The following is a 53,160-nucleotide window of genomic DNA, read 5'->3' on the forward strand; positions in this document are numbered from 1 at the left end:
ATGTCGCCGACCCCTTGTTCGAAGACCATCGCCGTGGCGCGCAAGCTGCGGGCGTGCCGTGGGGGGCGTATCATTATTATTATTTCTGCCGCCCAGCGCATGAACAGGCCCGATGGTTCATCAAGAACGTGCCAAAAGGGGCTGACCTGCCGCATGTGCTGGATATGGAGTGGACGCCGCATTCCAGAACCTGCAGGTTGCGCCCCGATGGTGCCACCGTCCGGGCCGAGGCTAAGCGGTTTCTAGATATCTTGGAACGTCACTATGGACGCCGTCCGATCGTCTATACAACGGTGGATTTTCATGGGGATACAGAAATAGGACGTCTGCGCGGGACCGAATTCTGGCTGCGATCCGTTGCCGGACACCCCCATCAGGTTTATCCGAGATCGTCCTGGCGGTTCTGGCAATATACCGGCACCGGGCTGGTGCCTGGCGTGCAGGGCAAGGTGGATATCAACACGTTCAACGGCCACCCCGAAAGCTGGGCGCGCTGGAAGGCGGGGGGCTAGTCCCGCTCCTTTCGGTAGATCTCCCACAGATCGGGTCGCCGTTCGCGGGTGATCTGTTCTGACATTTCGTGCCGCCAATCGGCAATGCGCCCGTGGTGGCCGGACATCAGAATGTCGGGGATCGGGCGGCCCTTCCATTCAGCGGGGCGCGTGTATTGCGGATGCTCCAGCAAACCAGACGAAAAGCTTTCTTCCTCGGCCGAGGCTTGATTGCCCAATACGCCGGGGATCAATCGCACCGTGGCGTCGATGAGTGCTTGCGCTGCGATCTCACCACCGGTCATAACGAAGTCGCCCAAGCTGACCTCTTGGACGCCATAATGTTCCAGCACCCGCTCATCGACGCCCTCGAAGCGACCACACAGCAGGGTCATGCCGTCGCAGCGCGCGAGGTTTTGCATCATACGTTGATCCATCCGGCGTCCACGCGGGCTGAGATAGATCAGCGGCCAATTGCCCTGAACACCCGCCATCGTGTGTTCGATCGCCTCTCCAAGAACGTCGGCACGCAGCACCATGCCTGCACCACCACCCGCAGGTGTGTCGTCGACGTTGCGATGTTTGCCGATGCCGAACGGGCGCAGATCAACGGTTTCCAGCTGCCACAAACCTTCCTGTAATGCCTTTCCGGTCAGGCTTTCGCCCAGCACCCCAGGAAAGGCTGAAGGAAACAGAGTGATGATCTTGGCCTTCCACACCCCATGCAGATCAGGCGTAGGAGTCAACAGCTCGCGCGGTTTCAGGGTTGGCCGGATCGCCTTGCGACCGTGGGATTTACTGGGTTTGTCTGTCATGTCGTGCCGGTCAGAGCGCCTTTTGCGCGTTCAATTATCGCCGTCTTTTGCGCAATCAAGGCGGCTTCGTCCAGACGCGAGCGATTCAAATCCAGCAATTCCGCCAGAACGTCCTCGGGTAGGCGATTGTTCACCCGGGAAGGCGGCACCAGACGTTTGGTCTTGTCGCGCGACAGGTTCAGAAATTCGGCGAACGGGGTGCCGGGACCAAAGCGTTGCAGTTGCAATTCCTCAAGCCAACCTGTCTTCACCGTGACTGAAGGCAGCCGTTCGCGGATTTGGTCTGCCGTGTCTTGCAAAGATGGCAGATGATCCATACTTGCCCGGAAGGCTTCGAAGTCATGGACCTGACGCATGCGTTCCAGATCATGCGCCCAGAGGCTGCGCAGCCAGCCGCCGCGCTGGCGCAAGGACAGGTAGATCGTGATTTCGACCTCTTGCTGGTCAAAGCGGTGCCGGACCGCGTCCACCAGACAAGCGGCAAGTTCCGGTGCGGCTGCATAGCCCTGTTCGATGTTGCGGCTAGGGCGTAATCCGGCAAAGTTTTCTTCGCTGACGATCAATCCGCGTCTGGTGCCGAAATCCAGTGTTTCGAGAAAGGCGCGCATCCGGGTTCCGAATTCGGACAACGTACCCACGGTGCCATATATGGAATGTGTGGTGGCCGCGCGGGATAGGCCCGAGTTTCGGGTGCGATAGGGCAAGATCAGCGAGAAATGCGGCCAGATCAATTCGCGGTTGTCATACAGGAAAGACTGGGCCGCGGTGGTGCCGGTTTTGTGCAGCCCTAGATGCAACAAAACCCTCCGCATCAGATCAGCCCTTCGGGCGGATCAGCGACAATGCGGCCCTTGTCCAGATCAACCGTCGGAACAGCCTCGCGCGTAAAAGGCAGCAAGACCGTAGATTTCAGACCCGGACCATGCAGTTCCAGCAAGTCGGCTGCGCCGTGGTTCTGCACCGATTTCACCCGGCCCAGCAGAGTGCCGCCTGTATCATAAACCTCAAGCCCGATCAGATCGGTATGATAAAATTCGTCGTCGGGCAACGAGGGTAGCTGATCGCGACGGGCATACAGACGCAGGCCATTGATCGCGTCCGCTTGTTCTTTGGTTTCAATCCCGCCCAATCGGGCGGCGAACCCGTTCTTGATGGGGCGGGTCAAAACCAAGGGGTAACGCTCGCCGCCGTTTTCGTCCGTCAGTGGGGAATAGGTCTCGATATCCTCGGGGACCGCGCAAAAGCTTTTCAGGCGCACTTCGCCGCGCACCCCGTACGAGCCCGCAATGCTGCCGACACAGATCAGATCACTCATTTGGCTTGTCCACCGTCACACATAATCCGTCCTGCCAATCGCCGCGTGCCTCACAGGCCTCGCGCTGGTTCGAGCGTTCAAAGAACACGCCCACAATAAATGCGATCATCAGCAGGATGGGAAGTCGAATAAGCCCGAACATTCTTAGCGCACCTCAATCGGCAGCGTGTCGTGGCGGCTTTCCCAGCCAACACGTTCCAATTCGGGGGTGTCGGAAAATTCTTCCGGCTGCCCGACGCAGAAATAGCCGATCAGGCGCCAGTCGTCCGGCACGTTCAAGTCACGGGCCAGCCGGTCAGGGTCCAGGATCGACACCCAACCCAGTCCGAGCCCTTCGGCCCGCAAGGCCAGCCAGAACAGGGTAACGGCGGACACAACAGAATAGCGCCGCATCTCGGGCATCGTTCCGGCACCCAGACCTTGCCCCTTATCGGTGGCATCATCGCAGAACACGGCCAATTGTACCGGGGCTTCTTGCATGCCGGACAGTTTCAACTGGCTGTAAAGTTGCGCTTTTTCGCCGGAGTAACCGTCCAACGCCTGCGCGTTGGCGGTTTGGAAATTTTCAAGCGCCGCGGCACGCGCGGCTTCGCTTTCGACGCGGATCACACGCCAGGGTTCGCTAAGCCCAACCGAAGGGGCCAAGCGAAACGCGTCGAGGCAGCGCGTCAGCACTGCCTCGTCTATCGCATCGGTGCGGAACCGGCGCACATCGCGCCGGAGCCGCATTAACAGATCGAACTGCGTGCGGAAATCGTCAGTGAAAGTCTGATCCTGCACGCGCTCGCCTGCTTATTCTTCTGCTGCTGCTTCTTCAGCCGGTGCAGCAGCTGCTTCGGCAGCTTCAGCAGCCTTTGCAGCTTTCTCTTCCGCGCGTTCCTGAGCTTTCTTGCCCGGGGTCCCCTTGTTGGGGTTGTTACGCTCGGCTTTGTCACGGGTGCCAGCGGCTTCCAGCATGCGCGCGATACGGTCGGTAGGCTGTGCGCCCTGATCCAGCCAGTACTGGATACGCTCCATGTTCATTTTCACGCGCTCTTCGCTGTCTTTCGGCAGCAGCGGGTTGTAGGTGCCCAGTTTCTCGATGAAACGACCGTCGCGAGGCATGCGGCTGTCAGCAGCCACGATGCGGTAGAAAGGACGTTTTTTCGAGCCGCCGCGGGCGAGACGAATTTTCATTGCCATGGTGGTATCTCCTTTGGATGGCGTTTACCGGGATCGTTTCCGGTTAATTCTGGTGTTTCTTGTGGTGTCGGATGACTTCCTGAATGATGAAATTCAGGAAAGCCTTGGCGAAGTCGGGGTCTAGATCGGCCTCTTTCGCCAGGTCTTCTAATCGTGCGATCTGCGCAGCCTCGCGCGAAGGATCGGACGGGGGAAGGTCGTGTGCGGCCTTGAGCTTGCCAACAGCCTGCGTGTGCTTGAACCGCTCGCCCAGCGTATAGACAAGGATCGCGTCCAGCCGGTCGATGCTTTCGCGATGCTCTTTCAACAGCGCGGCAGCCTGTGTCACGGGGTTGGTCATTGGCCGTTCCTCTTTGCGGGCAAAGCGATGTGGGTCATGCGTAGGCCTCCATGCCGCCATTCACCAGATCGGCGGGGGCAGGGTGGCGCCAGATTTCGGTCGCGCCGAATTTCGGGTGTTCGTAGTGATAGTCGAGCTTAGCGCCCAGCCGTTTGGCCACGGCCTTGCTGGCGTGGTTTTCCGGGTCGATCAGTGAAATCGCCGTGTCCCAGCCCAATATGTCATAGGCATGGGCGCGCGCGGCCAGAGCGGCCTCGGTCGCATAGCCCTTTCCGGTCGCATGATTCATCAGGGTCCAACCGACCTCGGGCTCGGGCCAACCTTCGGGGAACCAAAGGCCGATCCGCCCGACATAGTTGCCAGTGTCTTTTTCGTCGACGCTCCAATATCCATAACCACGCAGAGCCCAATGGCCAAAATGCATGGCAATGATCCGCCACACTTCATCCCGACGCAGAGGTCCGCCGACATACTTCGCAGCATCGCTGGCAAAGAATGCGGCGTCCGCGTCCAGATCAGTTTCAGATGGTGCGCGCAGGATCAGACGTTCGGTTTCCAGAGTCGGTATGGCCAGAGCAAGTTTCATGCCGGCACCTCGCCATAGCGCCAGACATGCTGGTCTGCATCAAATGCACGTTCGGCAACTGCGTCCCGCGAAGCACCCAAGCGCTGTGCCAACGCATTCGAACGGGCATTTGAAGCCGATACATAGCTTACGAATTGCCCAGATCCCAACAGGTCAAAACCGAAATCGCGAACAGCTGAGCACGCCTCGGTGGCGTAACCCTGCAGTCTGTGATCCGCGCGGAACAGGTAACCAAGCTCGGGCTCCTGATCGTCCCATTCGAGACCCAGAATGACAAAGCCAATGACCTGAGCATCCTCTTTCAGTGTGACGGTGAACAGACCATGTCCGTGCAACAGCCAGCCGGAGGTATAGTAGGAGAACTCGGTCCAGGCGTCCTGATTGGTGTCGCCAAAGCTCTCTTTACAGATCGACGTCCACACTGGCAGGTCGTCCAAAGTGGGTGCGCGCAGAACCAGCCGCCGGGTCTTAAGGACCGGCAGGGCCGCGCGATACTGCGCTGCTGCCATCGCCGCCTTGCCGGACGGGGGCTGGGTGCAGCGTGCTGGGGTCACTTTTTCTTTCCGAACCCGCTGAGACCCGGAGGCAGACCCATGCCGCCACCCATACCGGGCATGCCGGGCATTTTGCCGCCCATTGCCTTGGCCGCCTGTTCCAGCGCCTTGGGGTCCATGCCTGCGGCCATTTCTTCGGGCGACGGGCCACCTTTGCCGAACATGCCCTTCATCGCTTGTTTCAGCATCTTGCCTTTACCCATCTTGCCCATCTTTTTCATCATGTCCGACATCTGCCGGTGCATCTTGAGCAGTTTGTTGAGGTCGCTGACCTCCATACCGGAACCGGCTGCAATGCGTTTCTTGCGGCTGGCCTGCAGCAGTTGCGGGTTGGCACGTTCGCGCTTGGTCATCGACTGTATCAGGGCGATCTGCTGGCGCAGGATTTTGTCGTCCAGACCGGCCTGATCCATCTGCTTGGCCATCTTGTTCATGCCCGGCATCATGCCCATCATGCCCTGCATGCCACCCATCTGGATCATCTGCTCCAGCTGCATTTTCAGGTCGTTCATGTTGAACTGACCTTTGACCATGCGCTTCATCATGCGCTCGGTCTGTTCCATCTCCATCGTTTCCTGGGCCTTTTCGACCAGAGCAACGATGTCGCCCATGCCCAGAATACGACCAGCGATCCGGTCCGGCTCAAAGGTTTCGAGGGCGTCCATCTTCTCGCCCAGGCCGACAAAGCGGATCGGTTTGCCGGTGACCGCGCGCATCGACAGCGCCGCGCCGCCACGTCCGTCGCCGTCCATACGGGTCAGCACCACGCCCGAGATGCCGACCTTGGCGTCGAACTCTTCGGCCACCTCAACGGCGACCTGACCGGTCAGGCCGTCAACCACCAGCAGGGTTTCGCGTGGGTCAACCGCATTGCGCACCTGCTCGACCTCGTCCATCAGGACTTCGTCGATATGCAGACGGCCCGCGGTGTCGAGCATATAGACGTCATAGCCACCCAGCGTCGCCTGTTGCTTGGCGCGCTTGGCAATGTCGACCGGTTTTTGGCCAGGGACGATCGGCAGGGTATCGACGCCGACCTGTGTGCCCAGAACGGCCAGCTGATCCATCGCCGCCGGGCGATAGACGTCCAGCGAGGCCATAAGGACCTTCTTGCCCTCTTTCTCTTTCAGGCGTTTGGCGAGTTTACCGGTGGTGGTCGTCTTACCCGAACCCTGCAGACCGACCATTAGGATCGGGGCAGGCGGGTTGTCGATCTTCAGCGCACCGGGGTCTTCCTCGCCGCGCAGTACATCAACCAGCGCGTCATGCACGATCTTGACGACCTGCTGACCTGGGGTGATCGACTTGGTGACCGCCTGACCGGTGGCCTGGCTTTGAACCTTCTTGACGAATTCACGGGCAACCGGCAGCGAGACGTCAGCCTCAAGCAGCGCAACCCGAACCTCACGCAGGGCGGTCTTGACGTCTTCCTCGGACAGGGCGCCCTGCTTGGTCAGCCGGTCAAAGACGCCGGAAAGGCGTTCGGATAGATTTTCAAACATGCCTTCGGCCTCCTTAGCCGGTTATCTCGTGGCGCCTCTTAGATAAGAAACACCGGTTAAATGCACAATTGCCCCCTCCCACTGAATTAGACGTGGGGGTAATGCCAAATGACATTGCCCCCACGGGCGAAACTCGCTGGTGGGGGGCGATCCCTGAACGACTCAAGGGACCGGAAGATCAGATGCTTCCGGATGTTGGCGGCGATTTAGGCCGATTGGCTGACAGAGTCAACCTTGCGTGCCGGAAGCCATTCATTGACGGCATCCACCAGCCGATGCGCGCCGCGCCCACTGGAATAGGCCTCAACAATGGGGTGCCGACCCGCGCTCATGCCTTTGTCCAGTATGAGTACGGGGCGATACAGCGTAGATGAGCCCTTGTTGCTGCGCGAAATCGTTGTTTCAATCTCGGCATGGGACAGGTTCGACAGCATGTGTTCGACGGCATCATAGCCAAAAACCGAATGCCTGCGGATCACGATGCTGTCTTTGTCCCGGTCCAGAATGACCTGAACGCGCCGTACAAAAGCGCAGAAGGCCCCAAGTCCTAACCCTCCGCCGCCGAGGGCGAATATCAGGCCGAACAGGATGGCCTCGCCCCCCTCGGTCATCAAGAAGAGACCGAGGCCGACAAAGATTAGAATAAATAAGACAAGTGTGATGCCTATGAACCATGGGGTATCGGACAGGATCAGTTGGTTCGGTGTATTGCGCGTGACTTTCATGGCGGCACGCTAGCACTGTGTCGCGGGTCTGTCGTGTCTTGAATCTTGTTCCATGTTGCGCGAAGAGCGCGTTACATAGGAGGTTCCCATGGACGCATCATCTGCCTTTCAAGATACATTGCCGCTCAGCTCTGACGCGCTGCTGACGCAGTTGGGCGATTGGGGGCTGGCCTATCGGTTGCACAGCCATATCCCGCTGCGCACGGTCGAGGATGCGAAAGGGGTTGAGGATCAGTTTCTGGTGCCCGGAGAAAATACGCTGCGGCTCAAGAACCTGTACCTGCGTGACAAGAAAAAGCGGAACTATCTGGTGACGCTGGAACAGAGCCGCGAGATTGACCTTAAAGCCCTGGGTGCGGAGTTGGGTGTCGGGAATCTGTCCTTCGGTTCGGCGGATCGTCTGATGCAGAACCTCGGTATCCGGCCCGGAGCGGTCAGCCCACTGGCGATGATCAATGGGGTTCAGAACGAAGTGCGGTTCTTTATGGATAGCGCGGCGCAGAATTCAGACGTGATCAACATGCACCCGCTGGTGAACGACCGTACCATAGTAATGACGCGCGCCGATCTGATGGCGTTCTTTGACCGGATCGGCTGTGAAGTGACCTGGTTGCCCTGATCAACCCTCCAGCGCTTCTTTCAAAGCCGCCTCGACATGCGCTGCGGACGGGTTAATGAATAGGTGTCCGTCGGACTTGAAAACGGGATCGTCCAGATGATCAGGAAAGGCCAGGGGTAACTCGGTGCAGGCCAGGAGGACGGCGGTGCCGGGGGTGGCATGTTTGTTGCAAAAGGTCAGTAGTCGTGTGCGGGCCGTGTCCGACGCGCCGCCGTAGAATTCGCTGTCGATCATGGCCTGCATCTCGGCAATCTCGGGTTCCGGCAGGCGGTCGTTGGCCGTGATGCCCTCTTTGGCCAGCCGATCGGCATAGTCAGTCGCCTGCATGGTCACCGCCGTCCCCAGAACCAGAGCGCTTGATGCTCCGGCAGAGGCAGTGGCTTCGGCGGTTGCGTCAAAAATGCTCAGAATTGGCATCGCCACACCTTGCCGGATCGCGTGCAGCCTTGCGTGTGGCGTGTTCGAGGCGATGATGCCGAAATCGCAGCCTGCGCGTTCCAACGTCAAAAGGGCCTCGCGGAAGACGGCGTCGAATTCGGCCCAGCTGGCCTCATCCCCTGCCACACCGCGCAGGGCGCGGGTTTTGGCCTGTGTGACGGATTCAATGGTCATGGGCGGGATGGGTAGTGGCGAGCCGTGACCGAGGTCAGCAAAATACCGGCCCGCGCCCTGTGCAATCGCCCGGTAATAATCCACGGTCGAGGCCCAGCCCACTCCGCCCAGAATTCCGATCTTTTTCATAACTAACGCCCAGCCTGCCAATTCCCGTTCGGGAGGCAGACTGGACGTTTCGGCGTATAAAGACCAGAGGCGATCAGGCCGCCAGCTCAGTTACTGCCTTGTGGGCGTTGTTCAGCGTGGCCTCGGCGTCCAGCGCCATTTTGTCGGCGGCGACCACGTCGACATTGGTGATGCCAATAAAGCCCAGAACGTGACGCACATAGTTGGTAGCAAAATCGATCTCGGACCCAACGGCAGTGCCGCCCGAGGCGATGGCCAGAACCACGCGTTTGTCTGTCAGCAGTCCCACTGGGCCGTTCTCAGTATACGAGAATGTCAGGCCGACGCGGGCAACCAGATCAATCCAGGCTTTGAATGCGGCAGGTACCGAAAAGTTATAGATCGGTAAACCGATGACGATGGTGTCGGCCTGTTGCAGCTCGCCTACCAGTGAATCCGATAGCGCCAGATGTTCGCGCTGCGCGTCGTTGCGCTGATCGCCGGGGGTGAAGTTGGCGCTGATCCAGTCCTCGGTCAGCAGGGGCAGGGGGGAGGCCAGATCGCGGCGGATAATGCGTGCAGCACCCAGATGGTTGACGATACGGTTGGACAGATCGCGGGTAGCTGAACCTTCACGGCGGGCCGAGGCGTCGATATGCAGGATGGTCTTGGTCATTTCACTTGGTCCTTCTGATAGGATTTTCGTCTGCGGCCAATATGGATATTGCGAGAATGAACAAAACTCGGATATATCAACACTGACTGTTGGAATTTGCACATCTGAGGTAATGCCGTGGACAATTGGGACGAAGTAAGAACCGCTTATCAGGTTGCCCGTATGGGGACCGTCAGCGGCGCGGCCGAGGTTTTGGGCGTGCATCATGCCACCGTGATCCGCCATATCGACGCGATCGAGGCACGGCTGGGTGTCAAACTGTTCCAGCGTCATGCGCGTGGTTACACGCCGACCGAAGCCGGGGATGATCTGTTGCGTGTGGCACAAGCGACCGAGGATCAGTTCAACCAACTGGTCGGGCGAATGAAGGGGCGGGGGGACGATGTCTCGGGGGAGTTGGTTGTAACGTCTCTGTCCTCACTGGCGCCTTTGGTGGTTCCGGTACTTAGTGAATTCCAACGCCTGCACCCGGGCTTGATCGTGCGCTATCTGACTGGGGATCGCCTGTTTCGTCTGGAATATGGCGAAGCGCATGTGGCGATCCGGGCGGGTTCGGCCCCTGATCAACCGGACAATGTGGTGCAGCCGTTTATCGATCAGGAAGTCGGGCTTTATGCCAGTACAGCATATGTGGAGCGTCACGGTCAGCCCAAGAGTGTCGAGGACCTTAGAAACCATTTCTTCGTTGGTGCCGACGATGAAAACAGCCGCGCTCCGTTTTCGCGCTGGTTGCGCAAGACCGTACCGGCCGAAAACATCATATTTCGCTGTACCAATAATTTCTGCAACCGCGAGGCGGTTATGTCCGGGGCTGGGATCGGCTTCATGGCTCGTTGGGAGGCGGGCCGCGACCCCAGTCTGATCGAGGTCATAGAGCCGCTGCCCGAATGGTTCGGGAATCTGTGGCTTGTGACCCATGTGGACCTGCACCGCACCACCAAGGTTCAGAGTTTCCTGACCTATCTGAAAGAGCAATCCAAAGGTTGGTCGGCGTGAGCCCTCAGGCCCAGGGCCATCTGGCCATGCTGGTTTTTTCGGCTCTGGTGGCGGGCAGTTTTTCGCTGGGGTCACTGATCGCCAACCAGATCGCGCCCGAAGCGATCACGGCAGCTCGATTTCTGATCGCATCGGTTGTGATCGGCGTTGCGGCGCTTCTGACGACCGGCTTGTCCCGAAGCGCGGCGCAGGCACCCTGGCGTTATCTGGTCTTGGGCGGATTGTTCGCCAGCTATTTCGTGCTGATGTTCCATGGATTGAAGACCGCGCCCCCGGTCAGCGCAGCGGCAGTGTTCACGCTGACGCCGGTGATGTCAGCGGTTGCAGGGTGGGTGTTGCTGCGGCAGGTCACCACGCCAAGAATGGCTTTTGCCCTGTCAGTTGGCGCAGTGGGCGCGCTTTGGGTCATTTTCCGGGCCGACTGGCGGGCCTTTATGGCGTTCGAGATCGGTGGCGGTGAGATCATCTATTTCTGGGGCTGTTTGGCGCATGCGATCTACACGCCCATGGTGCGCAAGCTGAACCGAGGCGAGCCGGCGGTGGTGTTCACCTTTGGTACTCTGGTCGCGGGCTGCGTGTTGCTGACGTTGTATGGTTGGGCCGAGATCCGCGCGACCAACTGGGCCAACCTGCCGCTGATTGTTTGGGTCGGATTGCTCTATGTCTCGATCTTTGCCACAGCGGCCAGCTTTGTTCTGGTGCAATTCGCAACCCTGCGGCTGCCTTCGGCCAAAGTGATGGCTTACACCTATCTGACGCCCAGCTGGGTGATCCTGTGGGAGGTTGCATTGGGTCAGAAGCCCCCAGGCTTACTGGTGTTTGTGGGTGCAATTCTCACCGTCGTGGCGCTTGTACTCTTGTTAAAGGCCGAGGATCAGCCGCGCGCATCATCCAAGCCCGTGCCCGAATGACGCTTGTATTCCCGTCAGATTGTGCGAGCGTTGGTTGCCGGCAAAACAGGGGCAATAACCAATGAGACCAGCACTTTATCTGATCACGGTGGTGGGGCTGTCGGCCTGTACGCAAACGTCCTCGGGCAATGCGGTTTCAGAAACGGATTTGCAGGGCAGTTGTGAAGCGCTTGTTTCCGCCGAAACGGGGGTTGGCCCCAAGGACGTGAGCGCCATTTCCACCCGGTCCGAGCCGACAGGATCGGTGACGACCTTGTCGGTCGCTGGGGCGCAGGCACCATGGTTGTGCATGTCTGATCCGTTCGGTGTCATCACGGGTGTGCAATACAGCCAAGAAGGTTAGTGGCCGTCAGGGTTCAGACGCCCGTTGAGGCAGATCAATGTCGATACATGCGAATAACCTTATGCTTGGGACCAAGGAGGATTCGTCATGTATACTCACATTATGTTCCCGGTTGACTTGCATCTTCCCCCCGAGGTTCGCAAAGCCGCCGATGTCGCTGCTGAAATTGCCAAGTGGCAGGATGCGAAGATAACCGTAGTCAGTGTGACCGGAACTCAACCCGGTGACCCGGTTCAGACGGACGCAGCAGTCAACGAAGAATTGCAGGGTTTCGCCGATGAACTGGCCAAGAGCGGCGGGACAGAAGTCGCATACCGCAATATTCACTCGGTCGATGTTGCAGCTGAGGTTGACGGTGACCTTATGCGCGCCGCCGAGGAAATTGGTGCTGACCTGATTGTTGTGGGAACTCACGCCCCGCGGATCACGGACTATATCTTTTCAAGCCATGCAGGATACCTGGCCAATCACGCCAAGGTTTCGGTTTTCGTCGTGCGCTAAATCTAGGGATCGTCAGCCGCAGGCAGTTCAATTTCCAGAAACCGTTCGAACGCGTCCAGATTGACGGGCTCGAACTGTCCAAAGCCTTGCATCCAGACCGACGCCGTGCGCAAAGCGTCAGGTTCCAGCTTGCACCACTTTACCCGTCCGCGTTTTTCCTGGCTGATCAATCCAGCCTTGGTCAGGATCACCAGATGTTTCGAGATTGCGGCCAATGACATCTCGAACGGTTCTGCCACATCGGTCACGGCCATATCATCCTCAAGCAGCATCGCCAGAATGGCGCGGCGCGTGGGGTCGGCGAGAGCTGCGAATACGGTGTCGAGATCATTGGACATGCCTTCGCTCAACCACAGCCTTCGAGTTTGGTCAACCATTTGGTTGAATATGCGGATTCAGGGGTTTTGGTTGAAGTCGCTGCGCTTGCGCAGGTTTTCCCTTGGCTGAGGTTGGGTGAAAAACACTTAAAATCAATCATTTAAACTGCGTCAATTCGGTTGCTCAACGCCGTTGACTCTGTGCGCCTTGCCCCTTAGCACCCTACCCAAGACTGTGCGAGGGAAACGCCCGTGACCGATGATGACCAAAAGCAGCGTATGGCGCAGCTGGAGGCGAAGATCGAGGCGGCGAAAAAGGCGAAGCAGCCAAAGCCTCGTGCAGATGCTGACGTGTCCGGGGGCGAGCTTGCCTGGAGGATGGTCATCGAAATGGTATCCGGTCTGGGGATCGGATTTGGCATCGGATACGGGCTGGACAGCCTGCTCGGGACGATCCCGATCTTTCTGGTGCTGTTCACATTGCTGGGCCTTGTCGCCGGAGTGAAAGTAATGCTCCGCAGCGCCAAAGAGGTTCAAGAGAAACAAACGGCAGCGACGGCTGCCGAGAAGGACGAAAGGGACTGAACGTGGCGACTGAGACCACCGCAGCAGAAGGCAGCAGCCTGGTTTTCCACCCGATGGATCAGTTCATCGTCAAACCGCTTTTCGGTGACGGTGCAATTGCATGGTACACGCCCACCAACGTGACCCTGTGGATGTTCCTGGCGATTGCCGCGATCTTTGCTCTGCTGGTTCTCAGCACTTCGAAACGCGCGATTGTTCCGACCCGGATGCAGTCGGTGGCTGAACTGGCCTATGGTTTCATCTACAAGATGCTGGAAGACATCTGCGGCAAGGAAGGCGTTAAGTACTTCCCCTATGTCATGACCCTGTTCATGTTCATCGTCTGCGCAAACTTCCTGGGCATGATCCCGACGTCCTTTACTACCACATCGCATTTCGCCGTGACCATCCCGTTGGCACTGGCCGTGTTCCTGACCGTGACCGTTCTGGGTTTCGTCAAGAACGGTGCCGCGTTTCTGGGCCTGTTCTGGGTTTCCAGCGCACCGCTGGCCCTGCGTCCGGTTCTGGCGATCATCGAGCTGATTTCGTACTTCGTACGCCCTGTCAGCCACTCCATTCGTCTTGCCGGTAACGTCATGGCGGGCCACGCGGTTATCAAGGTGTTCGCAGGCTTTGCCGCGATCGCCGTGATCTCACCCGTGTCTGTTCTGGCGATCACCGCAATGTATGGCCTCGAGGTCCTTGTGTCCTTTATCCAGGCGTACGTATTCACCATTCTGACCTGTGTTTACCTGAAAGATGCGCTGCATCCTTCGCACTAAGGTCTGATACCCCAACATCGAAACTTCCAATTCGTAAGGAGATACATCATGGAAGGCGATCTCGCACACATCGGCGCAGGCCTGGCAGCAATCGGTTCCGGCGCAGCCGCAATCGGGGTGGGCAACGTTGCAGGCAACTTCCTGTCCGGCGCCCTGCGCAACCCTTCGGCGGCTGCTTCGCAGACCGCAACCCTGTTCATCGGTATCGCGTTCGCAGAAGCCCTGGGGATCTTCGCATTCCTGGTCTCGCTGCTGCTGATGTTCGCCGTATAATCTGCGGAACCTGATCCTTACGCGCAGGTGGGTCCAAGCCATAGCGGCCCACCTGTTGTAAAGACAACGTTCCGACGGAGGATATCATGGCGACTGAACCCCTTACAGAAGAGGTAGCTGGCTCGTGCGTCGACTCCTATGGCTCTGCCATCGGTATGCCGCAGCTCTGCTTCGATTGGTTCCCCAACCAGATTTTCTGGCTGGTCATTACGCTGGTCGTCATCTTTCTGGTCCTGTCCCGCGTGGCTTTGCCTCGCATCGCGGCAATCCTGGCTGAACGTCAGGGGACCATTACAAATGACCTGGCTGCGGCCGAAGATCTGAAGGCCAAGGCGGTCGAGGCCGAAGAGGCCTATAACAAGGCGCTGGCCGATGCCCGTGCCGAAGCGCAGCGTATCGCTGCCGAAGCACGCGCAGAAATCCAGTCTGGTCTGGATGACGCGATTGCCAAGGCGGACGCGGAAATCGCTGCAAAGGCGGCTGAATCGGAAAAGGCAATCGCCGAAATCCGTGCCGGTGCGCTGGAAAGCATTCAAGTGGTTGCCAAGGACACGGCGGCTGAACTGGTTACTGCACTGGGCGGTGAGGCGGATGCCAAAGCCATTGACGGTGCTGTTGACGCGCAGATGAAAGGATAAGCGACATGCGGAACACTCTTGCCCTTATCCTGACCTTTGGCGCTGCCAGCCCCGCGCTGGCCGCAAGCGGCCCGTTCTTCTCGCTTGGCAACACCGACTTTGTGGTCCTGTTGGGCTTTATTGTCTTCATCGCGGTCCTGTTCTATTTCAAGGTGCCGGGTATGATCGGTGGCGCGCTGGACAACCGCGCCGAGGGCATCAAGTCCGAGTTGGATGAAGCCCGTGCCCTACACGAAGAAGCCCGCACCCTGTTGGCCTCGTACGAGCGCAAGCAACGCGAAGTTCAAACGCAGGCAGACGCGATTGTGGCGGCTGCAAAAGACGACGCCGCGCTGGCGGCCGAACAGGCCAAGGCCGATCTGGAAAAGTCCATTGCGCGCCGTCTGGCCGCTGCACAGGATCAGATCGCATCGGCCGAGGCTTCGGCAGTTAAAGAGGTGCGTGATCAGGCGATTACTGTTGCTGTTTCGGCGGCAAATGCGGTTCTGGCCAAGCAGATGACGGCGACGCAGGCGAACAAGCTGATCGACGCTGCAATTGCCGATGTGGGCGAAAAGCTGCACTAAGATCTTCACATGATGAAATTGAAAAACCCGGCCTCAGAGCCGGGTTTTTTCTTTCTTACGATGCGAAGATCAAGCCGCTGAGCGTTGACTTGGCAGCCGGTTCAGAATGTCCGCATATTTGGCTGAGGCGACAAACAGTTCCGGTAGTTCGCTCAGTACAGCGTCGATGGGATCGTAAACCGCCGACGCTTGATCTAGAATCTCATCGGGTATGGATTTCTTTGCGCGTTCTATTCTTTCGGGCAGGGAAAAGTTCAACTCCAGAAAATCGGCAACTTCGCTCTGTCTGCGCCAGATGGCATCATAGTTCAGGCACAGGACAGGTACGTTTTCGATCGTGGCCCATTGCCTCATCTGCTCTGCTTGGTTGAGAACGTCATATTTGAATAGATCCTCAAAAGTTCCTTTGGCGTGAAGATGTGCGAAATGCTGACGGATCCAGTCGCGACCATAGCGACCAAGCACGGAATAGACCGAAAGCGCCGAGTCTTTTGTCGGGCCATGGCAGAACAAGACCTTGACGTTGTCACGACCTCTCAGCACGCCGGGAAAATCATGTGTTTTGACAAGGTTTCCCTGATGCAATTCGGCCTGTGCCAGCTCCATTTCAAAGGTCGCTTTGGGCTTGGGCCACACACGCCGCTGCTTTTGCGCCTTCCACAAAGCATCAAACATGAGCGTGCTACCGGATCGACCGTTGCTGGCAACGATCAAGCAGGGGTTCGTTTTTGGGCGTTGCCCGGGTTTGAAAAGGATCATGTCAGACACCAGGGTTTCAGCGACGGTTAAGGTTCGCGACTTGCCTGTTTAATTGGTTTAGCTGCAGGTCAATATCCAGCAGATAACCACCAGAAATTGCGTAATAAAATATGAACTTTTTGTGTTCGGATTTGAGCCGCGACAGTTGGACGGTGCACTGATACCTCGCGCGCCTCTTCAGGTTTGACCGGTCTCATGCTGCAGCCGTTGCTGTGCGATGGCTTCGTTTCGCAGGGCTTTCTGGTGATCTTCCATACAGCTCTGGACATAGTTCAGATGCTGCTGGACTGCATCGCGGGCTGCATCGGGGTCGCGTACCTGCAGGGCCGTGTTGATCGCGCGGTGCTGGTCCAGAATGGCACCACGCGTTGTGCGCTGCTGAAACATCATCTGACGATTGTAGAACACGCCCTGTTGCAGCAGGTCGTACATCGACCGCATCATATGCAGCATAACTACGTTGTGGCTGGCCTCGATGATGGCCATGTGGAATTGCGCATCCAATTGTGCCTCGTCCTGAGGGGCGTTGCGCGCATGCGCAGCCTGCATCTTGTCGAAAATCGCCTGAACCACTTTCAAATCGCTGTCTGATCCCAGCCGTGCGGCACGCTCGGCCGCCAACCCTTCTAGATCGCGGCGGAAAGACAGATAGTCGAACACCGCTTCTTCGTGGCTGCTGAACAGCCGAACCAGCGCCGGGGAGAAGGCAGAGCCCAGAACCTCGGCCACATAGATACCGGACCCGGCCTTGGCGGTCAGCAACCCCTGATCCTGCAATTCCGAGATCGCTTCGCGCAACGAGGGGCGCGATACGCCCAGCCGCTCTGCCAACTCGCGTTCCGCCGGAAGCCGCTCGCCTGGGCGCAGGATGCCACGCAGGATCAGCAATTCGATCTGTTTCACCACTGCGATGGACAGCTTTTCAGTCTGGACTTTTTGAAAGGGCATGTCGGCTTTTCCGAAATTGGTCAAATCATATGACCACGTAATATTGACCGGTTCAAGAACAGGTGAATGTTGGTTCGGAATATTAGGTCAGAATGATTGACATTAAATAAATCACGCTTAGTCTGCCCTGCGAGGTAGGGGAGGAGATCAATGTCGACCAAAGACCTGTTTGCCACGCGAACAAAGCGGATGAAAGCGTCCGAGATACGCGAATTGCTCAAGCTGTTGGACCAGCCGGGCATTATTTCCTTCGCGGGAGGAATTCCGGATCCGGCGTTGTTTCCGGCAGAGGGTTTTGCCGCTGCGTTCCAGAACGCACTGGGCACTGAACTAAAAGATCAGGCGCTGCAATATTCCGTCAGCGAGGGCTATGTCCCGCTGCGGGAATGGCTAGTCGATCACATGCGCCAGATCGGGATCGACTGCGGGCTTGATAACATCCTGATCACGTCGGGTTCGCAGCAGGCACTGGACTACTTGGGCAAGTTGTACCTGTCGCCGGGTGATACAGCACTGGTCGGATGGCCCACCTATCTGGGGGCACTGGCCGCGTTCAATGCCTATGAACCGCGCTTTGACCGGCTTGGCATCAACGGCAACCGCAGGGCGGCTGAATACGCTGCCGCAGCGGGTGAGGGGGCTGTTAAATTTGCGTATCTGTCGCCTGACTTTGCCAACCCGACCGGAGAAACTGTAGACCTGCGCGGCCGCGAAACCCTGCTCGATCTGGCGGACGAATTGAACTGCGCTGTGATCGAAGACGGCGCCTATCAGGCCCTGCGCTATGATGGGGAAGCAATTCCGCCAGTTCTGGCGTTGGAATTGGCGCGCAAAGGGTCGATCGAAAACTGCAGGACGATTTATTGTGGCAGCTTCTCGAAAACCCTGTCTCCGGGCCTTCGGGTGGGATGGGTCGTGGCGGCTAAGCCTGTAATTTCGCAGCTGGTGTTGATGAAACAGGCAGCTGACTTGCATTCCGCGACGATCAACCAAATGGCTATCAACGAAGTGGCGCGTGCCTGCTTTGATACGCACATCCCCATGTTGCGCCGCGTTTACGGCGCACGACGCGATGCGATGCTCAGCGCATTGCGCGAACATATGCCCGGTGGGGTGGACTGGACCAAGCCCGAGGGCGGCATGTTCATTTGGGTGACCTTGCCCAAGGGCCTCAGCGGGGCTGACCTGCTGGCCAAGGCGCTTGAGACGGTGAAGGTGGCTTTTGTTCCCGGCCAGGCGTTCTTTCCGGACGAATCCGGGGCCAATACTATCCGTCTGAGCTTTTCGAATTCGGATGAGGCAACAATCCGCGAGGGTATCCGCCGGTTGGGCGACGTCCTGCGAACCTAAATGCAGGAAAGGTTCTGTTAACCATATTGCGGCAATGCTGGCGGTATGATCCGGTATCTGTTCCTCCTATCGGTGCTGGCCGCCTGTTCGGTCGGCACCCCTTATTTCCGGGATATCCCTGCAACCCGCATCGCCGTGAACGGCAGTGTCTTTGACGTACGCGTGCGCGGGGATCTGGCCGAGGCCGTGCGGATCAACACCCAATACGCCCCGCGTCTGGGGCCGATCAAAGATCGGGCGGGGCTGGCCATGGCGCAGGTTTCGGGCTGTCCAATCCTGGATGTACTGGGCGACGCCGCGGTGACCGTTGGTGTGCTGGGCTGTGACCACGAGGCGGGGGAACGTCTGTTGCTGACCGCCATCTCGACACCGAATTACGAATGCGTCGATTATGGTGTTTATGAGGATATCGGGAAGGAGTACGGCTTTCAGGTGTTCGAGTGTACGCCGTACTGAGATACGCGTATTCCTGCGCATTTCGGCAAGATATTGTGGATAAGTCGGGGTGATATCCCATATCCTGCGCAACTTCGTTGACTCAGCCCCCATCCGTTGCGCAGACTTCCTTCACATAGGAATCACAGGACTCATTGCCTTTGCGCTTTAGCAAACTCAAACTTACCGGCTTCAAAAGCTTTGTTGATCCGACCGATCTGATCATTGCGGATGGGTTGACCGGTGTGGTGGGCCCGAATGGCTGTGGCAAGTCCAACCTTCTGGAAGCTCTGCGTTGGGTGATGGGGGAAAACCGCCCCAAATCCATGCGTGGCGGCGCGATGGAGGATGTGATTTTTGCAGGCGCCGCGACGCGCCCAGCCCGTAACTTTGCCGAAGTTGTCCTGACCATGGACAACTCGGAACGGCTGGCACCGTCAGGGTTCAACGACGCGGATCAGCTTGAAATCGTGCGTCGCATCACCCGCGACGTAGGCAGCGCCTATAAGACCAATGGTAAGGACGTGCGGGCGAGAGATGTTCAGATGCTGTTCGCCGATGCTTCGACAGGTGCGCATTCACCTGCGCTTGTTGGGCAGAACCGCATTGCCGAACTTATCAACGCCAAACCCCGCGCCCGCCGCCGCATTCTGGAAGAGGCCGCAGGTATCTCGGGTCTTTATCAACGTCGGCACGAAGCCGAATTGAAGTTGAAGGGCACTGAATCCAATCTGACCCGCGTCGACGATGTGCTTGAACAACTGGGCGGTCAGCTTGCGCAACTGGCGCGCCAGGCCCGTCAGGCCGCGCGCTATCGCGAGATTGGCGAGCAACTGCGCCAGGCCGAAGGCATGTTGCTCTATCGTCGCTGGAAAGAGGCAGACATGGCCCGCCAGCAGGCCGAAGAAAAGCTGCGCGAACGGATCACCGAGGCGTCGCGGGCCGAGGCCGAAGCCCGCGCGGCCGCCACCAAACGTGCCGAAATCGAAGAGACCCTGCCACCTCTGCGCGAAGAAGAAGCCATCGCCGCCGCCGTCCTGCAACGCCAGCAGGTACAACGTGATGCCCTGTCGGATCAGGAATCTCGCGCCCGCCAGACCATTGAGACGCTGACCAACCGTATTCAGCAATTGGGCAACGATATAGAACGCGAAACCGGCCTGAATCGCGATGCCGGCCAGATGATCGAACGTCTGGAATGGGAAGCGCGCGAATTGGCCAAGGCCGCCGAAGGGCACGAGGATAAGGTGGCCGAGGCTGCCGAAATCGCGCGTGAGGCGGCGTCAGTGTTGCAGGACCGCGAAGATCATCTGTCGCAGGAAACCGAGGATATGGCGCGCTTGGTCGCCCGCCACCAATCGGCGCAGCGTCTGGTTGAAGACAGCCGCAAGACGTTGACTCGATCCGAGGCCGAAGAGGAAAAGGCCCGCAGCGCCGTGGATGAGGCGCGCGAAGCTTTGACCAACGCAAGCGACGCTTTTGAGACTGCGCAAGAGGGCGAGGAAGAAGCCCGCGAGGCGGCTGAGGCCGCCGAGGAAGCGCTGGCCGCAGCGGATGAGCTGCGCAATGATACGCAAGCGCGTGAGGCTGAGGCCCGCGCACAACGGTCTGAGGCCGAGGGCGAACTGGGCGCGATCCGTGCCGAAACCTCAGCGCTGGCAAAGCTGGTGGAACGCGACACAGCCGAAGGCGGTCAGGTACTTGACCTGCTACGCGTCGAACCCGGTTACGAAAAGGCACTCGGAGCTGCACTGGCCGATGATCTGCGTGCCCCACTGGTCGAAGGCGACGGTCCATCGGGTTGGGTGCAGGTAGCGGGTTATGATGCTGATCAGCCATTGCCGGATGGGGTTGAACCGCTGGCGCTGCATGTGTCTGGCCCGGATCGCCTGAGCCGTCGGATCGCGCAGATTGGTCTGGTTGATGCGGATCAGGGCGCGCGTTTGCAGGCTTCGCTGAAGCCGGGGCAGCGTCTGGTGTCCCGGTCCGGCGATTTGTGGCGGTGGGACGGGTTCCGCGCCTGGGCTGAGGATGCACCAAGCGCCGCTGCCCTGCGGCTGGAGCAGCTCAATAAGCTGGAGGCGCTGAAACAGGAGCTGACCCGCACCGAGGCACAGGCCCAAGGTGCCCGCGCCGCGCATGAGGCGTTGTCGCAGCAACTGGCTGATGTCACCGAAGCAGACCGCCGCGCCCGCGATGCCCGCCGCGCCGCCGATCAGCGTATGGCCGAAACCGCTCGCGCGCTCAGCCGCGCCGAAGCTGACCGCAATCTGGCGCAAGGCAAGCTTGAGACCCTGTCGCTGGCCGTGGATCGCCACAAAGAGGACGCCATGTCCGCCCGCGCGCAGCTGCGCGAGGCCGAGGGGGCGTTGACCGGTCTGGGCGATCTCGACACCGCCCGCGCGCAGGTCGAAGATATCAAACAGACGGTCGAGGCTGCGCGGATCACTATGCTGACCCATCGCTCGTCCCATGATGAATTGCGCCGCGAGGGCGAGGCCCGCACGCGACGCTCGCAAGAGGTCACAAAAGACCTCAGCGGTTGGAAGCATCGTCTGGAAACGGCGGAAAAACGGATATCAGAACTGGCCGAACGCAAGGAAAGTTCGGAAGAAGAGCTGTCCGAAGCGATGGCAGCGCCCAGCGAGATCGCTGAAGCCCGCGAGGAGCTGAACGAGCTGATTGAAACCGCCGAGGCCCGTCGCGCCGAGGCCGCCGATAAGTTGGCCGAAGCCGAAACCCAGCAGCGCGAAGTGGTGCTGGCCGAACGCGATGCGGAACGTCAGGCTTCGGAAGCACGCGAATCCCGCGCGGCGGCAGAAGCACGTTGTGATGCCGCCAAGGAAAGCGTGACTGCAACGGCAGAACGGATTGCTGAAGATCAGCAGCTGACCCCGAACCAGTTGCTGAATCAGTTAGACGTGAACCCCGATCAGATGCCTGCCGCCGACGCGCTTGAGGCCGAAGTGAACCGTCACAAGCGCCAGCGCGATGCGATGGGAGCAGTGAACCTGCGCGCTGAAGAAGATGCCAAAGAAGTTCAGGAAGAGTTTGACACACTGAACAGCGAAAAGGCGGATTTGGAAGAGGCAATCAAAGCCCTGCGCTCTGGTATCGCCAGCCTCAACCGCGAAGGCCGCGAACGTCTGTTGACCGCGTTTGAACAAGTGAACTCAAACTTTGCCATGCTGTTCAAGCACCTCTTCGGCGGTGGCGAGGCCAATTTGGTTATGGTCGAAAGCGACGATCCGCTGGATGCCGGGCTTGAGATCATGTGCCAGCCGCCGGGCAAGAAATTGTCGACGCTCAGCCTGTTGTCGGGTGGCGAACAGACCCTGACGGCGACGGCCTTGATTTTCGGCGTCTTCCTCGCCAATCCGGCCCCGATTTGTGTGTTGGACGAGGTCGACGCGCCGCTTGACGATGCCAACGTCACCCGGTTCTGCGACCTGCTGGATGAGATGTGCCGCCAGACCGATACACGTTTCCTGATCATCACTCACCACGCGGTGACGATGGCGCGGATGGATCGTCTGTTCGGCGTGACCATGCAGGAACAGGGCGTCAGCCAGCTTGTCTCGGTCGATCTGAAAAAGGCCGAGCAGATGGTCGCTTGACCCATCACTGCAACGTTATGCCCTTTTCATCACCATTCGGGGTAGGGTGTTGGTATGACCCGTCTTTTGATCCTTATCCTGCTGATCGCACGCCCGGTATGGGCGGCGGAATGGCCAACCAAACCCGGAGATATTCCCCTGACGCCAACAGAACTGGAGGCGCTGGCCGGGCGCACACTGACCTTTTATGATGATGGGCAATCCAGTTTCTCAGTCGGCGGAGCCTACTCTTACACCTATGCCAGCGGTGAATCCGCCTTTGGCACCTATTCGATCGCCGAGGATGGCAGCGTCTGCATCCAGTACAGAAACGGGTTCGACCGCTGCGATTTGTATGTGCGCAGCGGCGAACGACTGATCCTGATTGATCAAAAGGGCGATCGTTATCCGGTGCGACCGGAGTAATTGATTGGCAAATGTGAACTCTGGTTGTCATGTGATAGAAGAAATTCCAAAAAAGTTGGAAATTTGGGAAAAAAACTACTCAATGAGTTGATATACCAGCCACATCTGAAAATTTTTGAATAGGCGAACAGATGTGTCGGTTTCTGGCTTGGGTCGGCGAGCAGCGGTATCTTGATGAATTGGTTCTGGATCAAGAGCAATCTCTTGTCATTCAGAGCCGCAACGCGCTGATCGGGAAGACGCCCGTAAATGCTGATGGATTTGGGCTTGCGTGGTATTCTGATCGTGAGACGCCATGTTTTTATAAAGATACACACCCAGCCTGGTCGGACGCAAACCTTAAGCAATTGACCCATCATACCAGATCGCGCCTTTTCCTGGCCCACGTTCGGGCCTCGACCGGGACAGCCACGTCTCGGAACAACTGTCATCCTTTTGGGGTCGGTGCATGGAGCTTTATGCACAATGGCCAAGCCGGAGGGCATGATCTGATCCGGCAGGAACTGGACGCGATGATCCCAGCACATCTGTATGGGTATAGATTTGGCGCAACAGAAAGCGAAGCGATCTTTCTGATCGCGCAAGGCGAGGGGCTAGACGCTGACCCGGTAGCAGCAATGTCCCGAGCGGTCGCGCGAGTGGAGGCGGCGTCAAGACGATGCGGTGTGTTACCCTATCTTAGGTTCGCGGCCTGCTGGTCAGATGGAGAACGTATATTTGCAGCGCGTTATGCTTCGGATCGGTACGCGCCGAGCCTGCATTACCGTCGCTGCAAAGATGGTATTATCATCTCATCAGAACCATTGGATGGTGACAGCGACGGCTGGGTCGAAATTCAGCCGAACACTGCAATCGAAACGGAAGGATCAGAGATCATTTCACACGCGTTCGAACCTGGCCGAGCACTTTTTGCGGCAAAAAGCGCGTAATCCAACAACGTTTCACAAACGTCCAAGCAATTCGGCCGTCGGCCAGGCATCCGCCGGTAATCCGAGCCGCGCTTGTTCAGCCTGAACAGCAGCCCGTGTACCCGCGCCCAGAATTCCGTCGATTTTGCCTACATCATACCCGCGCGCCTGTAGCTTGCTTTGCAGCTGTTTCATTTGTGCGCCTGAAAGCCCCTGTGAAGCATTACCGGCATTATAGATTTGACCACCTTCCAGCCGTGTGCCGAAATAGGCGGCGGTTAGAACGTAGACAAAGCTCTGATTCCATTCGAAATAGACGTCGAAATTCGGATAGGCCAAAAAGGCCGGGCCGTTGTGGCCCTGCGGCAATATCAGCGATGCGGGCAAGTTAGCCAAAGATCCGTTGCGGGCCTGGACACCCATGGCCTGCCAGTCGGACACTGGGCGCGGTTTGCCCGGGCCGGACAGCGACCAGTCCATTTGCGCGGGCACCGTCACCTCTTGCAGCCACGGCTGCCCCGGCTGCCAGCCCAGGTGCGACAGCATCTTGGCGCCCGACATCAGCGCGTCCGGCGCGGACGTTTTCAACGAGACCGTGCCATCTCCGTCCCCGTCGACACCGTTTTCTAGAATGTCGCGAGGCAGCATTTGCACCATTCCAATCTCACCAGCCCAGGCACCGGTGGTGCGATTTGGGTCGAAATTGCCCTGTTGGTACAGCTCGATGGCCGCAAAGATCTGTGGTCGGAACAATTCGGGGCGGCGGCAATCATGGGCCAGTGTCACCAGCGCGTTGCGGGTGTTGAAGTCGCCCTGAAACGCGCCATAGTCGGTCTCGAACGCCCAAAAGGCCAAAAGAACCCCGCGTGAGACGCCGTATTCCTGATCAATCCGATCAAACACCGCATCATATTTGCGTGACATGGCCTGACCCCGGTCGATCCGGTTTTGCGAGATCAAATGGCGTGAGAAGTCGATGAACGGTTTCTGAAACACACCCTGCGCGCGGTCGGCTTTCAGGACGGCGCCGTCCTGCTGCACGCCGTTGAAAAACGCATTGACGGTGGATTTGTCGAACCCTTGCTGTATGGCCTCAGCCTTCAGCCCTTTGACGAAGGAATTGAATCCGCCACCGCATTGGGCAAGGGCGGGCGAGGCGAGCAGAACGGCGGCAACAAGGCCAGAGAGAATGCGCATGGGCAGGTCCGTCAGAGAATAAAGCTGACCCCAACCCACACCGATAGAAGGCCAAGCGCAAGCCCCCAAACGGTCCACAGCATGTTACATGCGCGGAAAACCTCTGACGCGCCGATTTCGCGCGGAGCATCGCCGTTCACCCAGGCTAGATCGCGGACTTTACCGTCATAACTGCGCGGGCCCGCAAGGGCCACGTTCAGGGCGCGCGCCATGGCGGCCTCGGGCCATCCTGCATTGGGAGAGATATGGCGGCGCGCATCCGCGACCATGTCAGGCCAGCGTGCCCATTGGCCGGACAGTGCCACGATCATCAGGCAGGTCAGGCGCGCGGGGATCAGGTTCAGCATGTCGTCCAGTCGGGCGGCGGCCCAGCCAAAGTCGCGGTACTTTTCGGTGCGGTAGCCGATCATACTGTCGGCGGTGTTGATAGCCTTGTAAATCAGCAACCCCGGCAACCCGGCGAGCAGGAACCAGAAAGCAGGTGCGATGACCCCGTCGCTGAGGTTCTCAGCCGCGCTTTCGATCGCAGAGCGGGCAACCTGCGCTTCAGTCATGTCGCGAGTGTCGCGGGACACGATCATCGCCACCTTGGCACGGCCCTCGGCCAAGGAGACGCGCAGCCCTTCGCCCACATCGCGCACATGCGACACCAGCGATTTCTGCGCCAGCAGGATGGCACAGAGTATGATCTCAGCGACTGGTCCTAGCAGTGCCAGTAACCGCCCAAGGATCAATGCGCCAACGACCAGCAATATCACTACTGCGACGCCTTTCATTCGCCGCTGCGCGCCGTGGTTCAGGTGCTTGTCCAACCACCCGATGATGTTGCCCATCACGACTGCCGGGTGGCGAACGCGCGACCAGAGCCATTTCGGCTCACCCAATGCCGCGTCCAGACACATGGCGCAGACCAGCATGAAAGTGATGCTCACAGTGCGGCCTCTAACCTGCTCCATCCATCTGCTGGGGGCAGGCCAACCCGCAAGTAGGTCTGGGAATAGGGGAAGACGCGGCTCCAGATATGGGCGCGGGCCAGACGGTCCTGCCATTGGGCTGCGTTTTCGACGGTGTAGAGGCGAAACAGCGTGGTGCCCCCGACCAGGGTGGCTCCTTTATTGATCAGTAATCGATCCAGCCGGTCAGACTCGGCGGTCAGGTGCTGACGGGTGGAACTGGCCCAGTCAACGTCCCGCAAAGCCTGCTCTCCGATCCGCAGGGCAGGGCCGGACACGGACCAAGGCCCCGTCAGGTCGTTCAGTCGGGCGATCAGGTCAGGATGACCGATGGCAAACCCCAGCCGCAGCCCGGCAAGCCCCCAGAACTTGCCAAAGCTTTTCAGCACGATCACACCGGGGCGCGCGGCCAGATGGATCAGTGAAACACCGGGGCTGATATCGCAAAAGCTCTCGTCGATCACGGTCAGCGGGGCGTCTGCATCCGCCTCGGACCAAATCCGGCCATCGGGGTTGTTGGGATGCACGATGACACGGGCGTCGGCTGGGCCGTTGGGTTGAACGGTCCAGCCTTGCGCGGCGAAGGCGGCGGCATGTTCGTTGTAAGTGGGCGTTGTGATCTGAACCCGACCACGGGCGGCCAGCGCCGGAATGCGGGAGATCACCGCCGATGCGCCGGGCGCGGGCAGGATTGCGGCCCCATTGGGCACTGCCCAGAACTGGCGGGCGGCCTCAGTCAGGCGCTCGAAGGCACCATGATCCGGCAACTCAGCCCAGTCTGAAGGGATCAGTCCAGACACCTGATAGGGGTGAGGATTTATCCCGGTGGACAGGTCCACCCAATCGGTGCGCGTGCCGCCATAAGATGCGATGGCCCCGTCCAGCCCTCCGCCATGGTCGCGTGCGGCGCGTGGGTTCAAATTCTCGGTAGGGCTTGCCATGGGGTTTCTCGCTGGAATCGCCTGTTTCGGCCCGTTTCAAGCGGATTTTTGCCGTTTACACAAGCGAATCCGCAAGTTCCGGGCCTTGCGGCAACGTCGTTAACGCTTTGTTAAGGAATAAGCGTGATCACAATTCACGGGGGGTCGGCACCATTCACTCTTTTTTGGGCCGAGGTTGTCGCAAATGAATGTTTTGATTGTTGAGAGTAACCCCGACCTTGGTCGGGTCTGGAAAAGGCATCTTGAACGGCACGGCACTGAAGTGACGCTGGTGGCCGGGCAGGAGGCAGCGATTCTGGCGCTGTATGGTCAGGAGTTCGATATCATCGTGCTGGATCTGGTGCTTGAAACCGGCAGCGCGCTGGCCGTGGCCGATTTTGCCAGCTATCGCCGCCCCGAGGCGCGGGTGATCTTTGTCACAAACACCACCTTTTTCTCGGACGGTTCGATCTTTGCCCACAGCCCGAATGCCTGCGCCTATGTGCAAAGCGCAACGCCGCCAGAGGATCTGGCGGCGATGGTCGAGCATTACGCGGCGGGTCGCTGACCGCGCCCGTGGGGGTGCAGATAATCCAAGGATGGGTTCACTGGGATGATCCGGCTCGGATTGATTGTTTCGTGGCTGTAGTGATAGTGGCGCACGATATGGTTCATATTTACCGTCTGTGCGACACCGGGCCATTGATATAGCTCGCGTGTGTAGGCCCACAGGTTCGGATAGTCGATCAGCCGCCGCTTGTTGCATTTGAAATGCAGATGATAGACCGGATCAAACCGGATCAGGGTGGTGAACAGCCGCCAATCTGCTTCAGTCACCTGATCGCCCATCAGGTACCGGTTTCGGGCAAGGCGATCTTCAAGCCAGTCCAGTGTGTCGAACAGGGGATGCACGGCGGCGTCATAGGCCTGTTGCGTGGTGGCAAAACCGGATTTGTAGACCCCATTGTTGATGTCGGAATAGATGCGGGCGTTGACCTCTTCGATCTCGTCCCGCATCGCCTCGGGCCAGTAGTTATCGGTGTTGCCGGTAATGCCGTCAAAGGCCGTATTGAACATACGGATGATTTCCGAACTTTCGTTCGAAACGATGGTCTGTTGTTGCTTGTCCCACAGGATCGGCACAGTGACACGTCCCGAATAAGCTGGATCAGCCTTGGTATAGATTTGATGGGCGTAATCGAATCCATAAAGGGTGTCGCCGGTTGCACCGTGGTCGTCAGTTTCAAAGGTCCATCCCTTGTCCAGCATGTCTGGATGCACCACCGAGACGGAAACCAGATCGCTCAGCCCTTTTAGTTCGCGAAAGATCAGTGTGCGGTGTGCCCAGGGGCAGGCGTGGCTGACATAGAGGTGATAGCGATCCGGTTCCGCCTTGAAACCGTCCTTGCCGGACGGCCCTGCGCTGCCATCTGCGGTCAGCCAATTGCGAAACTGCGCGGCGCTGCGTTTGAAGGCGCCGCCAGTAGATTCGGTGTCATACCATGTGTCATGCCATTTGCCGTCGACCAACAGGCCCATTGCGTATCCTCCGCTTGTGCGTTTCGACAAACATAGGGTGTTGAACACAGCCTTGACACGTGAAGGGTCGCGCACTGGCTCTGCGTCTGCGCACAGGGCATGCGATGATTTCCCAGCAACAGATCGTCAGCGCATGGCGCTATGTGACGGCCTTCACTGGATTTTTACAGTTGAGCCGTCACAATGGAATCCATTGCCGGGGGAATAGTTGTTATGAGTACCTATGTTTCAAAGGAAATAAGCGCAGAATTGGACGCGGCGCGAATCGCGGGGTTGAAGAAAACCAGCCGCCTTCGTGTCGAAGTTGACGACAATACGTTCAAAATACTCAGATTGTGGAAGGATGGCTTTACGGTTGAGGCCGCTACGACACCGCAATTGCGTGGATTGGTCGATATCTACGACGGTGCGCGCCATTTGTATCAATGCCTGATCATCGCCGATGATGAAGAGGCCGGTGAGATGCGGTATGATTTTAAGCGTAGTACGGCCGCGGCCGACAAGGCCCCGCTGGATTTCTACCGCGCACCCGACGCGCCGATTGCTTTGCTAGGGCACAAAGACTAGGGACGGATTTTTCGAACAGGATGTAATCGGTTTGGTTGCTTGCGGCACCAATGCGGCGCGGGCGTGCGCAGGTCTAATCTGTGCCAGCTAATCCACGCCGCAGCAGCCAGTACGACAAGCAGGATCAATAGCTCAATCTTGCGCGACGCTATTGAAGGTCGCCAAACGCGCGTTTCAGGCGCGCGCAGGCTTCCTCGACGCGGCTGCGCTGGGTGGCCAGATTGAACCGTTCGAAAGTCTCTCCGCCAGCGCCGAATCCGGGGCCGGAGGAGGTGGCAATCCGGGCGTCCTCGCGCAGACGTCGAACAAACTCGTCGTGATCCATCCCGGTGCCCGAGAAATCGACCCAGGCCAGATAGGTGGCCTGCAGGGGCATTGACCACAGACCCGGTATTTCGGCGATGGCGGCGTCAAATAGTTTGCGGTTGCCGTCCAGATGCGCCACCTGCGTATCCGCCCAGGCCGCGCCTTCCGGTGAATAGGCCGCAGTGATCATGGCCACGCCTAAGGCGCTGGGCGCATAGTCCAACGTTTTCAGCCGATGCCGCATAGTGGCGCGCAGCTTGTCATCGGGGATGATCATGTTGCCGGTCCGCTGCCCTGCGATGTTGAACGTCTTTGACGCCGCAGTCAGCGTCACGGTCCAGGGGCGTGCCTCGGGCGCGGCCTTGTCCATCGGCACGAAGGTATGACCGGAATAGACCAGATCCTGGTGAATTTCATCCGACACAAGGATCAACCCGTTGCGCTCGGCAAAGGCGGCGACGGCCCGCAGCTCCTCGGGGCTCCAGACCCGACCCGACGGGTTTTGCGGTGAGCACCACATCAACAGTTTTTCAGACCCGTCCAGCCGTGACTGTGCATCCTCAAGATCAATGCCATAGCTGTCGCCTTGCCGCGCCAGCGGGCATTCCACCACGCGCCGCCCAGCGGTGGTAATCTTATGAGCAAACTCGTGATAGACCGGGGTAAAGATGACAACACCATCCTCCGGCTGGGTCCAGACATCCAGGCACAGGGCAATTGCATTGCCCAACCCTTGCGAGGTCAGCACCCAATCGGTGTCAATCGCCCAATCGTGACGGTTCTGCATCCACCACTGTACAGCGGCCAGATATTGCGGGTGTTCCCAGGTATAGCCAAAGGCCCCGTGATCGGCGGCATCCCGGACAGCCTCGATTACGCAAGGCGCGGTGGCATAATCTGAATCGGCGGTCCACATGGCCAGCCCATCTTGTGGCGAGACACCGTACAGCTTTTCCATCTTGTCCCATTTTGAGCTGTTGGTGCCCCGGCGGTCGATCAGGTCGTTGAAAGTCATGTCTGCTCCATCTGTCCGCAGGAAAGCTAGCTACAATTCCCGCAGGTGCAAGGGGGGCGTTGCGGCGGGGGGCGGGATGGCCTAAATCAACCCCATGAAGCGTAATATTTTGATCCATCCCGACCCCCGTCTGAAAAAGGTCTGCGCCCCGGTGACCGACCTGTCGGACGAACTACGCAAACTGGCCGACGACATGCTTGAGACGATGTATGATGCGCCCGGCATCGGGCTGGCCGCACCGCAGATCGGCGTGCTGGACAGGCTGATCGTGATGGACTGCATCAAGGAAGAAGGCGAGACGCCACGCCCTCTGATCATGTTCAACCCTGAGGTCATCGCTTCGTCAGACGAGACTAACGTCTATGAAGAAGGGTGCCTGTCGATCCCTGAGCAGTTCGCCGAGGTGACGCGCCCGAAAGTGGTGGAGGTGACGTGGATGGATCGCGACGGGAACTTGCAGAAAGAGACGTTCGATGGGCTCTGGGCAACCTGTGTGCAGCACGAGATCGATCATCTGAACGGTAAGCTGTTCATTGATTATCTCAAGCCGCTGAAACGTCAGATGATCACTCGTAAGATGCAGAAACTCAAACGCGAACAGGCCCGCGCGTGACCGTCCACACCTGCCTGCCCTGGCCGGACAAACGTCTGCGGACCAAGGCCGAGGATGTGTCTGAAGTAACCGACGAAATTCGTGCTATCTGGGATGACATGATCGACACGATGGAGGCCATGCCTGGCGTTGGCCTCGCCGCCCCGCAGATCGGTGTGATGCTGCGCTTGGCGGTCGTTGACGGATCGACCGAGCGGGGCCGTGCAGTACGTCTGGCAAATCCCGAAATTCTGCACAGCTCTATCGAATTGCGAGAACACGAAGAGGCCAGTCCGAATCTGCCCGGTGTCTCGGCCAAGGTGAAACGCCCGCGTGCGGTGACGGTCCGGTTTCTGAACGAACAGGGTATGATCGACCGCCGCGACTTTGTCGGGATCGAGGCCACCAGCGTGCAGCATCAAATCGATCATCTGAACGGTCGGATGTATTTTGATCGTCTCAGCAAGGTCAAACGAGACATGCTGCTGCGCAAAGCCAAGAAACAGGGGTAGAAATGCGCGTCATTTTCATGGGCACGCCCGATTTTTCGGTCCCTGTTCTGGATGCGCTGGTTGAGGCCGGGCATGAGATCGCCGCAGTCTATTGCCAACCTCCGCGCCCGGCCGGGCGGGGCAAGAAAGACCGCCCGACGCCCGTACATGCCCGGGCCGAGGCGCTGGGCCTGACTATCCGCCATCCGGTTTCACTAAAATCGCCGGAGGAACAGGATGCCTTTGCCGCACTGAACTCTGATGTGGCCGTAGTGGTGGCCTACGGGCTGTTGTTGCCTCAACCCATTTTGGACGCCCCGGCGCAAGGCTGCCTGAACATTCACGCCAGCCTACTGCCACGCTGGCGCGGGGCGGCTCCGATCCATCGGGCGATCATGTCAGGCGATGCGGAAACCGGCATCTGTATCATGCAGATGGAGGCCGGTTTGGACACCGGCCCCGTCCTGTTGCGGCAGGCCACTGATATCGGGCCGCAGGAAACCACGGCGCAACTGCATGATCGTCTAGCACCGATGGGGGCTGATCTGATCGTAAAGGCTCTGGCCCGTCTGCCCGAACTGACGCCCGAGCCTCAGTCCGAGGATGGCGTGACTTATGCTTCGAAGATCGACAAGGCTGAGGCGCGGGTCGACTGGACCCGCCCGGCGGTCGAGGTGGATCGCCAGATACGCGGCCTGTCACCCTTTCCCGGTGCGTGGACTCTGATCGGAGGGGATCGGGTCAAGCTGCTGGCCTCGAAATTGGCCGAGGGACAGGGCGCGCCCGGAGAGGTTCTGAACGACGCGCTGCGCGTGGCCTGCGGTGATGGGGCGATTGACCTGTTGCGCTTGCAGCGGGCAGGGAAAGGGGCACAGGATACGGAAACCTTTTTGCGGGGCTGGTCGGTCGTGGCCGGAACCCGCCTGAACGCGGAGTAAGACAGATGTTCATGGTCTTGATGGGCACCGTCGTGATTGCCGGTATTGTGGGCTATCTGGCCGAGAAGACCGGGTTTACCCATAACGGATACCTGCCCTCGATCATCATTTGCGTGGGCGGGGCGTTTCTGTTCTATTTTGTCCGCATCATGTTCGGTATCAGTTTTGGCTCGCCCGGTCTGAACGCAGTTCTGTCGTCCATTGGTGCGCTGATTATCGTGCCAACGCATTGGAGGAAGTAACGTGCCCGTCATTGCCCTGATCGTCATCGGTGCCGCTGCCGGATTTCTGGCCACCCGGTTGATGCGGATTGAGGCAAACATACCAACGACCATGCTGATCGGAATCATGGGTGCGCTGGTGGGTGGTTTCCTATTGCGCTTTTTTATTACAGTGGCAGGTTGGCTGTCGGGCTTTGTGGGCGCGGTACTGGGCGCATTGTTGGTGATCTGGATCTGGCAGACCTATCTACGCCGCTAACCTCTTGACGTTTGGACAGGATGCCAGCCAGATCGCCGGAATATCCAACCTGAAAGGTGCCTCATGCCACATAACCTGAATTCCGGTGACGTCGCTCTGATGGGAGTGCCGCTGGATTTGCACTCGTCTTTTTTGCAAGGACCGGCCTTTGCACCGGGTCGTATCCGCGAAGCGCTGCATTCCGGGGCCGCCAACCTGACAGCCGAGGATGGAACCGATCTGGGCGCGACGGACCGCTTCAAGGATACCGGCGACCTGGAGGTGTTCGAGATGATCGGGCAGGAACCCATCGACCGGATCGAAAAGGGCGCTGCCGCCCGCATCGCAACCGGTGCGCGGCTGTTGTCACTGGGCGGGGACCACTCGGTCGCTTATCCGCTGATCAAGGCGCATTCTGAGCGGCATGAGGGGCTGAACATCCTGCATATCGACTCGCATCCTGACTTGTATGACAGCCAGCAGATCGGCCCTTTGGGCCACGGTTGCCCGTTCGCGCGGGTGATGGAAACCTGTCAGATCAATCGTCTTGTGCAGGTGGGCATCCGCACCATGAACAAACACCAGCAGGAACAGGCCGACAAGTTCGGGGTCGAGGTTGTCGACATGCGCAACTGGCGCCCTGATCTGGAAATATGCTTTGACGGGCCGGTCTATTTGTCGCTGGATCTGGACGCGCTGGACCCGGCTTTTGCGCCCGGTGTGTCGCATCATGAACCCGGCGGGTTGAGTACGCGTGAGGTGATCAATCTGATCCACCGGTTCGAAGGTCAGCTTGTCGGTGCGGATATCGTCGAGTTGAACCCCCATCGCGATCCCCACGGAATGACCGCAATGGTGGCGGCGAAATTCGTCAAGGAAATTGGCGCGCGGTTGTTGTCGCGCTAATGGCGGGGCGGGCGGCTTTTGTAAGCGGGCAGTTTCCAGCCGAACAGCAATGACCCCGCCCGCAAGGCCCAGCAGATCAGCGCGCAGGTCGCCAGCGTCACAAGCTCGTCGACCCCAAGACGGTGTGCGATCACGGCGGTCACAGCACCCGCGAAAGCGCACGAGACGTAAAGCTCGCCCTGTTTCAAAACCAGCGGTACCTCGTTGCAAACCACATCGCGCATCAGCCCGCCCAAGCATCCGGTGCAGACACCCATCAGAACCACAATGGTGCCGGACTGCCCCAACGACAGCGCCGCACCTGTTCCAGCCGCGACCGCAATAGACAGGGCAAAACTGTCCAGCCAGATCAGCCAGTTATAACGGCTTTCAACGAGGTGTGCGGTGAAAAACACCAGCACCGCTGCGGCTACGGCGATCAGGATATAGTCGGGTTGCCCAATCCAGAATACCGGATGCCGGTTCAAAAGAACGTCGCGCACAGTGCCACCGCCTACTGCCGTCAGGCAGGCGATGAAGGCAAAGCCCACCAAATCCAGCTGCGCTCGGCTGGCCACCAAGGCACCGGTCAGGGCAAAGACAAGAACCGAGGCATAGTCCAGCAGGGCCAGACCGTTCACGATTTGGCCTTTTGGGGCTTGAATGGTGCCATGCCGGCGCGGGCTAGCTCATCGGCTTTTTCATTTTCGGGATGGCCCGCGTGACCCTTGACCCATTCCCAGGTCACATCATGCCGGGTCTGGGCCTCATCCAACCGCTGCCACAGATCGACATTCTTGACCGGTTTTTTGTTCGAGGTCTTCCAGCCGTTCCGCTTCCATCCGAAAATCCACCCCGTCACACCATTCTTTACATAGGCACTGTCGGTTATGACGGTGATTGTCGAGGCGCGATCCAGCGCCTCTAGCGCATTGATCGCGGCTAGCAGTTCCATGCGGTTGTTGGTGGTCTCGGCCTCTCCGCCCTTCAACTCGCGCTCTTTCAGGACTTTGTCGCCATCCATTGCGCGCAGCAACACGCCCCAGCCGCCGGGTCCGGGATTGCCGGAACAGGCTCCGTCGGTATAGGCAAACAGTTCAGGCATGGGCCAGCACCAGAATGAACCCGTCATAAGACCCGGCCAGACCCGTTCCCATACCGGTGGTGATCCGGTCGATGGTGAACCCGGTTTGTTCCAGCGCAGCCTCGATCTCGGTCTGTGAGAAATAGGTGTAGTAGCGATCCAGATCGTCGCGGTGTTCGCCCGTGCCCAGCTTCAGGCCGAGGAAAAAGATGCCCTCGGGCTTCATTGCCCGGTGAATGGCCGCCAGGTGGCGCGAGAAATCTGTTCGGGGGGCGTGCAGCAGGGAAAAGCTGGCATAGATGCCGTCATAGGCGTCCACCTCGGTCACATCGTCAAACGTGCCCAGATGCGCGTCGACACCATTTTCCCGCGCGTGTTCGACGAAGGCAGGGGTTGCGTCCAGTGCGCGGACGGTCATGCCCTCGCGCATGAAAAAGGCGCTGTCTGAACCCGGGCCCGAGCCCAGATCCAGAATGTGGCCACTGCCAACGGCCTCGGTAAAGGCCAGGCGGGCCTCGATCTGTTCCGGGGGCAGGGGGATTTGCAGGTACTCCGCCACCCGTGTCGTATAGGCGTTGATCGTTTTATCGTCGGTCACAGGTATACTCCTACGGCGAGGCAGACCAACACGACGGCGGTCAACATGACTCGCAACCGCAGCCACCAGGTTGGGGTCAGCCGCCAATAGGCAAAGATGGCATCCAGTACCAACAACCCGGCAAAACCGTACATCAGATTGGTGCCGGTGCTGACAGGACCGCCCCCGGTTTTAAAGAACGCCCATAGCGCGGGTAGAACCGACAGGGCATAACATGTCGCCGCCTTGCCGCCCGAGGTTTTGGTGGCGAATCCCCACAAAACGCCGGACATAAAGCTCAGGATCACCGAGCCATAGAACAGCTGTACATAGGGCCCGACGAAACGCGAGCCAAACATCTGCGTACCCCAACTATGCAGATCATCGTTCAGATAAGTCAGCGCGCCCCAGATAAACGGGATCAGCCCCGCCAGTCCAAGAAAAAGCGGGGCCGTTGGTATGCCCCTCATGCAGGTTCTCTCAGCACGCGGGGCACTTTGAACTCGACGTTTTCCGTAGCGGTTTCGACCAGCTCGACGGTCACGTCATAGTGGGCGCGGAAGGCGTCGATCACTTCGTTGACCAGCACTTCGGGAGCCGACGCCCCGGCGGTGATCGCAACCGACGAGATACCTTCGAGCGCGCGCCAGTCGATCTCGGTCGCGCGTTGCACCAGCTGCGCGTAATTGCAGCCCGCGCGCGAGGCGACCTCAACCAGGCGGCGCGAATTCGAGGAATTCGGCGCGCCGACAACCAGCAAGGCATCCGACTTCGGGGCTACGGCCTTGACGGCCTCTTGCCGATTGGTGGTGGCGTAGCAGATGTCTTCCTTGTGCGGTCCAACGATGGCCGGGAACCGTTGTTCTAGCGCGGCGATGATGTCCTTGGTGTCATCCACCGACAGGGTGGTCTGGGTGACAAAAGCCAGTTTGCCCGGATCGCGCACCTGTACGGTGGCCACATCCTCGACGGTTTCTACCAGCAGAACCTCACCCTCGGGCAGCTGACCCATGGTGCCGACGGTTTCGGGATGGCCTTTGTGACCGATCATGATCATTTGCAACCCGGACTCGGCGTGGCGCTGGGCCTCGACATGGACCTTGGATACCAGCGGGCAGGTTGCGTCGACATAGATCATCTCGCGCTGTGCCGCGGTCGCGGGGACGGATTTTGGCACACCGTGGGCTGAGAAGATTACCGGACGGTCGTCGGGGCATTCGTCCAGTTCTTCGACGAACACGGCACCCTGCGCGCGCAATCCGTCGACGACGAATTTGTTATGCACGATCTCGTGGCGCACATAGACCGGCGCGCCCCATTTCTGCAGCGCCATCTCGACGATCTTGATGGCGCGGTCGACACCGGCGCAGAATCCGCGCGGGGCAGCAAGGTAAAGAGTCAGGGGTGGCTTAGTCATGTCACGGTCTCCTTAGGCCACAGGTAAGTCTTTTCCCGGCCTTGGTCCAGACAGGAGCTTGTCATTTCCCTGACATGAATCGGTGCTAGCCAATAGATGTTTCAGCACCTGTTCATTTTTAAAAAAGGCGCGGTCAGGATTGAGACACTGACCGCGCCGATTACTTTTCCCGGTTTGATAGGTGGCCGGTGCTTATTGCCCGCCTGCAGCCGCAACGCTGCGTGGCTCCATCGGCATTTCGCGCGGAGGCCGCCCGATCACATCGCGCAAGTCTTCCAGTTCGATGAAATTGTCGGCCTGGCGTCGCAGCTCGTCCGAAATCATCGGCGGCTGGCTGCGGATGGTCGAAACAACCGAAACACGCACGCCCTGGCGCTGAAGGCTGGCAATCAGCGGGCGGAAATCCCCATCGCCCGAAAACAGCACGATATGATCAACGCGCGGTGCAAGTTCCATGGCATCAACGGTCAATTCGATGTCCATGTTCCCTTTGACTTTCCGACGCCCCATGCTGTCGGTGTATTCTTTTGCCGGTTTGGTCACCATCGTGAAGCCGTTGTAATGCAGCCAGTCAACCAAGGGACGGATCGGCGAATACTCGTCATTTTCCAATAGCGCTGTGTAGTAGAAAGCACGAAGCATCTTGCCGCGGCGCATGAACTCCTGGCGCAGCAATTTATAGTCGATGTCAAACCCCAGTGCTTTTGCGGCCGCATAAAGATTCGAGCCGTCGATGAACAGCGCTAGCCGTTCGTCTTTATAAAACATAAATAGATCCTTCCGGTACTAACCAGAACGCCGGATGATTAGGTGAGTGAGCTAGAAAATAGGCGGCGCGCTGATATGCCTATAATTAGGGCTTTTATCATGTATCGCAACCATGCAATTCACCGAATATAGCGAGTAGTAGGAGCAAATCTTTGTCAGAATCAGTGATTGCACTGGGTGCGAATCTCAATTTGAGATCATCTGGGCCCAAGGTGACACTTCAAAGGGCTATTGACGCGATTTTGCGTCAGGGGGTGGTGATTCGCGCCGTCAGCCGCTTTTTCGAGACCCCTTGTTTCCCTGCCGGAGCTGGGCCGGATTACGTCAATGCGGCTGCATTGATCGAGACTGAAAAGACCCCGGCCGAGGTTCTGCAATTACTGCATGAGATCGAACACGAATTTGGCCGCGAGCGGGTGCAACGGTGGGGCATGCGGACATTGGATCTGGATCTGGTCTTTTATGACGATCTTATACTGCCGGATCCTGCTGAATACGACCATTGGCTTAACCTGCCGCCCGAGGCGCAGAAACAGCAGGCGCCCAAGCAATTGATCTTGCCGCATCCGCGCCTGCAGGACCGGGCATTCGTGTTGGTTCCGATGGCGGATGTAGCCCCTGATTGGCGGCACCCGGTGCTTGGTCGGACCGTCACCGAGATGGTCGCAAGTCTGCCTACCGAGGATGTCGAGGCTGTAACCCCTCTGTGAATGGTGCAATTGACGCCATTTCGTGCTTGTCAAGGCGGGGATTCGCCCTTAGATAAACGTCTTCCTGACATGGATTCAGTAACGGAGAGCGCCCCATGGCCCGCGTGACGGTTGAAGATTGCGTAGACAAGGTTCCAAACCGGTTTGAACTGGTGATGCTTGCCGCCCATCGTGCGCGCGAGATTTCCGCCGGTGCATCGATCACCGTCGACCGTGACAACGACAAGAACCCTGTTGTGTCGCTGCGCGAGATCGCGGACGAAACCCAAGGTGCCGACGAGCTGCGCGAGCGTCTGATCGAAGCCAACCAGACCCAAATCGAGGTGGATGAGCCAGAAGAAGATCAGATGGCTCTGCTGATGGGTGCGGAATCGGACAAACCGGTCGAGGATGACATGTCGGAAGAGAAGCTGCTGCGCGCTCTGATGGAGGCTCAAGGCCAGGGGTAACCCCCAAACACGAAGGTGCGGACCGGATGATTTCTGCTGAAGACCTGATTGCGCTGGTCCGCAACTATAATCCCAAAACCAATGCCGACCGCATCGCCCGGGCTTATGAGTTCGGGATGCAGATGCATGACGGTCAGTTCCGCCATTCCGGCGAACCCTATTTCACCCATCCCGTTGCCGTTGCCGCCATCCTGACCGAACAGCGTCTGGACGATGCGACAATTATCACAGCGCTGCTGCACGACACGATCGAGGATACCAAGGCCAGCTATGGCAAAGTGTCCGAGCTGTTCGGGGATGAGGTCGCCAAGCTGGTCGATGGCGTCACCAAGCTGACCAATCTGCAGCTGTCCAGCCGTGAGACCAAACAGGCCGAGAATTTCCGCAAACTGTTCATGGCTATGTCCAAGGACCTGCGGGTTATTCTGGTCAAGCTTGCCGACCGTTTGCACAACATGCGCACCATCAAAGCGATGCGTCCGGAAAAGCAGGTGGTCAAGGCGCGCGAGACGATGGATATCTACGCGCCACTTGCGGGACGGATGGGTATGCAGTGGATGCGCGAGGAACTGGAAGACCTCGCCTTCCGAGTGCTGAACCCTGAAGGCCGCCAATCTATCATCCGCCGCTTTATTACTCTGCAACGGGAAACTGGCGATGTGATCCACCGCATCACCGGCGATATGCGGCACGAGCTTGAAAAGGCCGGGATCGAGGCAGAAGTGTTTGGCCGTGCCAAAAAACCTTATTCGATCTGGCGCAAGATGCAGGAAAAGGATCAGGGGTTTTCACGCCTGTCCGACATCTATGGCTTCCGCATCATCACCCAGACCGAAGAAGACTGTTACCGTACCCTTGGCGCTATCCACCAGCGCTGGCGCGCGGTGCCGGGAAGGTTCAAGGATTACATCAGCCAGCCGAAATCGAACGGATATCGCTCGATTCACACGACGGTGTCAGGGCGTGATGGCAAACGGGTCGAGGTTCAGATTCGCACCCGTCAAATGCATGACGTGGCCGAAACCGGTGTTGCGGCGCACTGGTCGTATCGCGATGGTGTGCGGTCGGAAAACCCGTTTGCAGTCGATCCCGCCAAGTGGATTGCCAATCTGACCGAACAGTTCGACAGCGAGGATGATCACGAAGATTTCCTCGAAGCCGTCAAGCTTGAGATGTATTCGGACCAGGTGTTCTGCTTCACGCCCAAGGGTGATGTGGTGAAACTGCCGCGCGGCGCGACGCCGATTGATTTTGCTTATGCCATCCACACAAGGATCGGCCATGCGTGCGTCGGGGCTAAGGTGGACGGTATCCGTGTGCCGCTGTGGACCCGGATCAAGAACGGGCAATCGGTGGACGTGATTACTGCGGATGGGCAAACCCCACAGGTCACATGGCTTGAAATCGCAGTTACCGGCAAGGCCCGCACGGCCATCCGTCGCGCCCTGCGCGAGGTGGATCGTGAACGGTTCATCAAACTGGGCAAAGAACTCGCACGTTCAGGGTTTGATCATGTCGGGCGCAAGGCCACCGACAAGGCGCTGGACACCGCAGCCAAGCACCTGCGTCTGAAAGACCGGCACGAGCTGCTGGCCCGCCTCGGCAGTGCTGAGCTTACGGCACATGATGTGGTCAGCGCCGTTTACCCGGAGCTGACCCAAGACGATGGCGACGCCATTTCCCCTCGTCGTGCTGTGATTGGTCTGGAGCCTGGGCAGAAATTCGACCGCGCGCCCTGTTGCCAGCCGTTGCCGGGCGAACGCATCGTCGGCATCACTTTTCGCGGCAAGGGCGTGGTGGTTCATGCCATCGATTGCGACCGCTTGTCCGACTATGAAAGCGAACCGGATCGATGGGTCGACTTGCACTGGCATTCGGGCACACACCCGGCAGTTTATGGGGTGACGCTGGACCTGACCATCGGCAATGACGCTGGGGTGTTGGGGCGTATCTGTACGTTGATAGGTGAGAAAAAGGCCAATATCTCGAACCTGGAATTCGTTGACCGCAAACCGGATTTTTACCGTCTTTTGATCTCTGTCGAACTGCGTGACCTTGAACAGTTGCATTCGCTGATGTTGATGCTTGAGGCTGAAAGCGACGTTGCCGCGGTCGAGCGGCATCGGAATCGGGAAAAAACCGCAGTTGCGGCAGGCTGAGAAGGGGTGATCAGGAGTGGTTTTCAAGCGCCGAGACCGACGCTCGCCCATTCAGATCGCTTCGGAATTCATCTATCCGCGCGGCGGCTGGACCCGTGCCTTTCATTACGTCAAACACCGCATCCGGCGGCTGCCCGATTCACCTGAGCGTATCGCGCGTGGTGTCGGAGTGGGCGTGTTCACGGCGTTCACGCCGTTTTATGGGTTCCACTTCTTTATCGCGGCCCTGCTTAGCCGGATTTTCAATGGCAATTTGCTGGCATCGCTCAGCGGTACCTTCTTTGGCAACCCTCTGACTTATGTGCCCATCGGGGTCGTCTGCCTGCAAACGGGCCATTTCCTTTTGGGTGACGACTTTGAAGAGGAAGAAACCCACGGCCTGATGGATAGCTTCTTCAAGGCGTTGAGTGACCTGAAGAACAACTTCATGGCGATGTTCACGGGCCGCGATGCCGATTGGCGCGGGCTAAGTGTGTTTTATGATGAGGTGTTCTTTCCTTATCTGATCGGCGGCATCTTTCCTGGGCTGATTGCCGGGTATATCTGCTATTATCTCAGCCTGCCGGTGGTACGCACCTATCAGCAGCGCCGCCGCGCCCGGATCAAGGCGAAATTCGATGAAATCAAGCGTTTGGCCGAAACCAAGGCTGCCGTTCCGGTGGCAAACCCTCTAGGCTCGGGCCGGAATTCGGGAAAGGAATCAAGCGATGTCTGACAAACACCTGCGTCTGGGCGTGAATATCGACCACGTGGCCACCGTGCGTAACGCACGTGGCGGGGTTTATCCTGACCCTTTGCGCGCGGCCAAGCTGGCTGAGGAGGCCGGTGCCGACGGCATCACTGCTCACCTACGCGAAGATCGCCGCCATATCTCGGACGCTGATATCGATGGGCTGATGGAGGTTCTGTCGGTGCCGTTGAATTTTGAAATGGCCGCCACACCCGAAATGCAGCAGATCGCCCTGCGCCACAAACCGCACGCGGTTTGCATCGTTCCCGAAAAACGCGAAGAGCGGACCACCGAAGGTGGGCTTGAGGTCGCGCGCGAGGAAAACAAGCTGGCCCATTATATCGCCCCTTTGCGCAAGGCGGGGTGTCGGGTGTCGATCTTTATTGCAGCCGATCAGCGCCAGATCGAAGCGGCCCACCGCATCGGCGCCGAAGTGATCGAACTGCACACCGGCGCCTATTGCGATGCCCACGCCGAGGGCCGCATGGACGAGGCTACGCGTGAAATGGAATCACTGCGCGAGATGTCCGCCTATGCCCACTCGCTGGGGCTGGAGGTTCACGCGGGACACGGCCTGACCTACGACACGGTGCAACCCATCGCCGCGTTCCCCGAGGTACGCGAGTTGAATATCGGTCACTTTCTGATCGGTGAATCAATCTTTCGCGGCCTCACCCCTGCGATTGCCGAAATGCGCCGGTTGATGGATGAAGCGCGGGGGTGATCGTGTTGTGTAACCAAGGTCGGAAGGTGGGGTAATGTAATGAAAGCAATTGCATATCGTAACTTTGGTCCAGCAGAGGACGTGCTTGAACTGATTGATATGCCCGATCCGGTGGCTGGGCTGGGTGAAGTTGTGGTTCAGATCAAAGCCACCGGAATCAATCCGTCGGATGTTAAGTTGCGTGGTGGTGCGCGGCCCGGGGCGGTCATGCAGCACCCGCTTGTCATTCCACATTCGGATGGTGCCGGAGTAATTGTGTCCGTTGGCTCAGGTGTCGATCCGTCCCGGGTTGGTGAAAGGGTCTGGATCTGGAATGGCCAGTGGCAACGCGCGTTCGGAACCGCTGCTGAGTATATCGCTTTACCGTCAGAGCAGGCCGTTACTCTTCCTGACATTACCAGTTTCGCCGAAGGTGCGTGTTTTGGGATTCCGGCAATGACCGCATGGTATGCCTTGTATGCTGACGGGCCGATCGCTGACAAAACTATCCTGGTGACCGGCGGGGCGGGTACTGTGGGGCGTTACGCCTGCCAAATGGCCGCTCTTGGCGGGGCTCGGGTTATCACCACGATCAGTACGCAGAAAAAAGCAGTGCACTCTGGTGCAAAGGAATTTGTGAATTACCGCACCCAAAACGTGGCTGAGACTGTATTGGATATGACAGACGGCGCGGGCGTTGATCGTATTGTCGAAGTGGACTTTGCGGCAAATCAGGATGCGTCTCTGGCACTAATCCGGCCGGGTGGTACCATCGCAAGTTATTCTTCCGTGTCGCAAATGCGACCAGAGCTCGATTTCTACGGTTTCATGTTCAAGAACATCCGCTTGCATATGTTGATTGTTTATCAACTGGATGCTGTTGCTCGGCGCAGGGGCGAAGCTCAACTGAGTGAATGGTTGAAGCAGGGGGCATTGAACCATGCAGTAGTGCCAGGCGGGCATTTAGCCAACGCAGCGGCAGCCCACCAAATGGTTGAAGCCGGTGACAAACTGGGCACCGTGGTTCTGGAGGTCTGATGTGATCCTTGGCATCGGCACAGACCTCGCAAATATCGAACGCATTCAGGGTACGCTCGACCGGTTTGGCGACCGGTTCCGCAATCGTGTTTTCACCGATACTGAACAGACCAAGGCCGAGCGCCGCGCCGATACGGCCGGGACCTATGCCAAACGCTGGGCCGCGAAAGAGGCATGTTCCAAGGCGCTGGGCACCGGCCTGCGCATGGGTATCGCGTGGAAGGATATGGCGGTCACTAACCTGCGTACAGGCCAACCTGTCATGCATGTCACCGGTTGGGCCGCCGAACGTCTGAAAGAGATGACGCCCGAGGGCCATGAAGCCATCATCCATGTCACTCTGACAGACGACCACCCTTGGGCACAGGCCTTCGTGGTGATCGAGGCCCGACCACTTCAAGATAACGCCACGCAGCCTTGACTTGCCCCCGTCGGCCCCGCATGTAGCACCCCAACAACCAAAGGACCGGAGAGCAGTATGGCCGAGGACGTCAAAACCGGAAATCCCGTGTGGGAGACGATCAAAACCATCGTCTATGCCCTATTGATCGCGGGTGTTTTCCGTACCCTGTTCTTTCAGCCGTTCTGGATTCCCTCCGGCTCGATGAAACAGACGTTGCTGATCGGGGACTTCCTGTTCGTCAATAAAATGGCCTATGGCTATTCTTATGCCTCGTGCCCAAGCCTGATTATTCCCAGCGTCGGCTTGAACGTCGATGCGGAAGATATTTGCGGTTGGATGAAAGGTGACAACACGCGCATTTGGGGTGGTGAGCCCGAGCGCGGCGACGTCATCGTTTTCCGTCATCCCGTCACCGGGCGCGACTATATCAAGCGGCTGATCGGCCTGCCGGGGGATCGCGTTCAGGTCCGTGAGGGGCAGATCATCTTGAACGGTACACCAGTGCCGCAACAACCCGACGGCGTCTTTACCGAAACCGCCGAACCTCAAGGCCCGCAAGGCCTGCGCCCGCGCTGCGAGAACGGGCCTGTCGGCATTGGCGGTGTCTGCGAAAAGAGCCGTCTGATCGAAACCTTGCCCAACGGGGTCTCTTACGACGTGCTGAACATCACCGATCAGGGTTCGGACAATACCGGCATTTATACTGTGCCCGAAGGCCACTATTTCTTCATGGGTGACAACCGCGACAATTCCAGCGACAGCCGCTTGCCACAGTCCGCCGGAGGCGTGGGGTATGTTCCTTATGAAAACCTGATTGGTCGTGCTGATCGGATCATGTTCTCGTCCGCGGGTCGGTCGATGCTGTTCTTCTGGACCTGGCGTGGTGACCGCTTCTTCAAGGCGATCAATTGAAGCTTTCCGCCGAGATAAAAGCGTTTGAGCAGCGATTGGGGTATGAGTTCGCAGACCCCGAACTGCTGGTGCGCGCGTTGACTCATGGATCGGTCTCTTCGGCGACCCGGCCTGATAACCAGCGGCTGGAGTTCCTGGGCGACCGCGTTCTGGGCTTGGTCATGGCGACGGCTCTGCTTGAGGCCGACAAGAAGGCATCCGAAGGCCAACTTGCCCCCCGCTTCAATGCGCTGGTCCGCAAGGAGGCGTGCGCTGACGTGGCCCGTCAGATCGATCTGGGCGCGGTGTTGAAACTGGGCCGGTCTGAAATGATGTCTGGCGGCCGTCGTAAACAGGCCCTGCTGGGCGACGCGATGGAGGCGGTCATTGCCGCGATCTATCGCGATGCCGGGTTCGAAGCGGCGCGGGATGTAATTCTGGCGCTTTGGGGCGATCGTATCCACACGGTCGAAGCTGATGCGCGGGACGCCAAAACCTCGTTGCAGGAATGGGCGCAGGCGCGGGGCCAAAAGCCGCCGTCTTATGTCGAGATCAAGCGCAGCGGCCCGGATCACGCCCCCGTCTTCACGATTGCCGCTCGACTGCAAGACGGCACCGAGGCTCAGGCAACCGCAGGTTCAAAACGTCAGGCAGAACAGGCCGCAGCCAAATCGCTGTTGGAAAACCTACCTAAGTAGATTGCGGTCTTGGGCAGGGGGCAAGCCCCCTTTCGCCCGTATTGGTGTGGTCAAACTGAACCTCAATCCACCCGAATATATCCGGTTAGCCCGGTTTTTTGATGTTCGATCACGTGGCAATGAAACGCCCAGTCGCCCGGGTTGTCGGCGACCAACGCGATCTCGACCACCTCATCTTTCAACAGCAACATCGTGTCGGTCAGCAATGGTGGTAACGGGCGAAGGTTCGATTTTATCGGTACAAAAGCCAACCCATGCAGGTGGATCGGATGCAGGTTCGGTGACTCGTTACGCAATCGCAAAACATAACTTTTACCTCGTTGCAGCGTGGCCAACGGACCAACCCCTTTCGCCGCATCCCCCGGCCAAGGCCTTCGGTTGATCGACCAGAAGTTATACCCCAGAGAGCCACAAAACCCATTGGTCGGTTCGCCTCCTTCGGGTGTCCAGCCAAAGACAAATTCGTGCAATTCGGCATTCTCCAGATCCGGTTTTGTTGTGGGGTTCACGGGTAGGGGGCGTAGCTCGCGCAGATCGCGCGAGACGGGCGCACCCACTGCACGCAAGCGGGTCATGGAACGATGCGGCTGTCCAGGAAACTTGGCCATTAGATCGACAGTCTGACCCTCGCCTAGTGGCATTTTCAAAGCAAAATCCACACGCTGTCCGGGTCCAATCAGCAAGGGGTCATCGGCAATGGGCAATGGAAGGTCAACTTCGACCGGGTGACCGTCCCATGCGATAATTCGGGCCTCGGCACCGTTCAGATGCACCTTGTAGATGCGGGTTGTGTCCGTGTTTACCACGCGCAAACGTACAAGGCTGCCTGCGGCGTGATCATAAACCGGCCCATCCAGCCAGTTCGCCGTTTGCACATTACCAAAGGTTCCCGCCCTTGCGGCCCCGCGCGCAGTGTAGGCAGGAAGGAACGACCCGTCATCATTCAGGCGGAAATCACGCAGGTTGATCACCTGCTCGCTGTCAAAACCGGGATCTTCGGCCTCGGCGATCACCAACACTCCAGTCAGACCATGGGCCATCTGTTCCATCGTCATGCAATGAGGGTGATACCAAAAGGTGCCCGCATCCGGAGGCGTGAATTCATAGTCAAACACCTCACCCGGTCCAATCGGCATTTGGGTCAGATAAGGCACCCCGTCCATGTCATTCGGAATACGCAGCCCGTGCCAATGCATCGCCGTATAATCAGGCAGGGTGTTGCGCACTGGCAGGCGCATCACCTCACCCTGTTTGCCATGTAAAATCGGAGGCGGCGCGTCAGGCGACAGGCTGACCATACCGGTGGTGACCTGATCGCGCAGGGCAAAGCTGGCGGGTTGGACGACCAGCTCTTGCGCACCTGCCGCTAAACCAAAGCCACCTAGACCCAATACCCCTGTGGCAGCGCCACTACCCAAAAGAAACTCGCGACGGTTCATATCAGCCTCATGAAAAGAAGGATTACCTGGCTGTTATTGGCGTGGCTTGATCCGGTGATGCCATTCCGACCGCATGGCCGCAATGCGACAAATGCCTCTGGCCCGCGGGGGCTTTCTGCTATAGGGGTGCGCACTTGCAAACAGGATCGCATCACACATGACCACACGCGCCGGATTTATCGCCCTGATCGGAGAGCCCAACGCAGGCAAATCCACCCTTCTGAACCGCATGGTCGGGGCCAAGGTTTCGATCGTGACGCATAAGGTGCAAACCACCCGCGCCCGCATTCGTGGTGTGGCGATGGAAGGGGATGCGCAACTGGTATTCGTTGACACGCCCGGCCTGTTCAAACCCCGCCGTCGTCTGGATCGCGCCATGGTCGCGGCCGCCTGGGGCGGGGCTGCGGATGCTGATGTGGTAGTGCTGATGGTTGAGGCGCATCGCGGCATCACCGAAGGGGTCGAACGCATCCTCGAAGGTCTGGAAGAGATCGGGCAGGGCCGTACCATCGCGCTGGCCATCAACAAGATTGACAAGGTTCCGTCCGAGAAACTGCTGGCGCTGACCAGCGATCTGAACGCGCGCTATCCTTTTGCCGAAACTTTCATGATCTCGGCCGAGCGCGGCTATGGTGTGGAAGACCTGCGCAAGTGGCTTGCGGCGGAATTGCCCGAAGGACCTTGGCTGTATCCCGAAGACCAGATCGCCGATCTGCCGATGCGCATGATCGCCGCCGAGATGACGCGCGAGAAACTGACCCTGCGCCTGCATCAGGAACTGCCCTACCAGTTGACCGTCGAGACCGAGAACTGGGAGGAACGCAAGGACGGGTCCGCCAAGATCGATCAGGTCATCTATGTCATGCGCGACGGTCATAAAGGTATCGTTCTGGGCAAACGCGGCGAGACCATCAAGGCCGTCAGCCAGGCGGCGCGGGCCGAGCTGGAAGAGTTCCTCGACCGCAAGGTTCATCTGTTCCTGCAGGTCAAGGTGCGCCCGAACTGGCTGGAAGAATCCGAGCGCTATTCGGAAATGGGGCTGGATTTCAAAGACGGCAACGCATGACGCGTCTGACGGCTGATTTCTGGGTCCACGCCTATCTGGCAAGGCTGCGGTTTCAGGACATCCCGGCCTACGTAGTGGCCCACGGGGACGATACGGCTGGCGCGGTGCTGGTCAAGCTGAACACACTGGACGGGCGGGCCGTTGCCTTCCAACGCAGCTTTGATCTGATGAGCGGCGAGCGCAAATGGGTTGAACTCTCCAGCGGTGCGGAAATGGATGTGGATGAAGCCATTCAACGCCAGCGCAGCTTTGACCCAGACCTTTGGGTGATTGAGGTAGAAGACCGGCAGGGGCGGCATCTTCTTGGAGAAGAAGGGCTGGATTAACTGCAGCTTGGTCTGGCGGACAAAGTCTAACAATCTATTTCTATTTTGGGTTACACCCTGCACACTGAAATACTATCTGGAATTGTGCCCCCTTCCTAAGAGTTTGGAATTTATGAAAACCTTCTTGTTAGCCTGCCGTCTTCCCTTTTTGCTCTTGGTTTGCACAGCGACTTCCGCAGCGGCGCAGCCCAGATTGGGTTGGATCTATCAACTTGACGGGCTTGCTGCTTTTCAGGGCGATGCGAGTTTGAGTGGAGGTGGAGAGTTCTCGGCAAGCCGTGCTTTTGTGCGAACCACCGCGCTTTATAACATGGACGGAGGGAACTCCGTTGGGGTGTCGGCTAGCTTCGGTAGGTTCGATTACAACTTTAGCGAAGCAAATAACCAGCCTTGGGAAGATATCCGAGACATTCGCGTTTCCTTGCCAGTGCGGTTTCGAGTTGGAAATACAGCCACCGCCTTTATATCGCCACAGATCAGATGGGACTATCAAAGCGGCGCTACTGCCTCGGACGGACGTACCTATGGAGCTTTTGCGGGTATTGCATGGAAGCTAAGTGAGCGTCTTACCATCGGCCCTGCATTTGGCGTGTTTTCGCAGTTGGAGGATGACGATATCGATTTCTTCCCAGCCTTGTTGGTGGATTGGGATATAAACGACCGCTGGAACTTGAACACAGGCTCAGGGATTGGTGCTACGCAAGGTCCAGGACTCACGCTCAGCTACGCGCTAAATAACGAAATGAACCTGTCGCTTTCGGCTCGCTCCGAGAGAATACGGTTTCGATTGGATGGAGATGGCTTGGCTCCGGATGGGGTGGGTGAAGACAAAAGCATCCCTGTTGTGCTGGCATTAGGTTACAGTCCCAATCCTGGCGTTTCGTTGAATGTCTTTGCAGGGGCTGAGTTGGATGGCCGTTTGACGTTGGACGATGCAAATGGTTCGGAACTCAGTCGCCAGAATTACGAAACGGCACCATTGGTCGGCTTTGCATTCAGAGTAAGGTTCTAATTGCCCTTCTGGTTCAGTTTTTCCCTCTAGACTACCCGACCTGCGACTATCCTCCGAAAACCTGGAGCCATGGGGGACCGGGATTGGCCTAGTGCGATCACGGCATACTTCTGAATCTAATTGTCGCGTCAAAATCGGAGGTATTGATACCGCACAGACAATTGTCGATTGACGCGCAAAGAAACCACTCTTATCCAGCCAGTTCCACCCCGGTTTTGCGCAATACCTCGGCAATTTTTGCACCGTCCTGAACGGGGCCCGGTGCTTCGCGGTCCAGGTCTGTAAACATCTCGATAGCGCGTGAACCTCTTCCGCTTATCTCAAGTAGATGCGCCCCGCCGGGGCCGAACTTAAAGCTGTGTACAGCACCGGCCGGGAAATGGACTAGCGTGCCAGCGGGCGCGCTTTTGGTTTCTCCGTCCATCACAAATTCGACCTCGCCCTTCACCACAAAAAAGGTCTCATCCCATGGGTGCGTGTGGGGCGGTGGGCCATTGCCTTCGTGACCGTAATTGAGCGTGACTGCATAATCCCCGATCTGTTCAAGACGTGCTAGCACAGTGATTTTGTCGCCAAGAACGTTCAGGGGTTCAGGGTAGTCGGAAGGTGAGGTGAAAAAAGGTGTTTTCATGGTGTACTCCTGTCTGTTCTCGGGGCGTATCCCGTTCAAATCAATCAATGAACCTGCCCCAGCAGCGCGCCGGTGCCGTTGATCATAGCATTTGTCGGAAGGTCTGGGGACTTTTACAGAATTGCAGCGGAACCGGCATATATCTTGCGCATGATCGGTTGTTGCGGTTTTGTGGCCGGGAAAATCTATACCCATCAGGAGCCCACTTTGGATTGGCGTGATCACGGCATCCTTCTGACCTCGCGCCGCCACGGCGAATCGGCGGCGATCATTGAGGTTTTTACCGAAGGCCACGGTCGCCATGCTGGGGTTGTGCGCGGGGGTGCCAGCCGCAAGACCGCGCCGATCCTGCAACCGGGGGCGCAGTTGGACGTTCTGTGGCGCGCGCGACTTGAGGAACATATCGGGACGTTTCAGGTTGAACCCCTGCGATCCCGCGCGGCGGCGGCGTTTTCGGGGCGCTTGGCGCTGGCCGGGTTAAACGCTGTTGTCTCCTTGTTGTCCTTTTGTCTGCCGGAACGAGAGCCGCACCCTGCCGTCTACAATCAGACGGAACAGCTGATGGATTTGCTGGGCCAGGATGAAATTTGGCCGCTGGCTTATCTACGGTGGGAACTGGCCATGTTGGAAGAGCTTGGGTTCGGGCTTGATTTGTCCGTTTGCGCCGTGACGGGCGCACGTGAGGGGCTTGTTTATGTCTCGCCCAAATCCGGTCGGGCGGTCAGCGGCGAAGCGGCAGGGGAATGGGCGGATAAGCTGTTACCTCTGCCGCTTTGCCTGCGCGGAGAAGGCGCTGCGCCGGACGCAGAGATCGCAGCGGGTTTGCAAACGACCGGGTATTTTCTGGAACACCGCGTGGCCCCGTCGCTGGGGCACCACCCGTTGCCAGAGGCGCGGGCACGATTTGTGGATCAGTTTACTCGACGGCTGTAAACACCATCTCGTGCCCGTCTTCATTTCGCAGGATCAATACATCACCAGAGACCTCGGACTGGGTCATGGCCATAAGGGCTGCGAAGTAGAACCCTTCAGCCTCAAGCCCGGCACAGGCGGCGCGGGTCGCAGTGAGGTCTGCAATCTCAAACCACGGATATGGCGCGTTCAGAGTACCGCTGTAGCTGTTGCAAGGGGCATTTCCTGCTATCTTGCCTTCCTCGGGAAAGCGCAACAGGGCGCTGGTCTCAAAGGGTTGTCCATCGATTTCCTGTAATGCCCATGTTTGATCAGCCGCGCCGTAGGCAGCGACGGTTTCGTCTTTGTCGCATTGGAAAAGGGCCAGCAGGGGTAGGGTCAGGATCAGGCGGGTCATGGGATGGTCTTAGCGCAACCTTTGAGCGGACGGAACCGACGTCAGTAGGGGATCTCGCCGCTAATCAATTCTTCCCGGACCTCCAGACGAGGGCGCCAGTTATACTTGGTATCTTCCCGGACCGGCGCCCATGTCAGCGCGCCGCTGGCCCGCCAAGGGTCAAGGATAATCCCGTCATACATCGAATCCCCCTTGGCACTGATCAGAGCCGAGTGGTGGATGATCCGAAACGCGGTCGGCGGGGAAGTCGCCCAGTGCAGGTCCAGCGTGCGGAAATTCTCTTGCTTCAGACGTGTGGTCATGGCTTGGGCCCAATCATTGCACAGCCCAAACTCGCGAAAGCCGTTGATGACCTTGGCGTTGTGGATGATGGCTGAGTCTGTGACGTTCCATTCCTGCTTCAATTGCTGGGAATAAGAGTAGGCAATCGTGGCGGCTTTGTTTGCCTCGGCCGGATCGACCTCGGGGCCAAGGGCCTGGATGGCCATCGCCAAATCGTCAATATCGCTTTGGCCGACAGTCGGTTGCTTGGTCGCGCATCCGCCAAGGACTATTGCTGCTAGAACCGCACACAGTGCGAAAAGTCGTCTGGTCATTCTTCGTGCCATTCTTTCTTGAGCGCAGGATGCTCTAACCAGGTTCGTACTTGAGATCAAAGGGGAAGTTCGCCATCAGCGGATCACAACCTGCCCCGAACAGAAAAAGACCCGGCGCCAGGGCCGGGTCAGTTGGGGAAACGGGAATACCGAAAACCGTCAGCTCAGCAGTCGTCGTGCGATAACCTGAGCCTGAATTTCGGCAGCCCCTTCGAAAATATTCAGAATACGCGCATCGCACAGAACGCGGCTGATCTTGTATTCCAGCGCAAAGCCGTTGCCGCCATGGATTTGCAGACCGTTGTCCGCAGCCGCCCAGGCCACGCGAGCGCCCAGCAGTTTGGCCATACCTGCCTCAAGATCGCAGCGCTGGCCGTGATCCTTTTCCCAGGCCGAGAAATAGGTCAGCTGCCGCGCGATCATGATCTCAACCGCCATCATCGCCAGCTTGCCCGAGACACGGGGGAAGTTGATCAGCGATTTGCCGAATTGCTTGCGGTCCTGCGCGTATTGCATGGCGATATCCAGCGCACTTTGTGCCACGCCGATGGCGCGGGCGGCGGTCTGGATACGGGCCGACTCGAAGGTTTCCATCAGCTGTTTGAAGCCTTTGCCCTCTTCGCCACCCAGAAGGTTTTCACCTTTAACATGGAAACCGTCAAAACCCAGCTCATATTCTTTCATGCCGCGATAGCCCAGCACTTCGATCTCGCCACCGGTCATGCCGGGGGTGGGGAAGGGGTTCTCGTCCGTGCCGGGTGTTTTTTCAGCCAGGAACATGGACAGGCCGCGGTGATCGGTAGTGTCCGGATTGGTCCGCGCCAGCAGGGTCATCACATGGGTTCGGGCTGCGTGAGTAATCCAGGTCTTGTTGCCGGTGATCTGGTAATCGCCGTTCTCATCCTTGACGGCGCGTGTACGCAGGCTGCCAAGGTCGGATCCGGTGTTCGGTTCGGTGAACACAGCGGTGGGCAGGATCTCGGCGCTGGCCAGTTTCGGCAACCAGTTGGCCTTTTGCTCGTCGGTGCCGCCTGCGATGATCAGTTCGGCCGCGATCTCGGACCGGGTGCCCAGCGAGCCGACGCCGATGTAACCGCGCGACAGTTCCTCGGACACCACGCACATCGAGGCTTTGGACAAGCCGAAGCCGCCGAATTCCTCGGGGATGGTCAGGCCGAAGACGCCCATTTCGGCCAGTTCTTCGATGATTTCGATCGGGATCAGCTCGTCCTTGAGGTGCCAGTCATGGGCGTTCGGTTCGACCTTTTCCTGTGCATAGCGGCGGAATTGGTCGCGGATCATTTCCAGTTCTTCATCCAGACCCGAGGCGCCGAACATGGTGGAACCGGCCTGATCACCCATCAGACCAACCAGTTGTGTGCGGGCGGCCTGTGTGTTGGCCTGAGCCATCAGCGTCTGGACTTCGGTGCATTGGAAACCGGACAGGGCGTCCC

General features: G+C 58.5%; 69 protein-coding genes (2 of these 69 only partly in view). 37 read left to right on the forward strand and 32 right to left on the reverse strand.

Annotated elements, in window-relative coordinates; all coding sequences use genetic code 11:
• Window positions 1-512 carry the 3' portion of a glycoside hydrolase family 25 protein gene (locus ACR0AL_RS12065; protein ID WP_170350318.1) on the forward strand. It extends 289 nt beyond the left edge of the window, so the window shows 512 of its 801 coding nt (coding positions 290-801); the start codon falls outside the window, past its left edge; it ends in the stop codon at window positions 510-512.
• Here the strand turns inward: ACR0AL_RS12065 and trmD are convergent.
• The 11 genes from trmD to ACR0AL_RS12120 all read right to left on the reverse strand — a co-directional run bounded on the left by trmD (window position 509) and on the right by ACR0AL_RS12120 (window position 7,510).
• Window positions 509-1,306 (reverse strand): tRNA (guanosine(37)-N1)-methyltransferase TrmD, encoded by a 798-nt coding sequence (trmD, locus tag ACR0AL_RS12070; protein WP_170350319.1) that lies wholly within the window; start codon window positions 1,304-1,306, stop codon window positions 509-511. The genes ACR0AL_RS12065 and trmD overlap by 4 nt on opposite strands.
• On the reverse strand, window positions 1,303-2,118 hold the full coding sequence (locus tag ACR0AL_RS12075; protein WP_170350320.1) for a hypothetical protein: 816 nt from the start codon (window positions 2,116-2,118) through the stop codon (window positions 1,303-1,305). Before ACR0AL_RS12075 ends, trmD begins: the two co-directional genes overlap by 4 nt.
• Window positions 2,118-2,621: a ribosome maturation factor RimM gene (gene rimM / locus ACR0AL_RS12080; protein WP_170350321.1), complete on the reverse strand. Its 504-nt coding sequence runs from the start codon at window positions 2,619-2,621 to the stop codon at window positions 2,118-2,120. The genes ACR0AL_RS12075 and rimM overlap by 1 nt, the downstream gene beginning before the upstream one ends.
• Window positions 2,614-2,763 carry a hypothetical protein gene (locus ACR0AL_RS12085; RefSeq protein WP_165590802.1) on the reverse strand — a complete coding sequence of 50 codons (150 nt, stop codon included), beginning with the start codon at window positions 2,761-2,763 and terminating at the stop codon, window positions 2,614-2,616. Before ACR0AL_RS12085 ends, rimM begins: the two co-directional genes overlap by 8 nt.
• 2 nt (window positions 2,764-2,765) lie before the next feature.
• A complete protein-coding gene (gene bluB, locus ACR0AL_RS12090; RefSeq protein ID WP_480663190.1) occupies window positions 2,766-3,401 on the reverse strand; it encodes a 5,6-dimethylbenzimidazole synthase in 636 nt (211 codons plus the stop codon).
• Window positions 3,402-3,413: 12 nt separating this feature from the next.
• Entirely contained in the window at window positions 3,414-3,803 is a 390-nt protein-coding gene (rpsP, locus tag ACR0AL_RS12095) for a 30S ribosomal protein S16 (RefSeq protein WP_170350323.1), read from the reverse strand.
• Window positions 3,804-3,846: 43 nt separating this feature from the next.
• Window positions 3,847-4,143, reverse strand: a complete 297-nt coding sequence (locus tag ACR0AL_RS12100) for a chorismate mutase (RefSeq protein WP_170350324.1) — start codon at window positions 4,141-4,143, stop codon at window positions 3,847-3,849.
• A 34-nt stretch (window positions 4,144-4,177) separates the two neighbouring features.
• Complete coding sequence (locus ACR0AL_RS12105) at window positions 4,178-4,729, reverse strand: GNAT family N-acetyltransferase (RefSeq protein ID WP_170350325.1); 552 nt, start codon at window positions 4,727-4,729, stop codon at window positions 4,178-4,180.
• Window positions 4,726-5,283 carry a GNAT family N-acetyltransferase gene (locus tag ACR0AL_RS12110; protein ID WP_170350326.1) on the reverse strand — a complete coding sequence of 186 codons (558 nt, stop codon included), beginning with the start codon at window positions 5,281-5,283 and terminating at the stop codon, window positions 4,726-4,728. Before ACR0AL_RS12110 ends, ACR0AL_RS12105 begins: the two co-directional genes overlap by 4 nt.
• Window positions 5,280-6,785: a signal recognition particle protein gene (gene ffh / locus ACR0AL_RS12115; protein WP_170350327.1), complete on the reverse strand. Its 1,506-nt coding sequence runs from the start codon at window positions 6,783-6,785 to the stop codon at window positions 5,280-5,282. The genes ACR0AL_RS12110 and ffh overlap by 4 nt, the downstream gene beginning before the upstream one ends.
• Before the next feature lie 206 nt (window positions 6,786-6,991).
• The gene (locus ACR0AL_RS12120; RefSeq protein ID WP_480663192.1) at window positions 6,992-7,510 is read right to left on the reverse strand and encodes a hypothetical protein; all 519 of its coding nucleotides are present in this window, start codon (window positions 7,508-7,510) and stop codon (window positions 6,992-6,994) included.
• An 88-nt stretch (window positions 7,511-7,598) separates the two neighbouring features.
• On the opposite strand from ACR0AL_RS12120, the gene ACR0AL_RS12125 reads away from it, so the two are divergent.
• Complete coding sequence (locus ACR0AL_RS12125) at window positions 7,599-8,129, forward strand: prolyl-tRNA synthetase associated domain-containing protein (protein WP_480663194.1); 531 nt, start codon at window positions 7,599-7,601, stop codon at window positions 8,127-8,129.
• On the opposite strand, the gene ACR0AL_RS12130 is transcribed toward ACR0AL_RS12125, so the two are convergent.
• A complete protein-coding gene (locus ACR0AL_RS12130) occupies window positions 8,130-8,870 on the reverse strand; it encodes an aspartate/glutamate racemase family protein (protein ID WP_170377459.1) in 741 nt (246 codons plus the stop codon).
• Window positions 8,871-8,943: 73 nt separating this feature from the next.
• Window positions 8,944-9,525 (reverse strand): FMN-dependent NADH-azoreductase, encoded by a 582-nt coding sequence (locus ACR0AL_RS12135; RefSeq protein WP_170550833.1) that lies wholly within the window; start codon window positions 9,523-9,525, stop codon window positions 8,944-8,946.
• A 117-nt stretch (window positions 9,526-9,642) separates the two neighbouring features.
• Here ACR0AL_RS12135 and ACR0AL_RS12140 point away from each other — a divergent pair, with 117 nt between their 5' ends.
• The 4 genes from ACR0AL_RS12140 to ACR0AL_RS12155 all read left to right on the forward strand — a co-directional run bounded on the left by ACR0AL_RS12140 (window position 9,643) and on the right by ACR0AL_RS12155 (window position 12,276).
• On the forward strand, window positions 9,643-10,521 hold the full coding sequence (locus tag ACR0AL_RS12140) for a LysR family transcriptional regulator (RefSeq protein WP_170359977.1): 879 nt from the start codon (window positions 9,643-9,645) through the stop codon (window positions 10,519-10,521).
• Entirely contained in the window at window positions 10,518-11,432 is a 915-nt protein-coding gene (locus ACR0AL_RS12145) for a DMT family transporter (protein WP_480663196.1), read from the forward strand. The genes ACR0AL_RS12140 and ACR0AL_RS12145 overlap by 4 nt, the downstream gene beginning before the upstream one ends.
• 61 nt (window positions 11,433-11,493) lie before the next feature.
• On the forward strand, window positions 11,494-11,775 hold the full coding sequence (locus ACR0AL_RS12150) for a hypothetical protein (protein WP_170350333.1): 282 nt from the start codon (window positions 11,494-11,496) through the stop codon (window positions 11,773-11,775).
• 87 nt (window positions 11,776-11,862) lie between these two features.
• Window positions 11,863-12,276 (forward strand): universal stress protein, encoded by a 414-nt coding sequence (locus ACR0AL_RS12155; protein WP_425081495.1) that lies wholly within the window; start codon window positions 11,863-11,865, stop codon window positions 12,274-12,276.
• Between the two features lie 2 nt (window positions 12,277-12,278).
• Here the strand turns inward: ACR0AL_RS12155 and ACR0AL_RS12160 are convergent, their stop codons facing one another.
• On the reverse strand, window positions 12,279-12,614 hold the full coding sequence (locus ACR0AL_RS12160; protein WP_170350335.1) for an ArsR/SmtB family transcription factor: 336 nt from the start codon (window positions 12,612-12,614) through the stop codon (window positions 12,279-12,281).
• 231 nt (window positions 12,615-12,845) lie between these two features.
• On the opposite strand from ACR0AL_RS12160, the gene ACR0AL_RS12165 reads away from it, so the two are divergent.
• The 5 genes from ACR0AL_RS12165 to ACR0AL_RS12185 all read left to right on the forward strand — a co-directional run bounded on the left by ACR0AL_RS12165 (window position 12,846) and on the right by ACR0AL_RS12185 (window position 15,416).
• A complete protein-coding gene (locus tag ACR0AL_RS12165) occupies window positions 12,846-13,178 on the forward strand; it encodes an AtpZ/AtpI family protein (protein ID WP_170350336.1) in 333 nt (110 codons plus the stop codon).
• A 2-nt stretch (window positions 13,179-13,180) separates the two neighbouring features.
• Window positions 13,181-13,939, forward strand: coding sequence for a F0F1 ATP synthase subunit A (locus tag ACR0AL_RS12170; protein WP_170350337.1), 759 nt, complete (start codon window positions 13,181-13,183; stop codon window positions 13,937-13,939).
• A gap of 48 nt (window positions 13,940-13,987) precedes the next feature.
• Entirely contained in the window at window positions 13,988-14,212 is a 225-nt protein-coding gene (locus ACR0AL_RS12175) for a F0F1 ATP synthase subunit C (protein WP_008755373.1), read from the forward strand.
• Window positions 14,213-14,298: 86 nt separating this feature from the next.
• Window positions 14,299-14,850 carry a F0F1 ATP synthase subunit B' gene (locus tag ACR0AL_RS12180; protein ID WP_480663198.1) on the forward strand — a complete coding sequence of 184 codons (552 nt, stop codon included), beginning with the start codon at window positions 14,299-14,301 and terminating at the stop codon, window positions 14,848-14,850.
• A 5-nt stretch (window positions 14,851-14,855) separates the two neighbouring features.
• Window positions 14,856-15,416, forward strand: coding sequence for a F0F1 ATP synthase subunit B (locus ACR0AL_RS12185; RefSeq protein WP_170350339.1), 561 nt, complete (start codon window positions 14,856-14,858; stop codon window positions 15,414-15,416).
• A 69-nt stretch (window positions 15,417-15,485) separates the two neighbouring features.
• Here the strand turns inward: ACR0AL_RS12185 and ACR0AL_RS12190 are convergent, their stop codons facing one another.
• Both ACR0AL_RS12190 and ACR0AL_RS12195 read right to left on the reverse strand, forming a co-directional pair.
• Window positions 15,486-16,091, reverse strand: a complete 606-nt coding sequence (locus tag ACR0AL_RS12190) for a hypothetical protein (protein WP_480663200.1) — start codon at window positions 16,089-16,091, stop codon at window positions 15,486-15,488.
• 261 nt (window positions 16,092-16,352) lie between these two features.
• Window positions 16,353-17,123: a FadR/GntR family transcriptional regulator gene (locus tag ACR0AL_RS12195; RefSeq protein ID WP_170377475.1), complete on the reverse strand. Its 771-nt coding sequence runs from the start codon at window positions 17,121-17,123 to the stop codon at window positions 16,353-16,355.
• A gap of 150 nt (window positions 17,124-17,273) precedes the next feature.
• Between ACR0AL_RS12195 and ACR0AL_RS12200 the strand changes: the two genes are divergently transcribed.
• The 5 genes from ACR0AL_RS12200 to ACR0AL_RS12220 all read left to right on the forward strand — a co-directional run bounded on the left by ACR0AL_RS12200 (window position 17,274) and on the right by ACR0AL_RS12220 (window position 23,859).
• Window positions 17,274-18,473: an aminotransferase-like domain-containing protein gene (locus ACR0AL_RS12200; RefSeq protein ID WP_480663202.1), complete on the forward strand. Its 1,200-nt coding sequence runs from the start codon at window positions 17,274-17,276 to the stop codon at window positions 18,471-18,473.
• A 45-nt stretch (window positions 18,474-18,518) separates the two neighbouring features.
• On the forward strand, window positions 18,519-18,929 hold the full coding sequence (locus ACR0AL_RS12205; RefSeq protein ID WP_226688913.1) for a hypothetical protein: 411 nt from the start codon (window positions 18,519-18,521) through the stop codon (window positions 18,927-18,929).
• A gap of 140 nt (window positions 18,930-19,069) precedes the next feature.
• Window positions 19,070-22,525, forward strand: coding sequence for a chromosome segregation SMC family protein (locus ACR0AL_RS12210; protein ID WP_480663204.1), 3,456 nt, complete (start codon window positions 19,070-19,072; stop codon window positions 22,523-22,525).
• A gap of 54 nt (window positions 22,526-22,579) precedes the next feature.
• Window positions 22,580-22,930, forward strand: coding sequence for a hypothetical protein (locus ACR0AL_RS12215; RefSeq protein WP_480663206.1), 351 nt, complete (start codon window positions 22,580-22,582; stop codon window positions 22,928-22,930).
• A 131-nt stretch (window positions 22,931-23,061) separates the two neighbouring features.
• Window positions 23,062-23,859, forward strand: a complete 798-nt coding sequence (locus ACR0AL_RS12220; RefSeq protein WP_170350346.1) for a class II glutamine amidotransferase — start codon at window positions 23,062-23,064, stop codon at window positions 23,857-23,859.
• Window positions 23,860-23,871: 12 nt separating this feature from the next.
• On the opposite strand, the gene ACR0AL_RS12225 is transcribed toward ACR0AL_RS12220, so the two are convergent.
• Genes ACR0AL_RS12225 through ACR0AL_RS12235 form a run of 3 tightly spaced genes read right to left on the reverse strand, consistent with a single transcriptional unit; the run spans window position 23,872 to window position 26,929 of the window.
• On the reverse strand, window positions 23,872-25,035 hold the full coding sequence (locus ACR0AL_RS12225) for a lytic murein transglycosylase (protein ID WP_480663208.1): 1,164 nt from the start codon (window positions 25,033-25,035) through the stop codon (window positions 23,872-23,874).
• A gap of 11 nt (window positions 25,036-25,046) precedes the next feature.
• Window positions 25,047-25,967 (reverse strand): adenosylcobinamide-phosphate synthase CbiB, encoded by a 921-nt coding sequence (gene cbiB / locus ACR0AL_RS12230; protein ID WP_480663210.1) that lies wholly within the window; start codon window positions 25,965-25,967, stop codon window positions 25,047-25,049.
• A complete protein-coding gene (locus ACR0AL_RS12235; RefSeq protein WP_480663212.1) occupies window positions 25,964-26,929 on the reverse strand; it encodes a threonine-phosphate decarboxylase in 966 nt (321 codons plus the stop codon). The genes cbiB and ACR0AL_RS12235 overlap by 4 nt, the downstream gene beginning before the upstream one ends.
• 184 nt (window positions 26,930-27,113) lie before the next feature.
• Between ACR0AL_RS12235 and ACR0AL_RS12240 the strand changes: the two genes are divergently transcribed.
• Complete coding sequence (locus ACR0AL_RS12240) at window positions 27,114-27,476, forward strand: response regulator transcription factor (RefSeq protein ID WP_170350350.1); 363 nt, start codon at window positions 27,114-27,116, stop codon at window positions 27,474-27,476.
• On the opposite strand, the gene ACR0AL_RS12245 is transcribed toward ACR0AL_RS12240, so the two are convergent.
• Window positions 27,458-28,447 (reverse strand): glutathione S-transferase family protein, encoded by a 990-nt coding sequence (locus ACR0AL_RS12245; RefSeq protein ID WP_480647994.1) that lies wholly within the window; start codon window positions 28,445-28,447, stop codon window positions 27,458-27,460. The two genes, ACR0AL_RS12240 and ACR0AL_RS12245, sit on opposite strands and share 19 nt — an antisense overlap.
• 213 nt (window positions 28,448-28,660) lie before the next feature.
• Here ACR0AL_RS12245 and ACR0AL_RS12250 point away from each other — a divergent pair, with 213 nt between their 5' ends.
• On the forward strand, window positions 28,661-29,014 hold the full coding sequence (locus tag ACR0AL_RS12250) for a hypothetical protein (protein WP_170350352.1): 354 nt from the start codon (window positions 28,661-28,663) through the stop codon (window positions 29,012-29,014).
• A 148-nt stretch (window positions 29,015-29,162) separates the two neighbouring features.
• Here the strand turns inward: ACR0AL_RS12250 and ACR0AL_RS12255 are convergent, their stop codons facing one another.
• The gene (locus ACR0AL_RS12255) at window positions 29,163-30,335 is read right to left on the reverse strand and encodes a MalY/PatB family protein (RefSeq protein ID WP_480663214.1); all 1,173 of its coding nucleotides are present in this window, start codon (window positions 30,333-30,335) and stop codon (window positions 29,163-29,165) included.
• A gap of 94 nt (window positions 30,336-30,429) precedes the next feature.
• On the opposite strand from ACR0AL_RS12255, the gene def (ACR0AL_RS12260) reads away from it, so the two are divergent.
• The 6 genes from def (ACR0AL_RS12260) to speB all read left to right on the forward strand — a co-directional run bounded on the left by def (ACR0AL_RS12260) (window position 30,430) and on the right by speB (window position 33,721).
• The gene (gene def / locus ACR0AL_RS12260; RefSeq protein ID WP_480647996.1) at window positions 30,430-30,948 is read left to right on the forward strand and encodes a peptide deformylase; all 519 of its coding nucleotides are present in this window, start codon (window positions 30,430-30,432) and stop codon (window positions 30,946-30,948) included.
• Window positions 30,945-31,439: a peptide deformylase gene (def, locus tag ACR0AL_RS12265; RefSeq protein WP_170360011.1), complete on the forward strand. Its 495-nt coding sequence runs from the start codon at window positions 30,945-30,947 to the stop codon at window positions 31,437-31,439. The genes def (ACR0AL_RS12260) and def (ACR0AL_RS12265) overlap by 4 nt, the downstream gene beginning before the upstream one ends.
• A gap of 2 nt (window positions 31,440-31,441) precedes the next feature.
• Window positions 31,442-32,356, forward strand: coding sequence for a methionyl-tRNA formyltransferase (fmt, locus tag ACR0AL_RS12270; RefSeq protein WP_480663216.1), 915 nt, complete (start codon window positions 31,442-31,444; stop codon window positions 32,354-32,356).
• Window positions 32,357-32,361: 5 nt separating this feature from the next.
• Complete coding sequence (locus tag ACR0AL_RS12275) at window positions 32,362-32,598, forward strand: hypothetical protein (protein WP_170350357.1); 237 nt, start codon at window positions 32,362-32,364, stop codon at window positions 32,596-32,598.
• 1 nt (window position 32,599) lies between these two features.
• Window positions 32,600-32,836, forward strand: coding sequence for a GlsB/YeaQ/YmgE family stress response membrane protein (locus ACR0AL_RS12280; RefSeq protein ID WP_170398659.1), 237 nt, complete (start codon window positions 32,600-32,602; stop codon window positions 32,834-32,836).
• Between the two features lie 63 nt (window positions 32,837-32,899).
• Window positions 32,900-33,721: an agmatinase gene (speB, locus tag ACR0AL_RS12285; RefSeq protein ID WP_480663218.1), complete on the forward strand. Its 822-nt coding sequence runs from the start codon at window positions 32,900-32,902 to the stop codon at window positions 33,719-33,721.
• Here the strand turns inward: speB and ACR0AL_RS12290 are convergent.
• The 6 genes from ACR0AL_RS12290 to ACR0AL_RS12315 all read right to left on the reverse strand — a co-directional run bounded on the left by ACR0AL_RS12290 (window position 33,718) and on the right by ACR0AL_RS12315 (window position 37,546).
• Window positions 33,718-34,341, reverse strand: coding sequence for a trimeric intracellular cation channel family protein (locus tag ACR0AL_RS12290; protein ID WP_480663220.1), 624 nt, complete (start codon window positions 34,339-34,341; stop codon window positions 33,718-33,720). The genes speB and ACR0AL_RS12290 overlap by 4 nt on opposite strands.
• Window positions 34,338-34,805 carry a ribonuclease HI gene (rnhA, locus tag ACR0AL_RS12295; RefSeq protein ID WP_480663222.1) on the reverse strand — a complete coding sequence of 156 codons (468 nt, stop codon included), beginning with the start codon at window positions 34,803-34,805 and terminating at the stop codon, window positions 34,338-34,340. The genes ACR0AL_RS12290 and rnhA overlap by 4 nt, the downstream gene beginning before the upstream one ends.
• Complete coding sequence (locus ACR0AL_RS12300) at window positions 34,798-35,382, reverse strand: class I SAM-dependent DNA methyltransferase (protein ID WP_170350362.1); 585 nt, start codon at window positions 35,380-35,382, stop codon at window positions 34,798-34,800. The genes rnhA and ACR0AL_RS12300 overlap by 8 nt, the downstream gene beginning before the upstream one ends.
• Window positions 35,379-35,831, reverse strand: coding sequence for a DUF3429 domain-containing protein (locus tag ACR0AL_RS12305; protein WP_170350363.1), 453 nt, complete (start codon window positions 35,829-35,831; stop codon window positions 35,379-35,381). Before ACR0AL_RS12305 ends, ACR0AL_RS12300 begins: the two co-directional genes overlap by 4 nt.
• Window positions 35,828-36,778, reverse strand: a complete 951-nt coding sequence (gene ispH / locus ACR0AL_RS12310; protein ID WP_170350364.1) for a 4-hydroxy-3-methylbut-2-enyl diphosphate reductase — start codon at window positions 36,776-36,778, stop codon at window positions 35,828-35,830. The genes ACR0AL_RS12305 and ispH overlap by 4 nt, the downstream gene beginning before the upstream one ends.
• 192 nt (window positions 36,779-36,970) lie before the next feature.
• Window positions 36,971-37,546, reverse strand: a complete 576-nt coding sequence (locus ACR0AL_RS12315; RefSeq protein ID WP_058283597.1) for a LabA-like NYN domain-containing protein — start codon at window positions 37,544-37,546, stop codon at window positions 36,971-36,973.
• A 128-nt stretch (window positions 37,547-37,674) separates the two neighbouring features.
• Here ACR0AL_RS12315 and folK point away from each other — a divergent pair, with 128 nt between their 5' ends.
• The 9 genes from folK to rnc all read left to right on the forward strand — a co-directional run bounded on the left by folK (window position 37,675) and on the right by rnc (window position 45,327).
• Window positions 37,675-38,256, forward strand: coding sequence for a 2-amino-4-hydroxy-6-hydroxymethyldihydropteridine diphosphokinase (folK, locus tag ACR0AL_RS12320; RefSeq protein WP_170350431.1), 582 nt, complete (start codon window positions 37,675-37,677; stop codon window positions 38,254-38,256).
• A gap of 95 nt (window positions 38,257-38,351) precedes the next feature.
• Complete coding sequence (gene rpoZ, locus ACR0AL_RS12325) at window positions 38,352-38,705, forward strand: DNA-directed RNA polymerase subunit omega (protein ID WP_170350365.1); 354 nt, start codon at window positions 38,352-38,354, stop codon at window positions 38,703-38,705.
• Window positions 38,706-38,731: 26 nt separating this feature from the next.
• Window positions 38,732-40,864, forward strand: coding sequence for a RelA/SpoT family protein (locus ACR0AL_RS12330; protein ID WP_170360026.1), 2,133 nt, complete (start codon window positions 38,732-38,734; stop codon window positions 40,862-40,864).
• 16 nt (window positions 40,865-40,880) lie between these two features.
• The gene (locus tag ACR0AL_RS12335; RefSeq protein WP_170360028.1) at window positions 40,881-41,579 is read left to right on the forward strand and encodes a DUF2062 domain-containing protein; all 699 of its coding nucleotides are present in this window, start codon (window positions 40,881-40,883) and stop codon (window positions 41,577-41,579) included.
• Window positions 41,572-42,318, forward strand: a complete 747-nt coding sequence (locus ACR0AL_RS12340; protein WP_480663224.1) for a pyridoxine 5'-phosphate synthase — start codon at window positions 41,572-41,574, stop codon at window positions 42,316-42,318. Before ACR0AL_RS12335 ends, ACR0AL_RS12340 begins: the two co-directional genes overlap by 8 nt.
• Window positions 42,319-42,357: 39 nt before the next feature.
• On the forward strand, window positions 42,358-43,335 hold the full coding sequence (locus ACR0AL_RS12345; protein ID WP_170350369.1) for an NADPH:quinone reductase: 978 nt from the start codon (window positions 42,358-42,360) through the stop codon (window positions 43,333-43,335).
• Between the two features lies 1 nt (window position 43,336).
• A complete protein-coding gene (acpS, locus tag ACR0AL_RS12350) occupies window positions 43,337-43,756 on the forward strand; it encodes a holo-ACP synthase (protein ID WP_170350370.1) in 420 nt (139 codons plus the stop codon).
• Between the two features lie 57 nt (window positions 43,757-43,813).
• Window positions 43,814-44,650, forward strand: coding sequence for a signal peptidase I (gene lepB / locus ACR0AL_RS12355; protein WP_170350371.1), 837 nt, complete (start codon window positions 43,814-43,816; stop codon window positions 44,648-44,650).
• Window positions 44,647-45,327, forward strand: coding sequence for a ribonuclease III (gene rnc / locus ACR0AL_RS12360; RefSeq protein WP_170350372.1), 681 nt, complete (start codon window positions 44,647-44,649; stop codon window positions 45,325-45,327). Before lepB ends, rnc begins: the two co-directional genes overlap by 4 nt.
• A gap of 62 nt (window positions 45,328-45,389) precedes the next feature.
• Here the strand turns inward: rnc and ACR0AL_RS12365 are convergent, their stop codons facing one another.
• The gene (locus tag ACR0AL_RS12365; RefSeq protein WP_480663226.1) at window positions 45,390-46,766 is read right to left on the reverse strand and encodes a multicopper oxidase family protein; all 1,377 of its coding nucleotides are present in this window, start codon (window positions 46,764-46,766) and stop codon (window positions 45,390-45,392) included.
• 157 nt (window positions 46,767-46,923) lie between these two features.
• Here ACR0AL_RS12365 and era point away from each other — a divergent pair, with 157 nt between their 5' ends.
• From era to ACR0AL_RS12380, 3 genes are all read left to right on the forward strand, one after another.
• Window positions 46,924-47,832 (forward strand): GTPase Era, encoded by a 909-nt coding sequence (gene era, locus ACR0AL_RS12370; RefSeq protein WP_170360038.1) that lies wholly within the window; start codon window positions 46,924-46,926, stop codon window positions 47,830-47,832.
• Window positions 47,829-48,158: a DUF1491 family protein gene (locus tag ACR0AL_RS12375; protein WP_170550886.1), complete on the forward strand. Its 330-nt coding sequence runs from the start codon at window positions 47,829-47,831 to the stop codon at window positions 48,156-48,158. The genes era and ACR0AL_RS12375 overlap by 4 nt, the downstream gene beginning before the upstream one ends.
• A 112-nt stretch (window positions 48,159-48,270) precedes the next feature.
• On the forward strand, window positions 48,271-49,170 hold the full coding sequence (locus tag ACR0AL_RS12380; RefSeq protein WP_170350376.1) for a hypothetical protein: 900 nt from the start codon (window positions 48,271-48,273) through the stop codon (window positions 49,168-49,170).
• A 190-nt stretch (window positions 49,171-49,360) separates the two neighbouring features.
• On the opposite strand, the gene ACR0AL_RS12385 is transcribed toward ACR0AL_RS12380, so the two are convergent.
• A complete protein-coding gene (locus ACR0AL_RS12385) occupies window positions 49,361-49,801 on the reverse strand; it encodes a cupin domain-containing protein (RefSeq protein ID WP_480663229.1) in 441 nt (146 codons plus the stop codon).
• 207 nt (window positions 49,802-50,008) lie between these two features.
• Between ACR0AL_RS12385 and recO the strand changes: the two genes are divergently transcribed.
• The gene (gene recO / locus ACR0AL_RS12390; RefSeq protein WP_480663231.1) at window positions 50,009-50,734 is read left to right on the forward strand and encodes a DNA repair protein RecO; all 726 of its coding nucleotides are present in this window, start codon (window positions 50,009-50,011) and stop codon (window positions 50,732-50,734) included.
• Here recO and ACR0AL_RS12395 read toward each other — a convergent pair.
• The 3 genes from ACR0AL_RS12395 to ACR0AL_RS12405 all read right to left on the reverse strand — a co-directional run.
• The gene (locus ACR0AL_RS12395) at window positions 50,718-51,110 is read right to left on the reverse strand and encodes an META domain-containing protein (protein ID WP_480637567.1); all 393 of its coding nucleotides are present in this window, start codon (window positions 51,108-51,110) and stop codon (window positions 50,718-50,720) included. The genes recO and ACR0AL_RS12395 overlap by 17 nt on opposite strands.
• Window positions 51,111-51,151: 41 nt before the next feature.
• Complete coding sequence (locus tag ACR0AL_RS12400; protein WP_170350380.1) at window positions 51,152-51,706, reverse strand: hypothetical protein; 555 nt, start codon at window positions 51,704-51,706, stop codon at window positions 51,152-51,154.
• Between the two features lie 159 nt (window positions 51,707-51,865).
• Window positions 51,866-53,160: the 3' portion of an acyl-CoA dehydrogenase family protein gene (locus ACR0AL_RS12405; RefSeq protein WP_170411310.1), read on the reverse strand. 397 nt of this gene lie beyond the right edge of the window; 1,295 of the gene's 1,692 nt are visible here — the last part of the coding sequence; its start codon lies beyond the right edge, outside the window — the gene reads right to left on this strand; it ends in the stop codon at window positions 51,866-51,868.

Source organism: Ruegeria sp. BB1 (genome assembly GCF_056539465.1).

Excerpts from the sequence above, each read along its gene's own strand:
- rimM (WP_170350321.1), bottom strand. The coding sequence starts at position 2,621 with ATGAGTGATCTGATCTGTGTCGGCAGCATTGCGGGCTCGTACGGGGTG.
- ACR0AL_RS12255 (WP_480663214.1), bottom strand. The coding sequence starts at position 30,335 with ATGACTTTCAACGACCTGATCGACCGCCGGGGCACCAACAGCTCAAAA.
- ispH (WP_170350364.1), bottom strand. The coding sequence starts at position 36,778 with ATGACTAAGCCACCCCTGACTCTTTACCTTGCTGCCCCGCGCGGATTC.
- ACR0AL_RS12330 (WP_170360026.1), top strand. The coding sequence starts at position 38,732 with ATGATTTCTGCTGAAGACCTGATTGCGCTGGTCCGCAACTATAATCCC.
- ACR0AL_RS12135 (WP_170550833.1), bottom strand. The coding sequence starts at position 9,525 with ATGACCAAGACCATCCTGCATATCGACGCCTCGGCCCGCCGTGAAGGT.
- ACR0AL_RS12275 (WP_170350357.1), top strand. The coding sequence starts at position 32,362 with ATGTTCATGGTCTTGATGGGCACCGTCGTGATTGCCGGTATTGTGGGC.
- ACR0AL_RS12190 (WP_480663200.1), bottom strand. The coding sequence starts at position 16,091 with ATGTTTGATGCTTTGTGGAAGGCGCAAAAGCAGCGGCGTGTGTGGCCC.
- ACR0AL_RS12240 (WP_170350350.1), top strand. The coding sequence starts at position 27,114 with ATGAATGTTTTGATTGTTGAGAGTAACCCCGACCTTGGTCGGGTCTGG.
- ACR0AL_RS12340 (WP_480663224.1), top strand. The coding sequence starts at position 41,572 with ATGTCTGACAAACACCTGCGTCTGGGCGTGAATATCGACCACGTGGCC.
- ACR0AL_RS12130 (WP_170377459.1), bottom strand. The coding sequence starts at position 8,870 with ATGAAAAAGATCGGAATTCTGGGCGGAGTGGGCTGGGCCTCGACCGTG.
- ACR0AL_RS12395 (WP_480637567.1), bottom strand. The coding sequence starts at position 51,110 with ATGACCCGCCTGATCCTGACCCTACCCCTGCTGGCCCTTTTCCAATGC.
- ACR0AL_RS12380 (WP_170350376.1), top strand. The coding sequence starts at position 48,271 with ATGAAAACCTTCTTGTTAGCCTGCCGTCTTCCCTTTTTGCTCTTGGTT.
- ACR0AL_RS12245 (WP_480647994.1), bottom strand. The coding sequence starts at position 28,447 with ATGGGCCTGTTGGTCGACGGCAAATGGCATGACACATGGTATGACACC.
- ACR0AL_RS12200 (WP_480663202.1), top strand. The coding sequence starts at position 17,274 with ATGTCGACCAAAGACCTGTTTGCCACGCGAACAAAGCGGATGAAAGCG.
- ACR0AL_RS12100 (WP_170350324.1), bottom strand. The coding sequence starts at position 4,143 with ATGACCAACCCCGTGACACAGGCTGCCGCGCTGTTGAAAGAGCATCGC.
- ACR0AL_RS12375 (WP_170550886.1), top strand. The coding sequence starts at position 47,829 with ATGACGCGTCTGACGGCTGATTTCTGGGTCCACGCCTATCTGGCAAGG.
- ACR0AL_RS12155 (WP_425081495.1), top strand. The coding sequence starts at position 11,863 with ATGTATACTCACATTATGTTCCCGGTTGACTTGCATCTTCCCCCCGAG.
- ACR0AL_RS12305 (WP_170350363.1), bottom strand. The coding sequence starts at position 35,831 with ATGAGGGGCATACCAACGGCCCCGCTTTTTCTTGGACTGGCGGGGCTG.
- ACR0AL_RS12105 (WP_170350325.1), bottom strand. The coding sequence starts at position 4,729 with ATGAAACTTGCTCTGGCCATACCGACTCTGGAAACCGAACGTCTGATC.
- ACR0AL_RS12400 (WP_170350380.1), bottom strand. The coding sequence starts at position 51,706 with ATGACCAGACGACTTTTCGCACTGTGTGCGGTTCTAGCAGCAATAGTC.
- rnhA (WP_480663222.1), bottom strand. The coding sequence starts at position 34,805 with ATGCCTGAACTGTTTGCCTATACCGACGGAGCCTGTTCCGGCAATCCC.
- ACR0AL_RS12220 (WP_170350346.1), top strand. The coding sequence starts at position 23,062 with ATGTGTCGGTTTCTGGCTTGGGTCGGCGAGCAGCGGTATCTTGATGAA.
- ACR0AL_RS12205 (WP_226688913.1), top strand. The coding sequence starts at position 18,519 with ATGATCCGGTATCTGTTCCTCCTATCGGTGCTGGCCGCCTGTTCGGTC.
- ACR0AL_RS12175 (WP_008755373.1), top strand. The coding sequence starts at position 13,988 with ATGGAAGGCGATCTCGCACACATCGGCGCAGGCCTGGCAGCAATCGGT.
- ACR0AL_RS12075 (WP_170350320.1), bottom strand. The coding sequence starts at position 2,118 with ATGCGGAGGGTTTTGTTGCATCTAGGGCTGCACAAAACCGGCACCACC.
- ACR0AL_RS12160 (WP_170350335.1), bottom strand. The coding sequence starts at position 12,614 with ATGTCCAATGATCTCGACACCGTATTCGCAGCTCTCGCCGACCCCACG.
- lepB (WP_170350371.1), top strand. The coding sequence starts at position 43,814 with ATGGCCGAGGACGTCAAAACCGGAAATCCCGTGTGGGAGACGATCAAA.
- ACR0AL_RS12315 (WP_058283597.1), bottom strand. The coding sequence starts at position 37,546 with ATGTTTTATAAAGACGAACGGCTAGCGCTGTTCATCGACGGCTCGAAT.
- ACR0AL_RS12120 (WP_480663192.1), bottom strand. The coding sequence starts at position 7,510 with ATGAAAGTCACGCGCAATACACCGAACCAACTGATCCTGTCCGATACC.
- def (WP_480647996.1), top strand. The coding sequence starts at position 30,430 with ATGAAGCGTAATATTTTGATCCATCCCGACCCCCGTCTGAAAAAGGTC.
- ACR0AL_RS12085 (WP_165590802.1), bottom strand. The coding sequence starts at position 2,763 with ATGTTCGGGCTTATTCGACTTCCCATCCTGCTGATGATCGCATTTATT.
- era (WP_170360038.1), top strand. The coding sequence starts at position 46,924 with ATGACCACACGCGCCGGATTTATCGCCCTGATCGGAGAGCCCAACGCA.
- ACR0AL_RS12215 (WP_480663206.1), top strand. The coding sequence starts at position 22,580 with ATGACCCGTCTTTTGATCCTTATCCTGCTGATCGCACGCCCGGTATGG.
- fmt (WP_480663216.1), top strand. The coding sequence starts at position 31,442 with ATGCGCGTCATTTTCATGGGCACGCCCGATTTTTCGGTCCCTGTTCTG.
- ACR0AL_RS12235 (WP_480663212.1), bottom strand. The coding sequence starts at position 26,929 with ATGGCAAGCCCTACCGAGAATTTGAACCCACGCGCCGCACGCGACCAT.
- trmD (WP_170350319.1), bottom strand. The coding sequence starts at position 1,306 with ATGACAGACAAACCCAGTAAATCCCACGGTCGCAAGGCGATCCGGCCA.
- speB (WP_480663218.1), top strand. The coding sequence starts at position 32,900 with ATGCCACATAACCTGAATTCCGGTGACGTCGCTCTGATGGGAGTGCCG.
- ACR0AL_RS12150 (WP_170350333.1), top strand. The coding sequence starts at position 11,494 with ATGAGACCAGCACTTTATCTGATCACGGTGGTGGGGCTGTCGGCCTGT.
- rpsP (WP_170350323.1), bottom strand. The coding sequence starts at position 3,803 with ATGGCAATGAAAATTCGTCTCGCCCGCGGCGGCTCGAAAAAACGTCCT.
- ffh (WP_170350327.1), bottom strand. The coding sequence starts at position 6,785 with ATGTTTGAAAATCTATCCGAACGCCTTTCCGGCGTCTTTGACCGGCTG.
- ACR0AL_RS12345 (WP_170350369.1), top strand. The coding sequence starts at position 42,358 with ATGAAAGCAATTGCATATCGTAACTTTGGTCCAGCAGAGGACGTGCTT.
- ACR0AL_RS12385 (WP_480663229.1), bottom strand. The coding sequence starts at position 49,801 with ATGAAAACACCTTTTTTCACCTCACCTTCCGACTACCCTGAACCCCTG.
- ACR0AL_RS12365 (WP_480663226.1), bottom strand. The coding sequence starts at position 46,766 with ATGAACCGTCGCGAGTTTCTTTTGGGTAGTGGCGCTGCCACAGGGGTA.
- ACR0AL_RS12180 (WP_480663198.1), top strand. The coding sequence starts at position 14,299 with ATGGCGACTGAACCCCTTACAGAAGAGGTAGCTGGCTCGTGCGTCGAC.
- ACR0AL_RS12225 (WP_480663208.1), bottom strand. The coding sequence starts at position 25,035 with ATGCGCATTCTCTCTGGCCTTGTTGCCGCCGTTCTGCTCGCCTCGCCC.
- rpoZ (WP_170350365.1), top strand. The coding sequence starts at position 38,352 with ATGGCCCGCGTGACGGTTGAAGATTGCGTAGACAAGGTTCCAAACCGG.
- ACR0AL_RS12195 (WP_170377475.1), bottom strand. The coding sequence starts at position 17,123 with ATGCCCTTTCAAAAAGTCCAGACTGAAAAGCTGTCCATCGCAGTGGTG.
- ACR0AL_RS12250 (WP_170350352.1), top strand. The coding sequence starts at position 28,661 with ATGAGTACCTATGTTTCAAAGGAAATAAGCGCAGAATTGGACGCGGCG.
- ACR0AL_RS12185 (WP_170350339.1), top strand. The coding sequence starts at position 14,856 with ATGCGGAACACTCTTGCCCTTATCCTGACCTTTGGCGCTGCCAGCCCC.
- ACR0AL_RS12125 (WP_480663194.1), top strand. The coding sequence starts at position 7,599 with ATGGACGCATCATCTGCCTTTCAAGATACATTGCCGCTCAGCTCTGAC.